The following is a 57,507-nucleotide window of genomic DNA, read 5'->3' on the forward strand; positions in this document are numbered from 1 at the left end:
ATCTGGGCTTCGGTAACGTTCTGCGCCAGCGCAGGCGCTGCAAAGGCGGTGGAAGCGAGCAGGGTTGCGGCAAAAATACGGGTCTTGGTAATCGGTCTTCTCCTCAGGTCGTTTCGTTCGGCGTTTTCCGATGCAAGGAAACGCATACCCATGGGCATGAACTGGTTCGCTCAGCCCATCTGGTTCGGTTTAAGACGTAGCAGGCAGCACATGAACCGCGCTTTTACGGGGCTGTCAACGTTCGGGCCGCGCGTCCGCCGCCTCGGACAGCCAGCGAAAATGCCACGCCGCGTCATAATCGGCCTTGCGCAAAGCCCTGTTCGCCATCGCGAGATCATCCTCGCCCCAAAGCTGCTCCTCCCACATTTCATCGAGGATGGACGCCTCCCAGGCCGCATCGGGCGTGACCGCGCCTTCATCCACGGCCAGCATAAGCACCAGCGATCCACTGAGCGGCACGGTGCGCATAAAGGCCGCCAGCGTCAGATCGTCGCGCGCGGACAACGCTGCGTTCAACCGGTCGAGCGTCTGCCTGGGCTGATCGACATGCATGACGCCCTGCGCCAGATGGAAATCGATATCGAATCGGCGGCGCGCCCAATCGAGCACCGGGTCCCAGACGCTGGCCTGGCGCGCCACCAGTTCCTCCGGATCGGTCGCGCGATAGTAGAGCAGATCGGTGTCGCCGAAATTGGCCAGTTCCCGCTCGAAATCGCTGCGGTCCGCACCCACCCGGTCGATCGCCGCATTGGCAAGGCCGGTCAGCCGCATGGAGCCGGGGTCGATCCGCTCACCCTGCACGCGCCATTCCTCTGCCACCGCATCGGCCAGGGCCTGCGTCGGGAGCAGCAGCGGCTTGCGTGCCGGTGTGTTGACGCCCCGCCCATCCAGCAGGATGGCATAGCCGTCCGCCCGCCGCTCCGCCGCGACATCCTTGTAGAACCGCTTGGTCATGGCTCGTCCGGCGTGCGCCATTGTGCGCTCAAAAAGCGCGGCACGAACACGAAATCGGCAAAGCCCAGCAGGATCAGCGCCACACCGACAGGCTTCGGCGCGTCGATCAGATCGATGAAGATCAACAAGCCGAAGACCACGGTCACTGCGCCCAGCAGGCGCGCTATCGAGATGATGAAGAACCGTGTCTTCGCGGGATCGTCGCTCATGCCATGTCCTCCAAGATCGACAGGATATCCTGTGGCCGCGCCGCAATCTGATGCGCGCCGGCCTGCCGCAGTTCGTCCGCGCCGTGATAGCCCCAGGCAACGCCGATGGCGCTGGTCCCGGCGTTGCGGGCCATGCCGATATCGTAACTGGTGTCGCCGATCATCACCGTCGTCTCGGGCGTGGCCCCCGCCTCGGCCATCGCGGCTTCGGCCATGCCGGGATGCGGTTTGCTGGGGTGGCGGTCGGCGGTCTGCAGCGTGACGAACAGGTGGCGCAGCCCATGCGCTTCCAGCGCGCTGTGCAGCCCCCGGTCCGATTTGCCGGTGGCCACGCCGAGCAGCCACCCGGCCTTATCCAGGGCGGCGAGAAGCGCCGGGATGCCATCGAACAGCGGCTCTTCCAGCAGACCGTCGCTGCGCAGGCCGCGAAAGGCCTGTTTATAATGGTCGACCAGCACCAGTTGCTCGGCCTCGCTGCTGCCCGGCGCCAGCACCCGCAAGGCTTCGAACAGGCTCAGCCCCACGATCCGGCGGATGGCGGGCCGTTCGGGGGCCGGGCGTCCCGACATGCGGAACGCCTCTTCCATCGACACGCAGATCGCGGCCTGCCCATCGATCAGCGTGCCATCGCAATCGAACAGGGCCAGACGGTTGCTCATTTGCGCGCGTTGCGTGAGCTGCCCCGCTCGCGCCGCTCGCCGCGCCGTTCCTTGCGGATCTGCTTGGCGTGCTGGCGGGCCTTCTGCTTTTTCACCTCGGGCGGCGCTTCGGGCGGGCCATCGTCGAACGGCAGATCGCCGAGCGCCTGATCAAAACCGAGCTGCTCCATCGACTCCGCGAAATGCTCCGGCAGCTCGGCCAGCACGTCGATCTTGGAGCCTTTCGGCCCGCCGATCTTCAGGCGGCGCGCATGCAGATGCATCTTGCGGCTGATCGATCCGGTCAGGAACGCTTCCTTGCTGCCATATTTGCCATCCCCGACAATGGGGTGGCCGATCGCGGCCATGTGCACGCGCAACTGATGGGTGCGCCCGGTATAAGGCTGCAGCTCGACCCAGGCAGCGCGGTTGCCCGCCCGCTCGATCACCCGGTAGCGCGTCTTGGACGGCTGGCCGTTCTCCTCATCGACATGCATCTTCTCACCGCCGGTGCCGGGCTGTTTGGCCAGCGGCAGTTCGATGATGCCGTCCGATATGTCCGGCACGCCCATCACCAGCGCCCAGTAGATCTTGCGGGCCTTGCGGGTGGCGAAATGCTTGCTGAAATAGGCCGCGCTGCCGGGCGTCCGCGCCAGCAGCACGGCGCCGGAGGTGTCCTTGTCCAGCCGGTGCACCAGCCGGGGCCGCTGATCGCTGCCCTCTGCCACCAGCGCATCGAGCATGCCGTCCAGATGCCGCGTGGTCTTGGTGCCGCCCTGCGTGGCCAGGCCCGGCGGCTTGTTGACGACGAAGGCATGCTCATCCTCGAAGATCACCATGTCGCGGGCAAAGTCGGCCTCTTCGGGGCTCAGCGGTTCGCGCCCGCGGCGAACGGGCGCATCGCTTGGCGGCTCGGCGGGTGGCACGCGCAGTTCCTGCCCCTGCGCGATGTGATCGCCCACCTTGGCGCGCCCGCCATCGACGCGCACCTGCCCCGTGCGCACCCAGCGCGAGACCAGGCCGAAGGGGATGTCCGGCATGTGCCGCTTGAACCAACGGTCCAGCCGGATGCCGTCATCGTCCGGCGCGATGGTGAAGGTACGTACGTCTTCGGATGCCTGTTCTACCATGCCACATTCCTTACCAGCGCCAGCCCGCCGAACAGCGCCGCGACCGCGAGCAGCACCGATGCCAGTGCATAGCCCGCCGCCCCGATCAGCGCGCCGCGCTCGATCATCGTCACCACTTCCAGGCTGAAGCTGGAGAAGGTGGTGAACCCGCCCAGCAGGCCTATGCCCAGCAGCAGCCGCACGCCCTCTGCGGCATCGATCCGCGCCAGCATGCCGACCAGCACGCCCATGGCAAGCCCGCCCAGCACATTGGCCGCGAAGGTGCCCCAGGGCCAGTCCGGACCGGCAAGCCGAAGGGCCAATCGCCCGAGCTGATAGCGCAGGCCAGCGCCAATCGCGCCGCCCGCCATGACGAGGAGCATGTTCATGGGGCCGCGCTGTACGCGCTGCGCCCCCTGCTTAGCAAGCGGCGCGCTGGCCCCCTGCCCGATCAGCGCCCGCCATCGGCCAGCAGCTCCACCGCGGTGCCGCCGTCTGCGCGCGGGGTGAAGCGGATATGATAGGCCAGCGGCCCGCGCGCGCCGCGCAGCATGTGATCGCCATCATGGGCCACATGCTGCGCAGTGTAGCCCGCGCGCCGGGCGCGGCTGTAGTAGTAATCGATCAGATCGGGCATCGGATTGGCGCTGCGGAAGCTGGCCACGCGCAGGCTGCATGCCGTGCCGTCCGCGCCCATGCCATCCGCGCCCGCCGCTTCGCGCAGCCGGGCCTTGGGATAGAGTGGGAAGGCAGCAGGCATGCGATCCGCCCAGCCCGCATCATAGCGCAGCCGCGCGGTGCAGCTGCCCAGGGCCTGCCGTTGGGCCAGTTCGCCCAGCGTGCGCGCCGGGGCCGCGCGGCAATCCGCGCAGTCCGCGTCCGCCACCGCGCGCGCCTTGGGCGCGGTCATCAGCGGCTGCCCGCCCAGATCCGCGGCGGTCACCTCGTCGCCCTCATAGCCATCGTCCGGCGGCACCATGCCGCTGCCGGCATCGGGCGGCGCGCGCAGGGCGTTGCGATTGGCCTGCGCGCCGAGATCGGGATCGACCAGGATGCGGCCGTTCAGCGCCGCATTGAGCGCGGGATCGTTCGCAGCGCCGGACAGCTGCGCATCGAGCGCATCCCCCTGCTGCTCCTTGGTCGCCCGGTCTCCGCACGCCGCAAGCGCCAGCGGCAGACCCAGCGCGGCCATCCACCGCGCCGCGATGCCCAGAAGCGTGGGGCCTGGCCGATCCAGGTTCACACAGGTCACACTGTCCAGAGCGGGAAATTCCGCAAGGGGGATGTGCCGGGCACGGCGGCCTGCGGCCCCGGAAACGCAAAAAGCCACATGGTGATGAGCAGGCATGTCCAATCGGTCCCTCACGCACGAACGAGCCACAGACGTAGAGAAGTTGGCGCATGTAGGACAGGGGGCAGAAGACTTTCCCGCTCCTGACCTGCAATGGGCGTAGCGCCGCGCAGCATCGGGCGCAGAGTGCAACGCCAGGGTGCACGCCGCTTCGCACAGAAACCTATGCACGCAGGCCGCCACGCCCAGCCCTTCGCACAGAAAAACGGCCGCAGCACATGGTGCCACGGCCGTCCGTTGCGCTGGCCAGCAAGGCCGGCGCTCTAGGGATGGGTCAGATCAGAAGCCCGCGCTGACCGAGAAGACCACGGTGGCGTCGTCGATGCGGCCGCCGCTGGTTTCCTGGAAATTGGGCAGCAGATAGGCGGATTCGCTGCGGCTGATGTCGGTATCGACATAGGCCACCCCAAAGGTGAGCGCCTTGTACACCGCTTCGGCACCCAGCGACCAGTCCCAGTAGCTGCCCGTCGGCGCGATGCTGGTGCCATTGGGGCCAAGGCCGGGGTTGCCGTCCGAATAGCCGATATGCGCGTTGAAGGTGATCGGCGTGTTGGGCACGCCCACGCTGCCATCGCCGAACAGATAGAGATTGTCTTCCTTGTCGCCCGGATCGTTCGCAATGCCTGCTGCCGATGCCGCGCCGGTGAAGAACACATTGCCCAGCGCTTCCTGCGCCGGGGCATAGGCCACACCCGCGGTGAGCGCTGCCGGCCCGATGGTGCCGTTCAGCTTGGCATAGAATTCCACGAAATCGGTGGTGTCCGAACCGCCCGGATACATGAACCAGGTGCCGCCCACATCGATATCGCCGCCGCTGATCGGCAGAACATAGCCGGCATAAAGATCCAGCTCGGTGTTGGAGCCGCCAAAGGTGCCCCAGCCGGCCAGGTTGGAGGCCCAAAAGCCGCTATAGACGCCGCTGCTATGCGCGATGGAAGCGCCGCCCTGAATGGCGATTTCCTTGTCCGTCTGCGATACGCCGCGAAAGCGATAGTCGCTCACCAGCGCCACATCGCCCGATACGGTGATCTCGTCCGGCGGCGCGGTGTCCTGCGCAAAGGCTGGCGCGGCGGCCGTGGCCGCCAGGGCCAGGGCGAAATATTTGGGAGAGTGCATCATAGTCCTTTCGATCGAGGAGAGATTGATCTTGCTGCAACGCAAAATGAAACGGTTGCGGAAAAGCGCTTCAATCATGGCTATCGAGCACTTTTATTGCGGAAGCGATGGAAGAGACGCAACGATAAAAGCTTCCGCCGGGCAAATTACAGATAAGTTGTTGCGCTGCGGCAACAGTGCTGCAGTGCAGCGTGCTTATGTACCGGTCGCATCAGGCCATGGTGCGGGCGGCGGCTGGCGCGGTTTCCACCGCATGGGACCCGGCCCTGCCCGTCGGCCGATCGATCATTTCCTGCATCTGGTACGCTGCCATGGCCCATGGCGCGCAACTCTGGCCCACCTTGCACGTTTGATCCGTAACGAGTAGCGGTTTGCGCGCCTTTGCAGAGGGTGCGCCCGTCGCCCCGCATTCACATGATCAACCGGAGCCTCCCACAGATGACCCAGATCGGCCAAGACAGCCTGAACACCCGCGATACGATGACCGTGAACGGTCAGGAATACAGCTTCTTCTCGCTGGAGAAGGCAGCAGGCCTTGGCGATGTATCCCGCCTGCCCTTCACCTTGAAGGTGCTGCTGGAAAACATGCTGCGGTTCGAGGATGGCGGCGCGTCCGTTTCCAAGGAAGACGCGCAGGCGGTGGTCGACTGGCAGAAGGAACAGCGCAGCGATCACGAGATCCAGTATCGCCCCGCGCGCGTGCTGATGCAGGATTTCACCGGCGTGCCGGCCGTGGTCGATCTGGCCGCGATGCGCGATGGCATCAAGGCGCTGGGCGGCGATGCGGAGAAGATCAACCCGCAGGTGCCCGTGCATCTGGTGATCGATCACTCCGTGATGGTCGACGAGTTCGGCACGCCGCAAGCGTTCGAGGACAATGTGGCGCGCGAATATGAGCGCAATCTGGAACGCTACCAGTTCCTGAAATGGGGCAGCCGCGCATTCGACAATTTCCAGGTGGTGCCGCCGGGCACGGGCATCTGCCACCAGGTGAACCTGGAATATATCGGCAAGGGCGCCTGGACGAGTGAAGGCAAGGACGGCAAGACCTATGTCTATCCCGATACGCTGGTGGGCACGGACAGCCACACCACGATGATCAACGGCCTGGGCGTGCTCGGCTGGGGCGTCGGCGGGATCGAGGCGGAGGCCGCCATGCTCGGCCAGCCCGTTTCCATGCTGATCCCCGAAGTGGTCGGTTTCCGCCTGACCGGCAAGCTGGCCGAGGGCATCACCGCGACCGATCTGGTGCTGACCGTGGTGCAGATGCTGCGCGCCAAGGGCGTGGTCGGGCGCTTCGTGGAGTTCTACGGCCCTGGCGTGGGCGCGCTGACGCTGGCCGACCGTGCGACGATCGCCAACATGGCGCCGGAATATGGCGCGACTTGCGGCTTCTTCGCCATCGACGACAAGACGCTCGACTATATGCGCCTGACCGGCCGCGACGAGCAGACGATCGCGGTGACCGAAGCCTATGCCAAGAAACAGGGCCTGTGGCTGGACGCGGACATCGAGCCGGTGTTCACCAGCACGCTATCGCTCGACATCGGCGAAGTCGTTCCCTCGCTTGCCGGCCCCAAGCGCCCGCAGGACCGGGTGCGGCTCGACAAGATGGACGATCAGTTCTCCAAGGACATGGTCGACGTGTTCTCGCGTCCCGAAGCGGGCGAGAGCGTTGCGGTGGAAGGCGAGGATTATGAGTTTGCCGATGGCGACGTGGCCATCGCCGCGATCACCAGCTGCACCAACACCTCCAACCCCAATATTCTCATCGCCGCCGGTCTCGTCGCCAAAAAGGCGCGCGCGCTCGGTCTGGAACGCCGCCCCTGGGTGAAGACCTCGCTCGCGCCGGGCAGCCAGGTGGTGACCGATTATCTGGTGGCCAGCGGCCTGCAGGATGATCTGAACTTCATGGGCTTCAACCTGGTCGGCTATGGCTGCACCACCTGCATCGGCAATAGCGGCCCGCTGCAGCCGCAGATTTCCAGCGCGATCAACGATAATGATCTGGTCGCCACCTCGGTGCTGTCGGGCAACCGCAACTTCGAAGGGCGCATTTCGCCGGACGTGCGGGCCAATTATCTGGCATCGCCGCCGCTCGTGGTCGCCTATGCTTTGAAGGGCACGATCCGCGAGGATATCTATGAAACGCCGCTCGGCACCGGGACCGATGGCCCCGTGTTCCTGCGCGACGTATGGCCGAGCAATGACGAAATCGCCGAGATGGTGAAGCTGCATGTCGGCCCCGAGATGTTCGCAAGCCGCTATGCCGAAGTGTATGAAGGCGATGAGCGCTGGCGCGAGATCGATATCACCGGCGGTGATACCTATGACTGGCCAGCCGCTTCCACCTACATCCAGAACCCACCCTATTTCGAGGGCATGGGCATGACCCCGGACGCGATCCAGGACATCAAGGATGCCAAGGTGCTGGCGCTGTTCGGCGATTCCATCACCACCGATCACATCAGCCCCGCCGGCGCGATCAAGGTCGACAGCCCGGCCGGCGAATATCTGCGCGATCACCAGGTCAGCAAGACCGACTTCAACAGCTACGGTTCGCGCCGCGGCAACCATGAAGTGATGATGCGCGGCACCTTTGCCAATATCCGCATCAAGAACCAGATGGTCCCCGGCGTAGAGGGTGGATACACCACCTATCAGGGCGAGCAGATGGCGATCTATGATGCGGCCATGAAGCACAAGGCGGACGGCACGCCGCTCGTCGTGGTCGGCGGCAAGGAATATGGCACCGGCTCCAGCCGCGACTGGGCGGCCAAGGGCACCATCCTTCTGGGCGTCAAGGCCGTGATCGTGGAAAGCTATGAGCGGATCCACCGCTCCAATCTGGTCGGCATGGGCGTGCTGCCGCTGCAGTTCGCCGAGGGTGAGAGCCGCGAAACGCACGGCATGACGGGCGATGAGACCTTCTCGATCAAGGGTCTTGCCGGTCTCAATCCGCGCCAGATGGTCGAAGTCGAGATGACGCGCGCCAATGGCGATGTCGAAACCTTCCAGGCGCTGTGCCGCATCGATACCGCGAACGAGATGGAATATTACCGCAATGGCGGCATCCTCCATTATGTTCTGCGCAATCTGGCAGCGGAATAAGCGTCAGCCAGGCAGCCTTTCGGGGCTGCAACGCATCCTGTTCGGGGGCTGGACCAGCGATGGTCCGGCCCCTTTTTTCTGCCTGCGGGCAACGAAGCGCAGGCCATGCCGTTGTCCGCAAAAGCCTGGAAAAACGAGCAAGGATATCCCGACATGGAAAGCCATCTGAACCGCTTTGGCGGCATGAGCATCATCGTCACCGGCGCCGCCTCCGGCATCGGCAAGGCCACGGTGGAGCGCTTTCTGAGCGAAGGAGCGCAGGTGACCGCGCTCGGCCATCATCGGGAGAAGCTGGAAAAGGCGTTTGCCGATCAGGACATGGACCGCCTGCAGCTGATGGACGGCGATGTCGCCGAACCGGATCTGGCCGCCAAGGTCGTAGCCGCAGCGGTGGAGCGCTTCGGCGGGCTCGATATCCTGATCAACAATGCCGGCATGGGCAAAGGCGGTACCATCGAGGAGCTGAGCCTAGAAGACTGGAACCGGCAGATGGCGGTCAACGTCACCGGCTATTTCCTGATGGCCAAGGCCGCGATCGCGAAAATCCGGGAGCGCAAGGGCGCGATCGTCATGACCAGTTCGGTCTCCGGCCTCGGCGGCGACTGGAACTTCGTCGGCTATAACGCCTCCAAGGGCGCGGTGACCAACATGGTGCGCGCCATGGCGCTGGATCATGCAGGCGAAGGCGTACGGATCAACGCGGTGTGCCCCAGCATGACCAAGACCGGCATGACCGAAGGCATGTCGGACGACACCATCGCCAAATTCCAGCAACGCATCCCCACCGGCCGCGGCGCGAACCCGGAAGAAATCGCCGCCGTCATCGCCTTTCTGGCGAGCAAGGACGCGGTCTTCGTCAATGGCGTGAACCTGCCCGTCGACGGCGGCCTCTCCGCCTCCAACGGGCAGCCAGCGCTGTAGGGCGCAGGCGCATCGCAGCGGTGCGCCCCATAAGGCGGCAAAGCGTCCGAATTCCCTTGGACTTCGGCGCTGATTGCCGCCAGATCGGCGGACCGTTTTTCCCACGCCGAGACTTTTTATGTCCATCCCCGGTTTCCTGATTTCGGCGCGCGACCGTGCCCGTCTGGCGGAGGTTCTGTCGGTTGCCCGGCGGTTCGGGGTGGACGGGCTGATGGCGCGCTTCGGCCTGGCGGACGCGAAAGTCGGGCAGGACCCGCCCGATCTGCCGACCCGGACCCGCCAGGCGCTCGAGACGCTTGGCCCGACCTATATCAAACTGGGCCAGATTCTGGCGACGCGCCGCGATCTGCTGGACGATCGCTGGACCGCCGCGCTGGAAGAACTGCAAAGCGGCGCCACCAGAATTCCGTTCGAGCAGCTGCAGGCACAGGTCGAGGCCAGCCTGGGCGAACCGGTGGAGACCGCCTTTGCACGGTTCGACCGGGAGCCGCTGGCCGCCGCATCCATGGCACAGGTTCACCGGGCCGAGCTGCATGACGGGCAGCAGGTGGTGCTCAAGATCCGCCGCCCCGGCATTCGCGCCATCATCGAAGCCGATCTCCGCCTGATCCGGCAGGCGATCGGGCTGGCCCAGAAAACCAGCGCCGAACTGCGCCGGTTCGACCCCGTGGCGATGGTCGATCAGCTGACCCGCGATCTGCTGGACGAACTGGATTTTACGCGGGAAGGCCGCAATGCGGATCTTCTGCGCGCCAATTTCGCCGATCAGGACGCGGTGCTGCTGCCGGGCATCCATTGGCAATGGACCAGCGAAGACCTGCTGGTGATGGACTATATCGACGGGATCGCCCCGCGCGATCCCGAAAGTCTGCGCCAAGCCGGCATCGATCCGGACCGCATGGCCGATCTGGGGGCGGAGACAGTGCTGGACATGGTGCTGGTCAACGGCCGCTTTCACGGCGATCCGCATCCCGGCAATCTGCTGTGCCTGCCGGGCAACCGGCTGGCGCTGCTCGATCTCGGCTCGATCGGCATCATCAGCCCGCGCCGCCAGCATGAATTTCTGACCTTCGTTCTTGGCCTGCGCGGCGGCGACCCGCAAGCGGTGGCCGATATGCTGGCGGTCTGGTCGGGCCGTGTCGCGGTGCCGCGCGAGCGCGTTGTGCACGCAGCGGAGCGCATGGTCGCGCGCCATGGCAGCGGGCCGCTGGTCATCAACGCGCTGATCGCCGATTTCTTCCCGCTCTTGCGCAGCGAGGGCATGGTGCTGCCACCCGATCTGCTGCTGATTTTCAAGGCGATGGTCACGATGGACGGCGTGCTGGCCCAGATCAGCCCCGGTTTCGATCTGTCCCAGGCGCTGGAGGCGGCGCAGGCGAAGATCGCCGGAGCGCGGCTGTCTGCCCTGTTGAAACCCGAGCGCGCCGAGGCGCTGCTGCTCGAACTGTCGCGGATCGTGGCGGATGCCCCGCATCTGATCCGCAGCGCATCGGCCTGGATCGACCGCCAGCCAGCCGAACCCCCGCCGCCGCTTGCACCGGCGATCATGCGGGCCGGCTGGCTCATTACAGGGGCGCTGCTCGTCCTCGCGCTCAGCCAGGTCGTCGGCTGATCCCGCAGCGGGCTCTGTAATGGCTTAGCCTAAATGACAGATAGCTGGAACAGGCAGGCAAGGATTTGCTCCCTAATATGCTGACCTTGTTGCGTCTTTTTCGGTCGAAGGCGTGCCGGACGGTCAAGGAAAATGGCATTCCTGTAATTAAGAGCGGAAAGACTACCCCCAAAAGGGGGTATTGTGTCACCCAACAGCTAAGCCGATGCTCTTCCCGATAGGAGAGTTCGTTATGGAAACCTTGACCGCCGCACAATATTTCTTCGTCTACAACGCATTTTCATTCACGCTGGCCACGATGGCCGCAGCCACCCTGTTTCTCTGGCTCAGCCGCTCGCAAGTGGCCCCCGCATACCGCACGGCACTGACGGTTTCAGGCCTCGTCACCGCCATCGCGGCCTACCATTATTTCCGTATATTCGAGAGCTGGTCGGCAGCGTTTTCTGTCCGCGACGGTGTTGTCACGGCAACCGGCCTGCTGTTCAACGATGCCTATCGCTATGTCGACTGGCTGCTGACCGTGCCACTGCTTCTGATCGAGCTGGTGCTGGTCATGCGTCTGTCCTCCTCCGAGACGGCCAGCAAGGCCACCCGGCTTGGCTTCGCAGCCGCGCTCATGATCATCCTCGGCTATCCGGGCGAAATCGCGACCGACAACACGACACGCGCCATCTGGGGTGCCATTTCCTCCATCCCGTTCGCCTATATCGTGTACGAACTGTTTGTCGGTCTGGGTGCCGCCATCCAGCGTCAGCCCGAAGGCGCCCGCGTGCTGGTCAATCGGGCCCGCTGGCTGACCTTCGCATCATGGGGCTTCTACCCCATCGTCTATATGATGCCGTTCACCTCCTTCTCCGGTTCCTCGGTCGAGACGGGGCTGCAGATCGGCTACACGATCGCCGATCTGATCGCGAAGGCCGGCGTGGGCGTGCTGGTGTTCATGATCGCGGTCCGCAAATCGGCAGCCGAAGGCTATGAGAATGGCGTGCTTGCCGGTGCGCCAGGATTGCCCGCCGATGGATCGCCAGCGGCATCCCACGTGGCGTCCCCAGCGGCTGGCCAGCCCGACACGCATAACTGAGGCAAAGCGGCATGGCCGATACCATGCTGTATCGAGGGGGAGTGGCCGCTATGCGGTCGCTCCCCTTTCCGCTTGCCCCCTTTCGATTTCCAACGTTGAGCGCAATCCGCCGCGGCCACGGCACGGCGCTCGCGCTGATCACCGGCGGGCTGATCGCGGCGCAGGGGATGGGCCTACCGCTCGATGGCGGATCGGCCACGGCGATCGCCTGCGCCTTGCTGCTGGTGGCCGGACTGCCGCACGGGGCGCTCGATATCGAACTCATCTCCGGCCAGCACGCACGGGGCATATTGCCGATGCGGACCATGCTGGCCGTCTATCTCGGTCTTGCCGGGGCCATGCTGTTCTTGTGGTGGGTGGCTCCGGTGGTCGCCTTGGTTGTATTTCTGCTGACCGCCATCGTCCATTTCGCTGAGGATTGGGAAGGCATCAGTGCGCCCGTCCCGATGGGCACAGCCGCCGCCCTGCTCTGCGCGCCGGCGCTGGGCCACCATGCGGCGCTGGCCGCCCTGTTCGTCGATCTGTGCGGCGATCCCGATGCGGCGCTGGTCGCGGATGGCATGCTGCTATTGGCCCCCGTTGCGCTGTGCATGGCGCTGGTCTGCATCGTCCGGCTGTTCATGCTGGGCCGGCGGTCGCAGGCGATCGCCACCGCCGCCGCGCTGACGGCGATGGTCATTCTGCCCCCGGTGGCAGGGTTCGCCATCTTCTTCTGCTGTCACCATTCGCCCCGGCACTTGGGCGAGGCGTGGCGCACGACCGTGCGGCGCTCAAGCCTGCCGGGCCGTTCGCTTGCCATCGCCATGGCCCTGACCCTGGCCGGGCTGGGCATCGCCGCCGCGCTGTTCCTGCTTGCGCCGCGCGCCGCTTTGTCGGCGGGTGCGGTGGTCGCCGCCTTTACCACGCTGTCGATCCTGACGGTGCCGCACATGGCGTTCCCCGCGATTGCAGCCCGACTGGTCGGCCGCGCCCACCGGCATTCCGCTACCCCCGAATGATCCTGGCGCAGAAGGCCGCTTATCCACGCACATCCATAACCGACCCGAATAGCGGCAGAAGGCCGGAATTCTCCCGAAAAACTGCAGATGGCACACCCCGAGGATGATCGGCTCGGCTCGCTGCGTTAGATGCCGAACGACCGCTTGCGTTGCGTGCCAATGGTGGGCCGAACCATATTGTTCTTCCTGATCGTCATCCTGACCGTGGTCGCCCTGCGCTGACGGCTACAGCCCGGCCTCCACCGCGATGCGCACGGCATCGGCCGTGGTCGCGCTGTCCAGCTTGGCCAGCATCAGCGAACGGTGCATCTTCACCGTTTCCTCGCTGAGGTGCAGCGTCCAGGCGATCTGTTTGGACCGCCGGCCATCCGCGACCAGTTGCAGAATCTCGCGCTGTCGCCGGGACAGACGTTTCACCATCGACACAGCCCGCTCGTGCCGGGTCTGCGAACAGGCAAGGGCATCGAATGGCAATTCGACCTGCGATCCCAGGAAATACTGCAGCCGGTCATGCTCGTCGAACAGCGGAACGACCAGCACGGCATTGCGGAAAGGCGTGCGGTCGCGCTTGTAGTTCATGATTTCGACCAGGACGGGCTGATGACGGGCGATGCTGTCCTTGATCCGGTGGGTCAGCCACGGTTCGGTATGTTCGCCCGCCAGGAACTTGCAGTTCCGCCCGACGATCTCGTCCCGGCGGTAGCCGGTGAGGGCGCTGAATGCATCATTGGCGACGATGATCGGATTTTCGGGTTGCCACGGGTCGCTCACCACGGAGGCGACCGGGCTGTTGCGTATCGACCGGATTACCGGATGATCGTCCTGTCGCCCCGCCCCGTTCATGTGCGCCTTCCTGTGGTCTGCATGGGAAGATTAGCACAGAAAGCTCGGATAGATTAATTATAATGGGACAAGATATGGCTGAATGCGCCGAACTTTGCTTTCGTCAGGATCGGCACGGGCAGTCTGCGCCCCGCCCAATAGCATCTATACTCTTGCGTCATGCTCGGCGTCCTCGCGCTTGATCTGCTTGTGCGCTTCCTCGTCCAGCCCGGATTTCCAGTAGCTGGAGATATATAATCGGTCGGACGTCATGCCCAATGCGCCGCGCAGATATTCGCGCAGGCGCCGCATCGACTGGAATTCGCAGGCGGCCCAGCCATAGCTGCGATCGGCAGGCCAGTCGGCACGGCGGAGCGCATCGACCAGCAGATCGGGCTGCGTGCCCGGGCTGCGGTTGCACAGCCAGTGGATGTCCATGCCGGGCGGCGCGGCTATCTCCTGCGCGTCCGCCGGGTCCTGAATTTCGATAAAGGCCATGCCCCTGGCGGATCGGTCAAGCGCTTCCAGATTGACGCCGATCGCCGGCAGCGCGGTCATGTCGCCCGCAATAATGTAGAAGTCATGGCCGGGCGGCAGCGGCTTGGCCGGGCCGGGGCCGCCGACCGGGAGGCCATCCCCCACAGCGGCGCCAAGCGCCCATTCGGTGGCTGGGCCAACCTCCCCTGTCGGCGTCCGATGCACCACGAAATCGATATCGATCGCGTCCGGGCGCTGCGCGCGGATGGTGTAGGTGCGCAGCACCGGCTTGTGACCTTGCGTGCCATCATCGAGCCGCAATTTGACATAGCCGCCCGCCTGGTCGCCGGGAAAGTCTGCCATGCCGCTGCCACCGAGCGTCAGGCGCAGCATGTTCGGCGATAATTGGCGTCTGGCCTTGAGCTGCAAAATGGGTGGCGGGGGTCTGGAGGCCATGATGATCCTATTCGCGAATGATTATCATTAGTGTATGGATCGGTGCGTCGGATCACAAGATGGCCGGCCTTCACCCGTCTTGCAAAGGTACGAAGCGCACTTGCAGATCGTCTAAGACAAGGCTGCCACCGCCCGCGCGCATGCGCCATGTGACGATCGCTTATGGTCTGCACCGCAGCGGTGCGGTACAAGCCCGGGCATGACCGAACAGCCCGATACAGCCGCCCGTTTCTACAGCCTGCACCATCATGGCTTCGTCCGGGTGGCGGCGGCCACACCGGCGGTGCGCCCGGCGGACGTGGCGTTCAACCGCGACGCGATTTTGGCGCAGGCCCGCGCGGCGGATGCGGCATCGGTCGATCTGCTGGTCTATCCCGAACTGTGCCTGAGCGCCTATGCCATCGACGATCTGCATCTGCAGACGGCCATGCTGGAAGCGGTGGAAAACGCGATCGCCGAGATTGCGGAGGCCAGCGCGGACCTCTCGCCCGTGCTGCTGATCGGGGCGCCCATCGCCTTTCGCGGGCGCATCTACAACTGCGCGCTCGCCATCGCACGCGGGCGGGTGCTGGGCGTGACGCCCAAATGCTTCCTGCCCAATTACCGCGAATATTATGAAAAGCGCTGGTTCTCCAACGGACGCGGTGTGGCGAACGAGGCGCTGCTGATCGCCGGGCAGACGGTGCCCTTCGGCAGCGATCTGCTGTTCGAGGCCGATGACATGGCCGGCTTCAGCTTCCACATGGAAATCTGCGAGGATTATTGGGCGCCGATCCCGCCCAGCAGCCATGCCGCGCTGGCCGGGGCGACCATCCTGACCAACCTGTCGGCCAGCAACATCACCATCGGCAAATCGGACGAACGGCATGTGCTGGCGCGCGCGCAATCGGCCCGCGCGGTGGCCGCCTATGCCTATTCCGCGTCCGGACCCGGGGAGAGCACCACCGATCTGGCCTGGGACGGACAGGGCATGATCTATGAGCTGGGCGATCTGATGGCCGAATCGCAGCGCTTCGATATCGAGCCGGAACTGTGCATTGCCGATATCGACGTGGCGCGCATCCGGGCCGAGCGGATGCGCATGCAGACCTATGGCGATGCCGCCGATCATGACGCCGCCGCCGTGCAGCGCTTCCGCCGCGTGCGCTTCGATCATCAGCCGCATGGCAGGGACGTTGGCCTGATCCGCCCCGTGCGCCGCTACCCCTTCGTGCCCAACCGGCAGAGCCATCTCGATCAGGATTGCTATGAGGCGTTCAGCATTCAGGTGGAGGGCCTGCGCCGCCGGTTCGAGGCGACGGGCGCGAAGCATCTCATCATCGGTATATCGGGCGGGCTGGACAGCACCCATGCGCTGATCGTGGCGGCCAAGATGTGCGACAAGATGGGGCTGCCGCGATCGACCATCCTCGGCTTCACCATGCCCGGCTTCGCCACCGGAGACGCCAGCAAATCCAATGCGTGGAAGCTGATGAAGGCGATCGGCTGCACCGCGGAGGAGATCGACATCCGCCCCGCCGCCACGCGCATGCTGGAGGATATGGGCCACCCGTTCGCGGACGGCGAACCGGTCTATGACGTGACGTTCGAGAATGTGCAGGCAGGCCTGCGCACCGATTATCTGTTCCGGCTGGCCGGGCAGCGTCAGGGCTTCGTCGTCGGCACCGGAGACCTTAGCGAAATGGCGCTTGGCTGGTGCACCTATGGCGTGGGCGACCAGATGAGCCATTATGCCGTCAATACCGGCGTGCCCAAGACGCTGATCCAGTATCTCATTGCATGGGCGGCGCGCACCGATCAGTTCGATGCCGCCTGCGACACGGTGCTCGAAGCGATTCTGGGTGCGGAGATCACCCCCGAACTCGTACCCGCCGGAGAAGACGGCAAGGTGCAGAGCACCGAGGATGCGATCGGCCCCTATGCGCTGCACGATTTCTTCCTGCACCATATCGTGCGCTATGGGCAGAAACCCAGCAAGGTGGCGTTTCTGGCATGGCATGCCTGGCATGATGCCGCCGCCGGATCATGGCCGGTCGGCGTGCCGGAGGACAAGCGCATCGCCTATGATCTGCCCACGATCCGCCACTGGCTGGAGCGTTTCTGCCAGCGCTTCTTCGCGTTCAGCCAGTATAAGCGCTCCGCCATTCCCAACGGGCCGAAGGTAAGCGCGGGCGGCGCGCTCAGCCCGCGCGGAGACTGGCGCGCGCCCAGCGATGCCAGCGCCGATGTGTGGCTGGCGGAACTGCGCGCCAATGTGCCGGACCGCGCCTGAAACGCCGCGCAGCCCAGCACTGTTGGCCTTAAAAGGTTTGTAAATGCTTTCCTGTCATCCCGGTTGGCATGGTAAGCGAATTCATCCCGTCCAAATGCACTGCATGCCGCGAAGGCCAGGCCCTCGATTTCGACATTGCCATGGCATTTCAGCCGATTTTCGACATGCGCACCGGGATTCCCTGGGCCTACGAAGCGCTGGTGCGGGGGCCCAATGGCGAGTCGGCCGCGTCCATTCTCGATCGTGTGTCGCCGGAGAATCGCTATACCTTCGATCAGCGCTGCCGCGTGGCCGCCATCGAGGGGGCGGTGGCCGCCGGCATCCTGCGCAGCGAGGCCAAGCTGTCGATCAATTTCATGCCCAATGCGGTCTATACGCCCAAGGCCTGCATCCAGCTGACGCTGCGCACCGCCGCGGAGCAGGATTTTCCGCCCGAGCGGCTGATGTTCGAAATGACGGAAAATGAGCGGATGAGCGACAGCGCGCATATCTGCAACATCATCGACAGCTATCGCAATATGGGCTTCACGGTCGCGCTGGACGATTTCGGGTCCGGCTATGCCGGGCTCAATCTGCTGAGCGAGTTCCAGACCGACGTCATCAAGCTGGACATGGAGCTGATCCGCAACATCGACACCCGGCTGCCGCGCCGCATGATCGTGGAAAGCATGGTGGCGCTGTGCCAGCGCATGGGCATCATCGTGATCGCCGAAGGCGTCGAGACCGAGGCCGAATATGACGCGGTGCGCGCCATCGGCATCGATCTGATCCAGGGCTATCTTCTGGCCAAGCCGATGTTCCAGGGCCTGCCACCGCTCGCATGGACACCGCCGGAACTGCGCGAATTGCGCCTGGCGAGCTAAAAGCGCAGTCCGCTCGACCCGCTATTTCAGCGTTTCGATAATCGCCGAGAAATCCAGCCGTTTTTTGCCATCGCCGGCAAAGGCTTCGTACAATTCTCTCGCTTTTGCGCCCATCGGAACATGGGCACCCGCGTTCTCGGCAGCATCCATGGCCAGGCGCAGATCCTTGAGCATCAACCCTGCGGCAAAACCGCCCTCGAAACCCTTGTCCGCCGGGCTTTGCGGGCCGACGCCGGGCACGGGGCAATAGCTGGTCATCGACCAGCTCTGCCCGGAACTAACCGAGGCGATATCGTAGAATTTCTGCGCGTCCAGCTCCAGCTTCTCGGCCAGGGCAAAGGCTTCGCAAGTCGCCACCATCGTCGCGCCCAGGATCATGTTGTTGCACATCTTGGCCGCCTGCCCCGTGCCATTGGTGCCGGCATGGATGACCGCCTTGCCCATATCCTCAAGGATCGGCGCGGCGCGGGCAAAGCCCTCGTCCGACCCGCCGACCATGAACGTGAGCGTGCCGCCTTCCGCCGCCGCGATGCCGCCGGACACCGGCGCATCGACCGCGACCAGCCCCTTCTCCGCCGCCGCTTCCGCCACGGCGCGGGCGGTGGCCACGTCGATCGTCGAACAATCGATCAGCAGCGTGCCGTCTCTTGCATGGGCGAACAGGCTTTCCTGATAGACGCTCTGCACATGCTTGCCTGCCGGCAGCATGGTGACGATGGCCTCGACATCCTTGGCTGCCTCCGTGGCACTATCGGCGATGGCGCACCCGGCCGCGCGCGCCTTGTCCAGCGCGTCCTGCGACAGATCGAACGCTTTGACCGCGTGCCCCGCCTTGGCGAGATTCGCGGCCATGCCGCCGCCCATATTGCCGAGCCCGATAAATGCGATGGCCGTCATATTACTCTCCTGCATTGCGTGTTTGCCCACCAACGGACCAGCGCCGTCAGCGTTTCCTATAGATCGTTCTTGTCCTGCCGCCGGGTGCCGAGCAGGACTTCCCGCTCCAGATGCGCGCGCAGGCCGCGATAATAGTCGGTCAGGAACTGGCGATCGTCGGGTATGGGGCCGGTATAGCCGATGCGCTGCGCGATGGCGTCCGCCACCGTGCGCTGCGCCTGACCATCGCCGGAGCGCAGCACGTCCTCCAGCTTGTGCAGCTCGGTGATGCCATATTGATCCAGCGCGGCATCGGTGAAATCGAAATGCACCGTCCCGCCCGCCGCCAGATCGTCCACGCGCTTGACCTTTTGCCGCTCGACCACCCAGGTACCGGCCAGCAGATCGCCGATCCGCATCCGATCCTTGTTGAACAGCAGGAACAGCGAAAAGCCGAGCGCCCAGACAAAGCCCGCCAGCACCGCCCAGCCGCCCGCATCGCCGGTGGCGGCCATGCTGCCGAGCACCATGAACGGCAGGAACAGCTCCACCTCCCGCATCAGGTTGCGCGCCACCACCTGATCGATCGACAATGGCCCGCCATCGCGCGACACGACGCGCAGGCCCAGAAGCCGCTTGCCGAAGGTGGCCGCCTTTGGCCGCGATTCGAGCAGGAGGAAATACAGGTTTCGCAGCACGAAACCGGACAGCGCGATGACGATCGCGATCGGTTTCATCGCGTTGCCGCCAAAGGTACCGAAGGCGAAAAGCAGCAGCAGGAACAGCGCCAGCATCAACAGGCCGATGATGATGAAATCGATCATCAACGCCATGAAACGCGATGCCGCCGAGCCGATGACGATGCCCAGCGGCACGCCTTCGGGCGTCACCAGCTCCCGGACGGATGACGCCGCGCTGGACATGTTGTCCTGTCTGGAAACCTTGCCCGGCCTAGCCATGGTCGAACCGGCTCCTGGCGCGCAGGAGGTAGAAATAGCTGCACCAGCCGAGCAGCATCAGCCCGCCGATCGCATAGCGCGCGCCGGTGATATTGATCGACTGGCGGCCCACACCTTCGAGGATGCCCGCCACCAGCAGCATCACCACCACGCCCACCATGGCGGTGGCTGCGCTGCGCCCGGTTTCGGCGGCAGCGTCGATCCGGCTGCGGTCGCCCGGAAAGGCCACCGCCGCGCCGATGCGGATCCCGGCGGCGGCGGCTAGAATGATCGCGAACAGCTCGGTCGTGCCGTGGATCGAGAGCCAGCCGCCCATATCCACCAGCAAGCCATGGGAGGCGTAGATTTGCAGGAACGCACCGACCATGCAGCCATGATACAGCACCAGCAAGATCGTCGGCAGGCCGAAGGCAAAGCCAAGCGCAAAACACAGGATCGCGATCTGGCTGTTGTGCACGAACAACTGGATCGCAAAGCCGGTGAGGAATCCGTCGCCGCCACCAAACAGCATCTCGCGCAGCTGCCCGGCGCTGGCCGAGGGATCGCGCCCCTGCGCCAGCTCGGGCGGCACGAACGCTCCGTACCAGCTGGGATCCGACGCCACGAGGCCCCAGCCGATCACGCCGCCGATCACCAGCAGCAGCAGCATGGCCAGCGTCTCGCGCCACAAGGCGCGCACGGCGGCGGGCCAGTCGATCAGGAAGAACCGCGCGACGCGGCTGCCGAGCCCGGTGCGGTTGCCGTAAAGACGGTAATAACCGCGCAGCGACAGCGCTTCGAGATGGGCGAGCAGCGCCTGATCGAGCGAAATCGCACGCGCCAGCGAGAGCGAGCTGAGCGTGGCGCGGTACAGGCGCGGCAGTTGCAGCAATTCCTCTTCGCTCAGCCGCTTGGGCCCGCGCTTGTCGAGCCTGTCGAGCAGCGCTTCGAACGCCGCCCAATCGGCTTCCCGCTCGACCCGGAAATTGGCGACGCTCTGGATCGTCGCGGTCTGCATGGAAGGGGCGCGGGTCATGATGATGGGCGCTCCGTGCACGGTGGCATGGCGAGGCGTGCGGACCCGGTCCGGGCGGCACGGCAAGGATGGCTATGTGGTCTGGAACACCGATCGGTCATAGTCGCTGTGCCTTTACGATATCGAGATAGCGCCCGACCAGTTGCGGGCCCATGGCGCGCCAGTCCGCCTCCAGCACGTCCGCGCCGGCCAGTTTCAGCCGCTCGATCACCAGCTTGCGCTCCCGCAGCAAGGTGCCGGCCGCTACGGCGCGCGCGACATCGCGGCTGTCCTGCGGCGCGGCATCGATCGCGCTTTCCAGCTCCTCGTCACGCATGATGAGGAACAGGACGATATGCTTGGCGGTGAGCCGCCCGACGGTGCGCAGCATCAGCTCCGCGCTGGCCGGATCGACGAAATCGGTGAAGATGACGACCAGCGAGCGGCGGTCGAGCCGCGCATCCAGACTGGTCAGGCCCAGCGTGAAATTGGTTTCCTGCGCCGAATAGTCGATCTGCGCCGCCAGATGCTGCAACTGCGCGAAGCCACTGGTGCCGCGCACCGCGCCGCTGGCAACATGCGGATGCGAATCGAACGCGAACAGCCGCACGCCGTCGCCCGCTTTCAGCGCCACGAAGGCGGTCAGCAGCGCGGCGGAGATGGCACGGTCGATCCGCGGCAGGCCCGCCACCGGCGCGCTCATCAGCCGCCCGCTGTCGATCGCCAGCACCAGGCTGTTGGCGGTCTCGGCGCGATATTCCTTGGCCAGCAAGGTGGAGTGGCGCGCGCTGCGCTTCCAGTCGATCGTCCGCCGTTCCATGCCGGGCCGATAATCGGTCAGCGACTCGAACTCGCGGCCCTGCCCGATGCGCGGCTCGATCCGCTCGCCGATCATCGCATCGCGGCGCAGCAGCTGCATCGCATCCTCGCGCACGCCCGCCAGATCGGGCTGGATCGCGACCTGCGTCTGCGGATCGACCACGCGCTGCTTCCACACCAGCCCGAACGGCCCGCGCCAGCGCAGCCATAACGGCCCCAGCGTGGACAGGCCGCGTCGCACCGCCATCAACCGCTGCTCCGCGCCCGCAGCCCCCTCCAGACGCATGACAGGCGCCTGCGCCCCGCCTGTCGCAAGCAGCGCGTCATGGCCCAGCCGCGCCTCGACCGGGCCATCGATGCCCGACACCGCGATCCGCACCGGCACCGCGCCGCCCACGCCAATCTCCGCCGGGGCCGCCAGCGTCCATTCCAGCGCCTTCAACCCTGTGCCTGCCAGCGCATCGACAGCCATGAAGCCCAGCACCAGCGCGATCCACAGCAGCGCCAGATACCACCAGCCGGGCGCGATAAAGGCGGCAAGCAGCGCGGGCAGCGCGCCTGCCCCGGCCAGCGCAATGGCCCGGCCGCTGGGATAGATCATCGCGGTGCCTCGGTCGCCTCGACCAGCGCCTGCACGATCGTCTCGATATCGCGCGCATCGATCTGCGCCGTGGGGGACAGGGTGACGCGGTGGCGCAGCGCGGGCACGGCCAGCATCTTCACATCGTCGGGGATCACATAATCGCGCCCCTCCAGCGCCGCCCGCGCGCGCGCACCGCGCGCCAGCATCGCGCCGGAACGGGGGCTGGCGCCGATGCCTATATCCGGGCTTTCGCGCGTGGCGCGCACCAGCCGCACGATATAATCCGCCACCTCATCCACCAGAGTCACCTGCTCGACCGTTGCCAGCGCCTGCGCCAATACCGCGCCGTCCGCCTGCGCGCTGATCGCATAATCGCCCGGCCCCTGCCCCGCCGCGCCGCCGCCATGGGCCAGCACAATCGCGCGCTCCTGCGCCGCATCTGGGTAGGACAGGACATGTTTGAACAGAAACCGGTCGAGCTGTGCCTCGGGCAGTGGATAGACGCCCTGATGTTCGATCGGGTTTTGCGTGGCGATGACGGTGAAGCGGGGCGATAGCGTGTGCGTCTCGCCATCGAAGGTGACCGAGCGCTCCTGCATCGCCTCCAGCAGCGCCGCCTGCGTCTTGGGCGGGGTACGGTTGATCTCGTCGGCCAGCAGCAGATCGCAGAACACCGGGCCTTTCATCTGCGTGAAACTGCCGGTCTGCAGATTGTAGATATTGGAGCCGATAATATCGCCCGGCATCAGATCGGGCGTGAACTGGATGCGGCCATAATTCAGGCCGAGCGCGGCGGCAAAGCAGCGCGCCGTCAGCGTCTTGGCGGTGCCCGGCGGGCCTTCCAGCAGAATGTGCCCGCGCGCAAACAGTGCCGTCAGCATCAGATCGATCATGTCGGTCTGCCCGGTGATCGCCTTGGCCGTCTCCCGCCGGATATTGTCGGCCAGCGTCTGCACGCCCGTGATGTCCATCATGTCTGTCCTTTTATCCATTGGGCCAGCGCGCGGGCGTGGCGGTGCAATTCTTCTTCCCCTTGCGCGTTTTCCACCGCGCGCAGGCGGGTTGTCAGGGGCTGCGGATCGCCCGGCCCAGCGGCGCGATGGTCGAGCCAGGCCTCCAGCTTGTCACCGCTGAGCGACGGCGGCGCGCCCAGCCGTTCGGCGGCACGGCGGCGCATCGTTTCGGCATAGCTGGGCCCAAGCCCCGGCAGCTTACCCGCGCGGCTCAGCAGATCGGCCGTGGTATCGAGCAGCGCGCTTTTGCCGAAGGCGAACACCCGCCCCCGCTGCGCCACCGGGCCGAAGCGCACAAAACCGTGCAGCAGCGCCAGCAAGCCTGCGAACAGCAGGATCAGCGTAAGCGGCAGGAAGGGCGGATCGAGCAGCAGCTTGCCCAGATTGCGGCCCTTGCCACTGGCCAGCCGCGGCGTGGCGATCAGCAGCGGATCGCCGGTATAGCGCAGCGCATCGACCATCGTGGCCATGGCCCGCGCATTGGCGATATCGTCCATCCCGGCATTGTTGATGAAGTCCGGATCGGTCAGCACAAGATGCGGAAAATCCTCGGCCTCGATCAGCAGGCCCGGCGGGAAGCCATCCAACTGATAGCCAGCGTCCGGCGCGCGCTGGAGCTGCTGGGGCGCGCGCACCGTGACGCCCGCGATCGACAGCGGCCCATCGACCGAAACCCGCTCGATGTCTCCCGGCAGCACGGCCTGCAACAGCGCATCCAGCCGGCTGCGCGCGGCAAAGCCGGTGCTCCGGACGCGATTGCCGTTCATCCCGATCGGGCGCACGTCCCATTTGGGCAGCACCATCAGCATAGGCTCTTCGCCGCGCAGCGCCGCGATTTCCTTTACCATATCCGGATCATCGGTCTGATCGACGAACAGGATCAGCAGGCCGGGGCGCGCCAGATCCTCCTGCCGGCTGAGCAGCTGCGTCTCCGGCCCCGCCGCCTTCATCAATTGCACGAAACCGGAATAGCCCACCGCGCTGTTGGATGCGGGCGTGGCGGTGACGCCGATCTTGCTAACCGCGTTCGGCGCGTAGCTGGCGAGCACGAAGAACAGCAGGCCCGCGATCAGGCTGGCGGCGATGCCCAGCACCACCATGCGCTGCGTGAACGGGCCATTGGTTCGCGCGCTACTCATGCCGCGCGCCAGCTTTCGCGAAAGGCGAAGCGTTCATAGGCGGCGCGCGCCTCCGTCCAGCCCTGTTCGCCCACCGGCTGCCGCGCGAACAGCGCCCGCTCGACGATGTCAGCCATGGCGCCAAAAGCCTCGCGCGCCCGCTCCGGAAGGCTGGGGGCGGCGGCAATGTCGCGCGCGGTGAGCGATGGCAGCAGAAAATCGGGCCGCCGCGTGGCGATATCCTGGACCGAGCGGTGTAGCAGCAGATGCACCGCCTGCGCATAATCGCCGCGTGCTGCCAGTGCTTCGGCTTCTTCCAGCAGATGGCGTGCGGCCCCCGCTTCGGGCTGCCAGCTGTCGGTCGGCTCCGCATCGGCGCTGCGCTTCTGCCAGGGCCAGCGGATCGCCACCCCCATCACATCGCGCAGCACCCAGAACAGGATCAGGGCGGCCAGCAGCGCCAGCATGGCCCAGAAGAAATAGGGCGCCCCCTGCAGCAGCCATCGAAACAAGGCGATGACCGGCTCCAGCCAGTCGGGCGGAGGCGGTTCGCGATAGGGCTGCAGATCGAACTGGATGGCGCGGTCCTGCAACAGCGCGCGGTGCGCCGTCTCCAGACTTTCCTGTCCGGCGCCCCCCGCCGCTGGAACTTGGCCAACCGTCATCGCGCGCGACAGTGGCGAGCCGCCCCGTGATTGGCAAGCGCTAGACGCCCCGCCCGCCACGCTTTATGCGGCAGGCCTGAATTCACGCCCATCCCACCGGAAGCCGATCCCCTATGCTCGATATCAAACAGCTCCGCACCGATCCCGACGGCGTCCGCGCCGCGCTGGCCAAACGGGGTGCCGATGTGGATTTGGCGCCCATCCTGAAGCTGGACGAGGAGGTGCGCGCGCTCACGCTTCGGATCGACACCGTGCAGGCCGAGCGTAATGCGATTGCCAAGCAGATGGGCCAGACCAAGGGCAAGCCCGATCCGGAAAGCATTGCCAAGGCCAGCGCGCTGAAGGCCGAAGCCGCCGATCTGCAGGCACAGCAGGGCGTCACGCGCGGGCAGTTCGATGAGGCGATGGCCGGCCTGCCCAATCTGCCCGACGCCCGCGTGCCCGAAGGCGGCAAGGAAGCCAATCAGGTGATCCGCAGCTGGGGGGAAAAGCCGGAGCTTGGGGACAAGCCGCTCAGCCATCTGGAGCTGATCGAAAAGCATGGGCTGGTCGATTTCGAGCGCGGCGTGAAGATGGCCGGCAGCAATTTCTGGCTCTACACCGGCGACGGCGCGGCGCTGGAATGGTCGCTGCTCGACTGGTTCAACCGCAGCCATCACCGCGACGGCTACACCTTTTTCCTGCCGCCGCATCTGTTGCTGCCCGAATCGGGCTATGGCGCGGGGCAATTCCCCAAATTCTACGACGATGTGTTCCATATTCAGGTGAAGGAAGGCGGGCAGGAGCGCTTCCTGCTGCCCACCGCGGAGACGGCGCTGCTGAATATCTATCGCGACGAGATCGTGCCGGCCGAAAAGCTGCCGATCAAGGCGTTCGCCTACACGCCTTGTTATCGGCGCGAGGGCGGCGGCGCACGCGCGGACGAGCGTGGCACGGTGCGCGGGCATCAGTTCAACAAGGTGGAGATGTTCCAGTTCGTCGACGAGCATCAGGGCGAAGCTGCGCTGGAGGAACTGCTGGGCCGCGCCGAAAGCCTGCTTCAGCAGCTCGGCCTGCATTATCGCACCGTGCTGCTGGCGGCGGGCGATGTCAGCGCGTCGATGGCGGTCACCTATGATGTGGAGGTGTGGATCCCCAGCATCGGCGATTACAAGGAAATCAGCTCGGTCAGCTGGGCCAAGGACTATCAGGCCCGCCGCGCGCGCATCCGCACCAAGGGCAAGGACGAAAAGCAGACGCGCTTCCTGCACACGCTCAACGGATCGGGCCTGGCGACCAGCCGCCTGTTCCCGGCCATCCTGGAGCAGCATCAGCAGCCCGATGGCAGCGTGCTGATCCCCGAACCTCTGCGCGCCTGGATGGGCAAGGACCGGATCGGCTGACATGCCCGAGGCCCTGCCACCCGGCGCAAACAAGATCGTGACGCCTGCGCGCCGCTCGGCTAGTGCCGGTATCACCATGTTGTCGCTGCCCAATGTCCTGACCCTGTCCCGCATCGTGGCGGTGCCGCTGCTGGCCTTCCTGCTGTGGCCGGATTTCGAGCCGATTGGCCTGCAGCCCCGGCAGCTGGACTATCTGCTGGCCTTCGCGCTCTACTGTCTGATGGGCATCACCGATTATTTCGACGGCTATCTGGCGCGGTCCAGCGGCACCGTGTCACGGCTCGGCCAGTTCCTCGATCCGATTGCCGACAAGATCATGATCGCCGCGGTCATCCTCATGCTGGTCTTCACCCGCGATATTCAGGGCTATCATGTCTTTGCCGCGCTGGTGATCCTGCTGCGCGAGATCATCGTGTCCGGCCTGCGCGAATTTCTGGCAGGGATCGAGGTCAGCATGCCGGTGTCGCGGCTGGCCAAATGGAAGACGACCGCGCAGCTGGTGGCATTCGGCGCGATCATCCTGGCGGGCGGCCTGCCGATGTGGACCTTCATCGGCATTGCCGGGCTGATCCTGCTGTGGGTTGCGGCCATCCTGACATTGATTACGGGGTGGGATTATCTGCGCCTCGGCATCAGGCATATGGATTGAGCCGGCGCCATGAAGATCGTCTATTTCGCCTGGGTGCGCGAGCAGATCGGCTGCGATGAGGAGCCCGCGCCGGAGGGTGCCGTTACCGTGGCCGACATGCTGGATCTGCTGCGCGGCAAGGGCGGCGGCCATGCCGCGGCTCTTGGCGACGAAAGCCGCCTGCGTTTCGCGCTCGACCAGCTGATGGTGAAGAGCGACGCCAAGCTGGGCAATGCCAGCGAATTGGCGATCTTCCCGCCCGTCACCGGCGGATGAGCAGCCGATGATCGACGTGCAGGTCCAGACGGAACGCTTCGATAGCGGCGCGGCCCTGGATGCGCTGGCGCAGACCGGCGCGGGCGCGGTCGCCAGCTTCATCGGCATCGTGCGCGCCGATGGCGATGTCGCCTATCCGGACCGCCGGGTGACCGCGCTGGAGCTGGAACAATATCCCGCGATGACCGAAGCGGCCCTGCGCAGCATATCCGAGGCAGCCACCGAGCGTTTTTCCCTGACCGGCGCCATCATCATCCACCGCATCGGCAGACTGGAGGCGGGCGAGCCCATCGTCCTGGCCGCCGCCGCCGCGCCGCACCGCGCCGATGCGCTGGACGCCTGCGCCTATCTGATCGACCGCCTGAAAACCGGCGCGCCTTTCTGGAAAAAACAGCATTTCGCCGATGGCAGCGCCAAATGGGTCGAAGCCAAGGGCAGCGACGACGCGCGGGCCGCCGGCTGGGAGTAATGACGTCGCCGCGGTTGTAGCCCGCGCAGAACAGCGCCATATCCTCCCGCACATGGCGGACACCGGCAAGCTCACCCGCGGATCGATCCGCTATCATCTCTTTCACCAGACCTGGCCCGCCCTGATTGGCGTGGCGGCGCTCATGTCGGTCGGCATCGTCGATGCCTATTTCGTGGGGCAAGAGGGGCCAGACCAGCTGGCCGCGATCAGCTTTATCTTTCCCATCATCACTGCGCTCAGCAGCCTCGGCGTGGGCGTGATTGTGGGCATCAATTCGGTGGTCAGCCGCGCGCTTGGCCGCGGTGAGCATGATCTGGCCGAAACGCGCGGGCTGCAGGGCTTTATCATCGCCGGGTTTGCGGGCCTCGCCATCGGGGCGGCCTTGTGGGCGTTTCAGGCGCCGCTATTTGCCGCGATGAATGCGGGCGAGGATCTGGAGCCGCTGATCAGCGCCTATATGACGCCCTATGCCATCGGCTATCCGTTCGTGATGTGGATGATGAGCCTGAACGGCATGCTGCGCGGACAGGGCGCGGCGGTGCGCAGCTCGATCATCCTGATCGTGAATGCGGCGGCCAACTGGGTGCTCGATCCGATGCTGATCGCCGGATGGGGCCCGCTGCCGGGCTATGGCATTGCCGGCGCGGCCTATGCCAGCGTGATCGCCTTCGGGCTGGCCGGGATCACCGCCTTCGTTCTGCTGCAGACGAGCGACCTGAAATTGCGGCTTTCGCGTTTCAGCCGGGAAGGCTGGGGCGCCGGGGCCAAGGCGTTGATCAGCGTGGGCGGACCGGCGGCCATATCGAACAGCATCAACCCGATCGGGCTGGCGGTGCTCACCGGCTTCCTGGCCACCTATGGGCAGGATGCGGTGGCGGGCTATGGCGCGGCGGGGCGGCTGCAAAGCTTTGCCGTGGTGCCGCTCCTGGCCCTGTCCGGCTCGATCGGCGCCATCGTGGGGCAGAACTGGGGCGCAGGTCAGGAAGTTCGCGCGCGCAAGGCGCTGCTATATGCGGTCGGTTTCGCGATGCTGTACGGTCTGGCCATCGCCGCCTTGCTGGTGGGCTTTTCGCGTCAGTTCGCCGGGCTGTTCACCGATAGCGCGCCGGTGATCGACGCCGCCGCACGCTATCTCACCATCGCCGCCTGGGGCTATGGCCTGTACGGAGCGCTGATCGTGTCGAACGGCGCGCTCAATGCTATCGACAAGGCGTCGCGCGCGCTGATGGTTTCGGTTGGCCGGGTGCTGCTGGTGATGGTGCCCACGGCCTGGCTTCTGGGACGGATGTGGCAGGAGGACGGCATCTACGCCGCCGAGCTTGCTGCCAATGTGGTGGGCGGGGCCATCGCCTTCTGGATTGCCTGGCGCGTGCTGGGGCGCGGCGCAGATGCGCAAAGGGCGCGCTCGCAAGATACGAACGCGCCCCTTTCAGCCGAACCGGCGGAATAACCGCCGGTCAACGCAAGACGATTAGTCCTGCTGTGCTTCGGTAACCGATTCGTCCTGGACGTCGGCTTCGGTGCGCGCAGCAGCCGCATCGGCATTGTCAGCGGCCGAATTGGCGGCATTTTCAATGTTGTTGCCAGCTTCGTCGAGTTCCTGGCCCGCAGCCTGCGTGCCGGCTTCGATCGCGTTGCCGGCATTCTCAGCGCCTGCTTCCACATCGTTGCCAATGGCGTCAGCCGCTTCGCCCGTCTTGTCCTGTGCTTCCTGCGAGCAGGCCGACAGACCAAGTGCAGCGGTAGCAACCAGACCGGTAATGATGAACTTACGCATTAAATTGTCCTTCGGTAATTATTCCGACGCCCAACGAGGGCAGCTGGGATTTAGGCCATGGGTTTCGCAAATACAAGGTGAAGCGTGCATGATGGGCGGTGAAATGCGACAAACTGCCAGATCGGCCGTGCCTTATGCCGATTTCGTCTTGCAAAACTCACGATGGAAAGCGGACGCTGCAACCGCTATCTCGCATCCATGCCTGATCAACCGCACCTCTTCCTCGTCGATGGCTCGGCCTATATCTTCCGCGCCTATCATCGCCTTCCGCCGCTCACCAACAAGCATGGGGAGCCCGTTGGCGCGGTCTATGGCTACACGACGATGTTGTGGAAGCTGGTCGACGATCTGAACGCCGCCGACGGCCCGACGCATATGGCGGTAATCTTCGACTATAGCTCGCACACCTTCCGCAACGATCTTTATGCCGAATATAAAGCGCACCGCCCCGAACCGCCGGAAGACCTCAAACCGCAGTTCCCGATGATCCGCGACGCCACGCGCGCCTTTTCGCTGCCTTGCATCGAGGAGGAAGGCGTGGAGGCGGACGATGTGATCGCCACCTATGCCAAGCTGGCGCTGAAGGAGGGCTTCGAGGTCACCATCGTCAGTTCGGACAAGGATCTGATGCAGCTCATAGAACCTGGTCTCGATCTCTACGATACCATGAACGACCGGCGGCTCGGCGCGGACTATGTGCAGGAGAAATTCGGCGTCGGCCCGGAATTGCTGGGCGATGTGCTGGCGCTGATGGGCGACAGCGTGGACAATATCCCCGGCGTGCCCGGCATCGGCCCCAAGACGGCGGCCAAATTGCTGAACGAGCATGGCGATCTGGACGGCGTGCTGGCCGCCGCGCCGGACATGAAAAAGAGCAAGATGAAGGAAAATCTGCTCGAGCATATGGACGATGCCCGCATGTCCCGCGTGCTGGTGACGCTGAAAGAGGATTGCGCCATCCCGCAGGGGCTGGACGAATTTGCGCTGAAGGGCATTCCCGAGGAGCCGCTGCGCGCCTTTCTGGAGCATCATGGCTTCGGTTCGCTGCTGAAGCGGATGGGGGCGGTGACCAGCACCCATGGTGCCAAGCCGCTGCTGGGCGAGACGGCGGATACGCCTGCGCGTGCGCAGGGGGCGGCCAGCGCGCCGGACATGCCCGCCATCGACCGATCCGCCTATGTCTGCGTGACCGACCTTGCCGATGTCGATCACTGGATCGCCCGCGCGCGGGAAGAAGGCGTGATCGGTTTCGATACCGAAACCGACAGCCTGGAAGCGGTGACCGCAGAGCTGATCGGCATCAGCCTGGCCGTGGCCCCGAACGAGGCCTGCTACATCCCCTTTGGTCATGGCGGCGGGGACATGTTCGATGAAAAGCCCAAACAGTGCGACCGGGATGCCGTGCTGGCCAAGCTCAAGCCGCTGCTCGAGGATGATGCCGTCCTGAAGGTCGGGCAGAATCTGAAATATGACATGTCCGTGCTGGCGCAGCATGGCGTGTCGCTGACGCCGTTCGACGATACGATGGTGATGAGCTTCTGCCTGGATGCAGGCCAGGAAGTGGGCGGCGGGCACGGCATGGATGCGCTGGCCAAGGCGCATCTGGACCATGAGCCGATCAGCTACAAATCGCTCACCGGCACCGGCAAGAAGGCGATCGGCTTTCACGAGGTCGCGCTGAAAGATGCCACCGAATATGCCGCCGAGGACGCGGATGTGACGCTGCGCCTGTGGCATCACCTCAAGCTGCGCATGCCGCCCGAAGGCGTGGCGCAGGTCTATGAGCGGGTGGACCGCCCGCTGGTGCCTGTGGTGGCGCGCATGGAATGCCGCGGCATCAAGGTGGACCGCGAGGCGCTCAGCCGCCTGTCGGGCGAATTCGCCAAGGAAATGGATGTGCTGGAAACGCAGATCCACGACCTGGCGGGCGAGGAGTTTTCCATTGGCAGCCCCAAGCAGCTGGGCGATATCCTGTTCGACAAGATGGGCCTCAAAGGCGGCAAGAAAGGCAAGTCCGGCCAGTACAGCACCGATCAGAGCGTGCTGGAAAAACTGGATTCGCAGGGCGTGGAGATGGCCAGCAAGGTGCTGGAATGGCGCCAGCTGTCCAAGCTGAAATCCACCTATACCGATGCGCTGCAGGCGCAGATCAACGACAAGACCGGGCGCGTGCATACCAGCTATAGCCTGGTGGGCGCGCAGACCGGGCGGCTGTCCTCGACCGATCCCAACCTGCAGAACATCCCCATCCGCACCGCCATCGGGCGGCAGATCCGCGAGGCGTTCGTGGCCGAGCCGGGGAATGTGCTGCTGGCCGCCGATTACAGCCAGATCGAGCTGCGCCTGGCCGCGCATATCGCCGATGTGCCTGAACTGCGCGACGCGTTCGAGCAGGGCGAGGACATCCACAACCGCACCGCGCAGGAACTGTTCGGAGAGGTCAATCGCGACACGCGCGGGCGGGCCAAGACGATCAACTTCGCCATTCTCTACGGCATCAGCCGCTGGGGCCTCGCCAAACGACTGGAGGTGGAGCCGGATGAGGCGCAGGCGATGATCGACACCTATTTCGAGCGCTTCCCCGGCATCGCCAAATATATGGCGCAGACGCTGGAATCGGTGCGCGCCAAGGGATTCAGCGAGACGCTGTTCGGCCGAAAGACGCATTTTCCGCGTATCGGCAGCAAAAATCAGGCGGAGCGTCAGGGCAGCGAGCGCGCTGCGATCAATGCGCCGATCCAGGGCACTAGCGCGGACATCATCAAGCGTGCCATGGCCCGCATGGAGCCCGCGCTGGCCGAGGCCGGACTGCCGAACGTCAGGATGCTGCTGCAGGTGCATGATGAACTGGTGTTCGAACTGCCCGAAGGCGATGTGGCGGCGGCCACGCCGGTGATCGAGCGGGTGATGGCCGAAGCCGCCCTGCCGGCGGTTACGCTATCGGTGCCGCTGGGCGTGGAGATCGGCACCGGCAAAAGCTGGGACGCGGCGCATTAGCGCAACGCTGCCGGTGCGCCCTTACAGGCGATCCGGCAGTTGCCAGTGCGCGCCGATCTCCATGTCCAGACTTGGCGGATCGAACGGATCCAGCCCCGATCCTGGATAGAAAGCAAATTCGCCGAATTTCGGTCCCGCATCGGTGTCGTAAAAATCGCAGCGCACGAAATCGAACCCGCGGCCCAGCATCTCTGCGGCCTCCACCATCGCGATGATGCTGGCGGGAAACAGATGCCCCTCCCGTTCCGCGCTATCGGAAACAGGCTGGCGGCTGCGATCGTAGAGCAACCAGCGATGCGCGGATTCGCGGGCCAGATGCACCTGAATGAAGGCGGCGCGGCCATCGAACACATAGATCTTGTAATCGACCGGGAATTGCCCGTTCCGCCCGATAAACGGCTCGGTCAGGATTCCGCGCGGCACGGCCCGATATGCCCATTCGTCCAGCCACAGGCCGTAGGGCCTGCGCATCCAGCGCGCGCTGCGGGCGCGCACCGCATCCCAGTCCGGCGCCCGATCGCGCAGGAACATGTTCTGGTTGCAGCCATGGCGCGCCTTGATCACCAGCGGCAAGGGCCAGTCCGGGCACACGGGCAATTGCGCGCCGTGCCAGAGCGTGGGCACGATCCATTCCGGGCCGAGCATGGCGCACACATGCGCCTTGGCCGCCAGCTTGTCCGTAAGCCAGGGCAGGCGCGGATCGCGGCAGGCCAATTTGCGCGCCTGCACTTTTTCGGTAAAAGTTCGCGGCGTATCGAGATCGGGGAGGTGGTGATGCCGCCACAGATAGGTCAGCCGGATACGCTGGCGGCGCATGACCCGTTCAAGGACGGTATCGATGCGCGGCAGGTCTGCAGGATTGGGAAAGGTCAGACCATCGAAGCTGTCCACAGGGGGGTCCGTTTGTTGACGCCGGGACCCGCCCAGCTATGGCGATGAAATGACTGCCATAACAAACAGTTCCGAATTGGTGACCACCCCTGCCGAGGCGGCGGCGGCCGTCGATATCGTCACTTACTATATTCCCATCCTGCTCAGTCTGGGCGCGATCATCCTGTTGATCGCCTGGTTGCCGCTGATCCTGCGCAAACTGCCTTTGACCCTGCCGCTGATCTGCGTCCTCATCGGCGCGGCGATCTTCACCTTCACGCCCTTTGCCGATTACGGCCCTTACCCGGCAGAAACCCCGATCCTGATCGAGAAGGCGACCGAGCTGATCGTGATCATCTCGCTGATGGGCGCAGGGCTGAAGATCGGACGACCGTTCAGCTTTCGCGGCTGGCAGATCACGGTGCGCATGCTGGCCATCTGTATGCCGCTGACCATATTGGCGCTGCTGTTCCTGAGCGGCGCGATGCTTGGTCTGGGCATCGTGTCCGCCCTCCTGCTGGCCTCCTGCCTTGCGCCGACCGATCCGGTCTTGGCCTCCGATGTGCAGATCGAAAAGCCGCAATGCGATGAGGAGTCGGAGGCACGTTTTGCGCTGACCAGCGAGGCCGGGCTGAACGATGCGCTTACCTTCCCCTTCGTGAACCTGGCCATTGCGCTGGCCGTTGCGGGCGGATTCAGCTGGCAGACCGTCGGCGGATGGGCGCTGGAGGATGTGCTGATCAAGCTGTCGGTCGGCCTGGTGACCGGTCTGGCGGCGGGCTGGATTTTCGGCAAAATCGTCTATGCGCTGCCCACCGGCACCCGGCTCAGCCGCACCGGCGACGGCTTCGTGGCGCTGGGCGCAACGCTGAGCATCTATGCGCTCACCGAATTGCTGCACGGCTACGGTTTTCTGGCGGTATTTCTGGCCGGGCTGATGCTGCGCCGGGCATCGCGGGAAAACGACTTCAACGATCGGCTGCATGATTTCGCCGATGAGACCGAACGTCTGCTGATGATGGTCATGCTGGTCTTCTTCGGCGGCATGCTGGCCAGCGGCGGCTATCTGTCCGCCGTCGGCTGGCGTGAAATCGGCTTTGCCGCCGTGGCGCTGTTCGTGGTCCGTCCGCTTGCCGGCATGATCGGGCTGATCGGCGTGAAAAGGCCGCCGCTGGAACGGTTCATTATCTCCTTTTTCGGCATTCGCGGCCTGGGGTCGGTCTATTATCTGTCCTACGCGCTGAACCATGCGGAGTTCGAGCAGGAGATCGTGCTGTGGGAGGTGATGGGGCTGATCATCCTGATGTCGATCATCCTGCACGGATTTCTGGTGACCCCGCTGATGGGCAGGCTGGACCGGCATCTGGAAGGCAGGCAAAAGAGCGCCGAGGCCGCTTAAACGGTCTGTCGCTGACTGCGCTCTTGCCACCGTGCCGCGGTCTGATTAAATCGGCTCCATCTTACTGGTCGCAGCCCTGCGGCCTGTCGCAACTTGCTCTCGGGAAGTCTCCATGGACGATCGCAACAATATTCTGGCCGGATGGATCCTTGCAGGCGGTATCGCCGCGCTGGGGCTTTCGATCGGGTTCGGCAGTGTCTTCCATACCGAAGACCCGGAAGGCGAGAAAATGGGCTATTTCATCGAGGATACCGCCGCTGCAGCCGGTGAAGCGAGCGGCCCGCCGCTGGCCACGCTGCTGGCGAGTTCCGACGTTGCCCATGGCGAAACGGTGTTCAAGAAATGCGCCGCCTGCCACACGGTGGCCGCTGGCGGCGCGAACGGCATCGGCCCGAATCTGCACGGCGTGGTGGGTGAAGCCATCGGCAAGGGCGTGGGCGGCTATGCCTTTTCCGACGCGCTGGCGTCCGTGGGCGGCCAGTGGACCTTCGATCAGATGAATGCCTGGCTGGAAAGCCCGCGCAAGTTCGCGCCTGGCACCAAGATGACCTTTGCCGGCCTTGGCGATCCGCAGGACCGCGCCGATGTCATCGCTTATCTGAACGCGCAGGGCTCCAACCTGCCCTTCCCGCCCCCGCCGGCCGAGGGTGAAGGCGAAGACGCGGCTGGCGAATCCGATGCCGCCGTCACGCCGGTCGATGCCGCCGTGGGCGATGGTGAGCCTGCGGGCGAAGCCAATGAAGCCGCAGCACCGGCAACGCCGCTCTAAACCTATCGGCTGCGGCGTCCCCAAGCGACGCCGCAGAATTCTTGTAGATAGAACGCCCTTAGAGGCGCGGCATGTTTGGTGCCGCGCCTTTGGCGATGGCGCCCTCTATCGGGCGGTTGCGCGGTCCTCTGGGCCGAGTTCGTAAAATTCGCGAATCTTGTCCCAGCCTTCTTCTGCCGTTTCCACGAATTGAAACAGGTCCAGATCGGCCGGGCTGATGGTGCCTTCCAGCAGCAGTTCGTCGAAATTGATCACCCGCGTCCAGAATTCGCGGCCGTAGAGCAGGATCGGCATCCGCTCGACCTTGCCGGTCTGCACCAGAGTCAGCAGCTCGAAAAACTCGTCGAATGTCCCGAAGCCGCCGGGGAACGCCGCCACGGCGCGCGCGCGCAGCAGGAAATGCATCTTGCGCAGCGCGAAATAATGGAAGCGGAAGGACAGGGACGGCGTCACATAGCCATTGGGCGCCTGCTCATGCGGCAGCACGATGTTGAGGCCGATCGATTCCTTGCCGGCATCCGCCGCGCCGCGATTGGCCGCTTCCATGATCGACGGACCACCGCCCGAACAGACCACGAAATGCCGCTTGCCGTCATTTTCCCGAAATTCGCTGTTGCTGGCCAGGAAGGCGAGCTTGCGCGCTTCCTCATAATAGCGCGCCTTGTCGGCCAGCCTCTGCGCGATAATCTTGGCCCGATCGTCCACCGCCGCGTCGATCAGGGCCTGCGCCTTGTCGGGCGAGGGAATGCGCGCGGACCCGTAGATGACGAGCGTGGAGCCGATGCCCTGCTCCTCCAGCATCATTTCCGGCTTCAGCAGCTCCAGCTGAAAACGCACCGGCCGCAGCTCTTCGCGCAGCAGGAAATCATTGTCCTGAAAGGCCAGTCGATAGGCCGGATCGCGCGTCTGCGGTGTTTCGACCGCTTCCTCGTCGACAAAGCGGGCTTCCTGTTTGGCGCGGTAGAAGCGCCGTTCCTCGATATTCTTTTCTGCCATGCATTCGCGCCTAAGCGAGCAGAGGCCTAGCGGCAATAGCCCTGACCCGACATGTCGAAGTGAAAATGATTATAATGGGCGCTGTTGTAATCCGGGCCGAGCACCGTGCCATAACGGCGGCAGGCGGAATGATGGAGCGCGCGCAGAAAGGCCTGCTCCTGCACGGACCCGTTCCAGCCTTGCTCCACGCTGATGCGCCGCCCATCGGCCAGGATGAAGGCCGAGACATCCACGGCATTGGCATAAGCATGCTGCGACAATTTGCCCGAAGACGCGCCATTGATATTGCGGCAGGCATAGCTGCCCATGGTCTCGATCCGCACCACCGGGCTGCCCATCAGGCGCACCCCTGCCGGGCCGACGGCGTAGCGCGCCCAGGCGGCAAAATTGCGCGCGAGCGGACAGGTGAGCGCGCCCAGATTGGTGGTCGGCATGCCGATATCGAGCAATTTGACTGTGTCGATCGTCCGGCAGCCGCCGCCGAAGGTGCGATTGGGGAGCGCCTCGAACCGGACCGATGCCGCCTGCAGATCCGCCAGACACTGGCCGCCTTCTGCGGTGGAAAATGCCGGCGTTCCGGCCGATCTTGCCGGGCGATCCGGCGCGCCGTCCCGGCTTTTGGGCAGCACCCCGCATCCGCCGAGGAGCAGCGCCGGGAACAGCATCATGCTTGCAAGGGAACGACCGATCATGCGCCCCGCTATGTGGCAGCCAGTCTTAATATAGTCGAAATCAGGCGGCGTCCCGTTTGCGTTCAGTGTCGTCATCCTCGTGCTGGCCGAGGACGGGAGGTGCCTCGTCAGGCGCATCACGGCCGTCCCGCCAGCCGGGCTGCACCTTCATGCGCCCGCGCATACCCAGATCGGTCAGGCTGATGGGCCGATCGAATTCCACACCCATGCGATTCTCTTCGCTCCACCGTGCCGTGGCGCTGACCACCAGATCATTGTCCAGTTCCAGCTCGAACCGGGTTCCGGGCGGCACCGCCCAGAGCCCGTCGATCATCGCCCCTCCGACCGAGATATTGCGGACCAGCCCTTCATAGCAGAAGCCGTCGCTCAGCACGCCGATCTTGCGCAGCAACCGCTTGCGCGGCAGGCGGTTGGACTGGAACCCGTCCGCCCGGGCATAGCCGTCATACAGGGTCAGGAGTTCCGCGGCAGCCTCCGCCGTCATCGGCTTGCCATAGATATAGCCCTGCACATGGCTGCAGCCCAGTTCGCGCACCAGCAGCAGCTCGTCATGGGTTTCCGCGCCTTCTGCAGTGGTGTCCATGCCCAGCGCATCGGCCAGGCTGACGATCGAAGCGATGATCGCCCCGTTCATGCTGCCTTTCTGCGCAGCGCCGCGCACGAAGCTCTGATCGATCTTGATCTTGTCGAACGGCGCCTTCTTCAGATAGCCGAGCGCCGAATAGCCGGTGCCGAAATCGTCCAGCGCCAGCCGCACGCCGGTTGCCTTGATGGCGTTGAAGATGGCGATATTTTCGTCTCCCCCGTCCAGGAAGACGCTTTCGGTCACCTCCAGCTCCAGCTGCGACGGATGGATGCCCGATTGCGCCACGGCACTGGTCACGATCATGGCGATATCGCCGCGCGCAAATTGCAGCGGGGAAACGTTCACCGCGATGCGCAGATCGCCGGGCCACTGCGCAATCTGCTCGCAGGCGCTGCGAATCGTCCATTCGCCGATGCGCGAAATGAGATTGGCCTCTTCGGCAATCGGGATGAAGACCGCCGGACTGATCGGCCCTTTGACGGGATGATCCCAGCGGCACAACACCTCGAAACCGGTGATCTTTTCGGTCGAGACGTCCACCACGGGTTGATAGACCAGCGACAGCTCTCCCCTGTTCAGGGCATCGCGCAGATCTTCTTCCAGCGTGCGCCGCTCGGAAGCTTCCTCATGCATGGCGGCTTCGTAAAAACGGTAGGTGCCGCGCCCGGCATCCTTGGCGCAATAGAGCGACAGATCCGCATTGCGCACCAGCGAGGAGGCCTGCACCTCTCCAAGCTCGTGAATCGCAATGCCGATCGATGCGCCGATGCGCACCTGCGAGCCTTCCACGATATAGGGAATCGACAGCGCTTCGATGATGTGAGCGGCCAGCCTTTCCAGCTCTGCGGTCTGGATCAGCTTGGGCAGCACCACCTGAAACTCGTCGCCGCCGATGCGCCCAACGGTGCCGCGCTCTCCGACCACTCTTTGCAGGCGATCGGCCACCTGCACGAGCAGGCTGTCGCCGGCAGGATGCCCCAGCGTATCGTTCACCTGCTTGAACCGGTCGAGGTCGAGGAGGAACAGCGTGCACGGCTCCGTCCTGCCGAGATGACCCTTGAGCGACTGTTCCAGCAGCCGGTTGATCTCCAGCCGATTGGCCAGCCCGGTCAGGGTGTCGTAGCGGGCCAGCTGCTGAAACGCGTTCTGCGTCTCGCGCATGTCGGTCAGATCGGTCCCGCTGCCGCGAAATCCGTGGAAATTGCCGAGATCGTCCAGCACCGGATTGCCCGACACGGACCACCAGCGCTCCTCGTCCGAGGCCACCTTGATCGACAGGTCGCTGAACGGTGTGCGCGACGACAGGTGGAAGCCCAGCGTCCGCTCCTCGCGCTCGTCATGATGCTTGCCGACCTGGGAGATCAGATCGATGAAGGGCTTGCCGATGATGTCCTCGACAGGAATGCCGCTGCGCAGCGCGACCTGCGGCGTGATATAGCGCATGATCCCCTGACGGTCGGTTTCCCAGAACCAGCCACGCCCGTCCTTTTCGAAATCATCGAGAAAGGCCGCTGCGCGCAATGCCGGGTCCGACCGGCGATCGCGCTGCAGTCGCCTGCGTTCGGCGCGGCGTTGCACCTGCACGATCAGCGCGATCGCCAGCGCAATCAGCACCATTTCCGCGGCGATAGTCCAGTCGATCCGCATGGCCATGAGCGGCGGCACGAGCACCGGTAGCGCTAACAGAAAGTTACCATGGGTCCGCAGGAATACATTCATAGTAGTCCCGGTAGCGGCCAATTCTTTCGACATTCTAACCAGCCGGCCAAAAAACTGTTCATCATGCGGCGGCGGTCGTTTGGCAGCAGGAAAGACGGCTGTGCTTGACTTCGTCCGCCCGCTCTCTAGGTCAGCCGACGGGCCACGCCGCCCCAACGCGGCGCAGCTCTCTGTGAGGAGACGCATGCAATGACTGATACGACGATTTCCAAGCCCGAACTGCGCCCTGAGCGCCCGTTCTTTTCTTCCGGCCCCACGGCCAAGATGCCCGGCTGGTCCTTTGACAAACTGCAGACCGAATCGCTGGGCCGCTCGCACCGGTCCAAGGTGGGCAAGGCACGCCTGAAATATGCCATCGATCTGACGCGCGAGCTGCTGGCCGTGCCGGACGATTATCTGGTCGGCATCATGCCGGGGTCCGACACGGGCGCGCTGGAATGCGCGATGTGGACGATGCTCGGCCAGGGTCCGGCCACCGTCGCCGCGTGGGAAAGCTTCGGCAATGTCTGGATCCAGGATGCGGTCAAGCAGCTCAAGCTGAAGGACCTTACCGTCCTCGATGCCGATTACGGCAAGCTGCCCGATCTGGACTCCATCCCGGCCGACAATGACATCGTCTTCACCTGGAACGGCACCACCTCCGGCACACGCGTGCCCAATGCGGACTTCATCGCCGCGGACCGCACCGGCATCACCATCAACGATGCCACATCGGCCGTGTTCGCGCAGCCGATGGACTGGGCCAAGCTGGATGCGACCACCTTCAGCTGGCAAAAGGTGATGGGTTCGGAAGCGGCCCATGGCATGCTGATCCTGAGCCCGCGCGCCGTCGAGCGGATCGAAAGCTACGATCCCAGCTGGCCGCTGCCCAAGCTGTTCCGCCTGAAAAAGGGCGACAAGCTGAACCGCGCCATCTTCGAAGGGGCCACGATCAACACCCCCTCCATGATGGCGACCGAAGATTATATCGCGGCGCTGGAATGGGCCAGGAGCATCGGCGGCCTGCAGGCCATGCATGACCGCGCCGATGCCAATGCCAAAATCATGACCGACTGGATCGAGGCCACGCCGTGGCTGCGCAACATGGTCGACGATCCGAAGCTTCGCACCAACACCGGCGTCTGCTTCGTCTTCCAGGGCGAATTCTATGACGGTCTGGATGACGATGCCAAGGCGTCCGTGCCCAAGAAGATCGCCACGATGCTCGAAGAGCTGGACGTGGCCTATGACTTCAATGGCTACCGCGATGCCCCGCCAAGCTTGCGCGTCTGGTGCGGCGGCACGGTGGAGGAAGAAGATCTGCGCCGTCTGCTACCCTGGATCGAATGGGCCTATGCCCAGGTCCAGGCCGAACTTTCCGCGTAATTCGTCATCCCGGCGCGGGCCGGGATCTCGAGCAGCACCGCCATCGCCTGGCAGGCCGAGATCCCGACCCGCGCGCGCATGCCGCCGTTCATGAAGGTATTCCCCATGCCCAAAGTCCTCATTTCCGACAAAATGTCCCCCAAGGCCGCCCAGATTTTCCGCGAACGCGGGATCGAGGTGGACGAGATCACCGGCAAGACGCCCGAAGAGCTGAAAGCCATGATCGGCCAATATGATGGCCTCGCCATCCGCAGCTCGACCAAGGTCACGCCCGAAATATTGGAGGCGGCCGATAATCTGAAGGTGATCGGCCGCGCCGGCATCGGTGTCGACAATGTCGATATTCCCGCTGCCTCGGCCAAGGGCGTGGTCGTGATGAACACGCCGTTCGGCAACTCTATCACCACCGCCGAACATGCCGTGGCGATGATGTTTGCCCTCGCCCGCCAGCTGCCCGAAGCCGATGCCTCCACGCAGGCCGGCAAATGGGAAAAGTCCAAGTTCATGGGCGTCGAGCTGACCAGCAAGACATTGGGCCTGATCGGCGCGGGCAATATCGGCTCGATCGTTGCCGACCGTGCGCTTGGCCTCAAGATGAAGGTGGTTGCGTTCGATCCTTTCCTGACGCCCGATCGCGCAGTGGAAATGGGTGTGGAGAAAGTGGAGCTGGACCAGTTGCTGGCCCGCGCCGACTTCATCACCCTGCACACCCCGCTGACCGATCAGACGCGCGGCATCCTTTCGAAAGAAGCGCTGGCCAAGGCCAAGAAGGGTGTGCGCATCATCAACTGCGCGCGCGGCGGCCTGATCGACGAGGCGGCGCTGAAGGAAGCACTGGAAAGCGGCCATGTTGCCGGCGCCGCGCTCGACGTGTTCGCCGAGGAGCCGGCCAAGGACAATCCGCTGTTCGGCACACCGAATCTGGTCTGCACTCCGCATCTGGGCGCATCGACCGACGAGGCGCAGGTCAATGTGGCGATCCAGGTGGCCGAACAGCTGAGCGATTATCTGCTGAGCGGTGGCGTGACCAACGCGCTCAACATGCCCAGCCTGTCTGCCGAGGAAGCGCCGCGCGTGCGCCCCTATATGGCGCTGGCGGAACGGCTCGGCAGTCTGGTCGGCCAGCTCATCGGCAAGGATATTCGCGGCGTATCGATCGAGGTCGAGGGTGCAGCCGCCCAGCTCAACATCAAGCCGATCAGCGGCGCGGTGCTGGCGGGCCTCATGCGCGTCTATTCGGACACAGTGAACATGGTCAACGCCCCCTATCTGGCGCGCGAACGCGGGCTGGACGTGCGCGAAGTGCGCCATGACCGTACGCAGGACTATCACACGCTGCTGCGCGTTTCCGTCACGACCGAGGATGGTGAACGTTCCGTCGCCGGTACCCTGTTCGGCGACGATCAGCCGCGGCTGGTGGACATGTTCGGTATCAAGATCGAAGCGGGTCTGACCGGCGATATGCTGTATATCGTGAATGAGGATATTCCCGGCTTCATCGGCAAGGTCGGCACCGCGCTGGGCGAGGCGGGCGTCAATATCGGCACCTTCCACCTTGGCCGTCGCGGCGGCGGCGATCGCGGGGAGGCAGTGCTGCTGCTGTCCGTCGATCAGCCGGTGGACGAACCGGTGATGTGGAAGATCTGCAATCTGGAAGGCGTGAAGAAAGTGAAGGGGCTCAGCTTCACATGAGCGAAGCCCCCGAACTGCTGCCCGTCGGTTTCCGCGATCGGCTGGCGCCAGCCGCCGAGCGCGGTGCGGGCATCGAGGCGTCCGTCCTCGCCGTTCTGGCGAGCCATGGGTATGAGCGCGTCGACCCGCCCTTGGCCGAGACGGAAAGCGCGCTGGTGGCCCGCAGCGCCGCTGCGGTGCGCACCGACCATCTGCGGTTCACCGATCCGATTTCGCAGCGCACGCTGGCGCTGCGCACGGACATGACCACGCAGATCGGGCGCATTGCCGCCACGCGCCTGTCGGACGCGCCGCGCCCGATGCGGCTCTGCTATGCCGGACAGGTGCTGCGGTTGCGTTCCAGCCAGCTGCGTCCCGAGCGGCAGCTGACGCAGATCGGCGCGGAAATCATCGGATCGGATGAGATTGCCGCGGCGCGCGAGATCGTCGGTCTGGCGATCGAGGCGCTGCAGGCGGCAGGCGTGACCGGGATTACGGTCGATTTCACCCTGCCCGATCTGGTCGATCGGCTTGCCGAGACGCGCTATCCGCTCGATGCGGACACGCTAACGGCAGTCAAGGCGGAGCTGGACAGCAAGGATGCCGGCGGCCTCGCCGCGCTGGGCGCGCATGATTATCTGCCGCTGATCGCGGCGGCCGGACCCTATCATGAAGCGCTGGCCAAGCTGGAAGCGCAGGACGCTGGCGGCGCGCTGGCATCGCGCCTGGAGGCGCTGCGCGCAATCGCCAAGCCGATCGCAGACGATATCCGCCTGACGCTGGACCCGACCGAGCGCCATGGCTTCGAATATCAAAGCTGGTTCGGTTTCACGCTCTATGCGGACGGCCATGTCGCCAGCCTGGGCCGCGGCGGCACCTATACCTTGGCCCATGCGAATGGCAGCGAAGAGCCCGCAACGGGCTTTTCGCTCTATCCGGATGCCCTGGCGGACGTGTTGCCCGCAGCTGCCGTGCAGCGCCTGTTCCTGCCGATGGGGCATGATATGGATATAGCGGCGCAGCTGCGCGCGGACGGTTGGCGGACGGTGGCCGCGCTCAGCGACACCGACGATGCCGCGACACTCGGTTGCACGCACTGGCTGAACGGCAGTGAGCCGCTAGCCATCTGATGCGACAAGCCCGGTTCTGGCAGCGCTTAGCTGTTCATCGTCGCCGGATCGGGGCCCATGCGCCCATCCTTGCTATCGAGCGCCTCGAACGCTTCAAGATCGTCCTGCGACAGCGTGAAATCGAGCACGCCGAAATTGTCGCGCATATGCTTCTCGGACGATGCCTTTGGGATCACGCAGAGGCCATTGTCGATATGCCAGCGCAACACGACCTGCGCCGGGCTCTTGCCGGTCTTCTCGGCGATGCGTTTGACCACATCGCTATCCAGCGCTTCGCCCTGACCCAGAGGGCTCCAGCTCTGAATGGCGATGCCCATATCCGCATGCACGCGGCGGGCGTCTTTCTGCTGGAAGCTGGGGTGCAGCTCGATCTGGTTGAGCACCGGCAGCACGCCGGTTTCATCGGCCAGCCGCTTCAGATGCGGCTCCAGAAAATTGGACACACCGATGGACTTCGCCTTACCGGCCTTCTGGATCTCGATGAAAGCCTTCCAGGTGTCGACATAGAGATTATCGTCCGGGCACGGCCAGTGGATCAGCACGAGATCGACCGAATCCCTGCCCAGCCGGTCGAGGCACTTGTCGAACGCCTTCAGCGCGCGATCATAGCCCTGGCTCTCATTCCACACCTTGGTGGTAAGCCAGATATCGTCCTTGCCTTGCAGCCCGGCGCCCACGCCCTTTTCATTTTTATAGACCGCTGCTGTATCGACCAGCTGATAGCCGATCTCGACTGCTTTCTTCACCGCCTGCTCGGCATCCTTGTCGTCCTCGATTTTGTAGGTGCCGAATCCCAGTTGTGGAATCGAACGACCATCGTTCAGATCGATCATCGGGGTTTGGGTGATGCTGTCGGTGCTCATGGCAAATTCCTTCTGTCTGTTTGCCCTGATAACGGACGAACCATCGTCAAAGGTCCGTCGCAAATGCTGGACCTTGGCTCGGCTGGACTTTAGGGCGGCGCTTTCCATCGAATTTGCATCAGGGGCAGGATATTGGCCAACGTCACGGTAATCGGCGCGCAATGGGGTGATGAGGGCAAGGGCAAGATCGTCGACTGGCTATCCAGCCGTGCCGACGCCGTCGTCCGTTTTCAGGGCGGGCACAATGCGGGCCACACGCTCGTGGTCGACGGCGATGTGTTCAAGCTGTCGCTTCTGCCGTCCGGTATCGTCACCGGCACCTTGTCGATCATCGGCAATGGCGTGGTGCTCGATCCGTGGGCGCTGAAGGCGGAAATCGAAAAGCTGTCCGGCCAAGGCGTCAGCATCACCGCCGAGAATTTCGCGATCGCCGATAATTGCGCGCTGATCCTGCCGCTGCACCGCGATCTGGACGGGCTGCGCGAAACCGCTGCCGGCTCCGGCAAAATCGGCACCACCGGGCGCGGTATCGGCCCGGCTTATGAGGACAAGGTCGGCCGCCGCGCGATCCGCGTGTGCGATCTGGCGCATCTGGATGCGCTCGATCCGCAGCTGGACCGGCTGTGCGCGCATCATGACGCGCTGCGTGCCGGTTTCGATCAGCCGCCGGTGGACCGTGAGGCGCTGCTTGCCGAACTGCGCGACATCGCACCCTATGTGCTGCAATATGCGCAGCCCGTGTGGAAGCGCCTGAAAAAGGTGCGCAAGGCGGGCGCGAAAATCCTGTTCGAAGGCGCACAGGGCGTGCTGCTCGATGTCGACCACGGCACCTATCCCTTCGTCACCAGCTCCAACACCGTGTCGGGCACCGCCGCTAGCGGGTCGGGCCTCGGCCCGTCCGCCACCGGCTTCGTGCTGGGCATCGTGAAGGCCTATACCACCCGGGTGGGCTCCGGCCCCTTCCCGACCGAACTGGACGATGAGATCGGCCAGCGGCTGGGCGAGCAGGGCCATGAATTCGGCACCGTCACGGGGCGCAAGCGCCGCTGCGGCTGGTTCGACGCGGTGATCGTGCGGCAGAGCTGCGCCGTCTCCGGCGTCACCGGCATCGCGCTGACCAAGCTGGACGTGCTCGATGGGTTCGAGACGATCCGCATCTGCACCGGCTATCGGCTGCGCGGCAAGATCCTCGATTATCTGCCCGCCCATGCCGCCGATCAGGCCGCGGTCGAGCCGATCTACGAGGAGATGGACGGCTGGCAGGAGACCACGGCGGGTGCCCGCAGCTGGGCCGATCTGCCGGCACAGGCCATCAAATATATAAGCCGCGTTCAGGAGCTGATCGAAACGCCTGTGGCGCTGGTCTCCACCAGCCCCGAGCGTGACGACACGATCCTGGTGCGCGATCCGTTCATGGATTGACCGGACTGGCATTACGCCGATCTTGTCAATGATAGCGCAGATTCCTATAATCGGCGCATGGCACAGATGAACATATCCGTCACCGATCAGCTGAAAAGCTGGGCCGAATCGCGCGTCGCCGAGGGCCGCTACAGCAGCACCAGCGACTATGTACGCGATCTGCTTCGCCGCGATCAGGATGAAGAGGCGAAGCGTCGAAATTTGATGGCGGAGATCGCGATCGGCCTTGCATCGCCAATCTCAAATGAAACTGCGGACGATGTGTTCGAAAGGGTTCAGGCCCGGCATCAAGGCTGATCGCGGTTCGATTTCGCGAGGCAGCGCTACTCGATCTGGAGCAGATCTTTGAGTTCAGCTTTGCGCGCTTCGGCGAGCAAACGGCGCAGACATATCGCGACGGATGCAGCATGTGCTTGCACTACTGGATCGCAACACTGGGATCGGTCCAGCCAACGAATTCCTTGGCCGCGGTATTCGCTCCTTTGCCTTCAAGAGCCACCGCATCTACTATGAGATCGACAATGGCGACGTCATCGTCGCTCGTATCCTGCACAAGGCGCAGGATGTGGCGGACAAGCTCGATCCCTAGACATCGTCCGCGCTGATCAGTTCCGCGCGGTCCAGCTCGCCGGTCATGGAGGCGACCACCGTCGCCACCGTCGCGTCGCCGCTGACATTGGTGACGGTGCGCATCATGTCCATGATCCGGTCCACCCCGGCCACGAAGGCGATCGTTTCCAGCGGCACACCCACCGTGCCGAATACCAGCGCCATCATGATCAGGCCTGCGCCCGGAATACCGGCCGCACCGACCGCGCCGAGCGTGGCGGTGATCGAGATCATGACATAATCGGTCCAGCTGAGGTCCACCCCGAACACCTGCGCACCGAACAATGTGGCGAGGCCCAGATACATGGCGGTGCCGTTCATGTTGATGGTCGCGCCCAGCGACAGCACGAAGCTCGATACGCTTGGGGATACGCCCAGATTGCGCTCGGCACAGCGCATGGTGACGGGCAGCGTGGCGTTGGACGAGGCGGTGGAATAGCTCACCGCCATGGCATCGATGATCCCGCGGAAGAAATCGCGCACCGGCAGCTTGGCCATGAACTTGATCATCGCGGAATACATGACGAAGATGATCAGCAGACAGCCGAGATAATTGAGCCCGACCAGCTTGGCGAGCGCCAGCAACGCGTCATAACCGAGATTGCCCGCCACCCAGGCCATCAGCGCGAACACGCCGAACGGGGTCAGCTCCATCACGATGATGGTGACTTTCTGCATCACGATGGAGCCGGAATCGAAGATTCTGGCGACCGGCTGGCCGTCTTTCTCCGCCATCAGAATGCCGATGCCGATCAGCAGGGCAAAGACGATCAGCGGCAGCACGTTCACGTCCGCCATCACCTGCACCGGGCTTTGCGGCACGATGGAAAGCACCATCTCGCGCCAGCCTTCGCCGGACGGTTCGGGCACCGGCCCCATGTCGATATTGCTGGTATCCACGCCGATGCCGGGCTGGATCAGCGTGCCGAGCCCCAGCCCCAGCCAGACGGCAATCTGGCCGGTAACGACGAAGATCAGCATCGCCCGCCCGCCGACCGCGCCCAGTTTGCGCAGATCGCCGATCGCGGCGACGCCGGACACCAGCGAGAAGAAGATCAGCGGCACCACCAGCATCTTGATCGAGGCGATGAACACATCGCCGATAATCTTGATGCTTTCCGCTTCCGGACCCCAGAGGAGGCCGGTGACGATACCCAGGATGAGCGCGGCGATGACCCGCTGCCAGAGCGGAATCCGAAACCATGTCTTCAGCATTGCAACGCGCCCTCCCTTGGCCGGTGCCGGACGCTAGCGGTGACCGGTGCCACTATCAAGATATCCGCATCGCGCAGCATGTTGGAGGGGGTTGAGTAACAAAATTACAAGGCGCATAGCGGGTCCAATAATGATGCTGACAAGCAAGGACGACGAGGAAAAGCATGGCTGACGGCGAACAGACGCGATCCGAACAGGGGGACGTCGATCCGGCGCTTCTCGATGCCCTTGGCAGTGCCTTCCGGGCCAGCGCCCTGCCGGGCGAGGACGAGAATTTCGACGATGAGGCCTGCCGCGCCGCCGCCGCCTTCACGCTGAACACCGCCGCCGAACGCAGCCAGGCAGAACCACAGGTCGATACCGCCAGCCTGACCGGGGTGGACGGCCTGCGCATGATGCGCCTTGCGATCATCAATGACGACATGCCTTTTCTGGTCGACTCGGTGGCCAACGCCATCGCCGCGCAGGGCATTGCGATCTACCGGCTGATCCACCCCGTCCTGACGGTGGACCGGACGGCATCGGGCCAGCTGCAGGCCATCCGGCAGGGCCGCGAGGGGCCGGACCGGGCCGAAAGCTTTATCTATATCGAGATCGAGCGGGTGGACGCCAAGCAGCGCCGCGCGCTGGAGGCGGATCTGCGCGCCGTCCTGCGCGATGTGCGCGGCGCGGTGGACGACTGGCTGAAAATGCAGGTAGCGATGGGCGAGGATGCCGATCAGCTGCCCGACGGCGATGGCAGCGCCCTGCTGCGCTGGTTCCTGGATCGCAATCTCACGCTGGTTGCGCATGAAGAGATCGACCGCAAGGGTACGCGCGCCAACCGCCTCGGCATTGCCCGGGTGGACGATGCGCCGATCCTGTCCGACGAAGCGCGCGAGCGCGCGTTCAAATGGTTCGAGGAAGGCAAGGGCGTGCCCCTGCTGATGAAATCGAACAGGGTTTCCAACGTGCACCGCGCCGTGTTGCTCGATCTCGTGCTGACTCCGTTGCGGGATGGCACGACGATCACCGGCCTGTCCTTGCATGCCGGGCTGTGGACGAGCGCCGCCCTCGCCACCCCGCCCAATCGCATTCCCGTGCTGCGCGCGCATCTGGCCGCGCTGATGGACAAATTCGGGTTCCATCCATCAGGCCACGCCGGCAAATCGCTGAGCCATGCGCTCACCAGCCTGCCGCATGATCTGCTGATCACCTTCCCGCTGGCCGATCTGGAACAGATCGTGCTGACCAACATGTCGCTGTCGGACAGGCCGCGCCCCAAGCTGCGCACGGTACGCTCTCCGCTGGGCCGGCATTTGTTCGTGTTCGTCTGGCTGCCGCGCGATGACGTATCGACCTCGATGCGCCGCTCGATCGAAACGATGCTGACCAACAGCGCCGACGGCAGCATCCTGAGCTGGTCGATCTCGCTGGAGGACGGACAGGTCGCCCTGCTGCGCTTCACGCTGAACCTGTCTGACCGCAATGCCGAAATCGACGATGACAGCCTGGACACCAAGCTCAAGCGGATGGTGCGCGGCTGGCAGCCTGCCGTGGAATCCGCGCTGGCCGAGCGGATCGACGAGAAGCGCGCCGCCGCCCTGTCGCTGCGCTATGCCGATCTGTTCGGCGTCACCTATCGCAGCGCCTATAATCCGGGCGAGGCCGCGGCCGATATCCTGAGACTGCACGCGCTGGACGGGGAAACGCGCCGCGCCGCCCGCCTGTACCGCCTGGAGGGCGATGGCGACGACCAGCTTCGGCTGAAAATCTATCATCTGGGCGGGGCGCTGCCACTCAGCGATGCCGTACCGGTGCTGGAGGATTTCGGCTTCGTCGTGCTGGGTGAGATTCCTTCCGCGCTGGGCGATGGCGATTTCGCCTATATCCATGATTTCCTGCTGGCCGTGCCCGATGCCGCCAAGGCCGAGGCGCTGATTGATCGCGCCGACACCATCGAACGCGCGATCACGGCGGAAATCGACGGGCTGGTGGAGAACGATCCGTTCAACAGCCTGATCATCTCGGCCGCGCTGGAGCCGGAGGGTGTGGTGTGGTTGCGCGCCTGGTTCCGCTATCTGCGCCAGACCGGCATGAGCTATTCCATGCAGACTGTGATCGACAGTCTGGCGCGCGCCCCGGCGATCACCCGGCTGCTGGTCCATCTGTTCCGGGTCCGTCACGACCCCGCGTTCGAAGGGGATCGCGACGCCGAAACGGCCAGCGCCAGCGATGAGATCGACCAGTTGCTGCTGAACGTCGCGGCGATCGATGAAGACCGGATCCTGCGCACGCTGCGCGCGGTGGCGCTGGCGGTGCTGCGCACCAATGCCTTCGCGCCGAGCAGCGCCGAGGCGCTGGGCTTCAAGATCGACAGCCATGCGATACCGAGCCTTCCGGCGCCGGTGCCATGGCGTGAGATCTTCGTCTATTCGCCGCGTGTCGAGGGCATCCATCTGCGCGCCGGGCCGGTGGCCCGCGGCGGCCTGCGCTGGTCCGATCGGCGCGACGATTTCCGCACCGAGATTCTGGGCCTGATGAAAGCGCAGCGCGTGAAGAACGCCGTGATCGTGCCGACCGGCGCCAAGGGCGGCTTCTTCCCCAAGCGCCTGCCCAATCCGGCCGAAGACCGCGATGCCTGGCTGACCGAGGGCACGGAATGCTACAAGATCTTCATCCGCACGCTTCTGTCGATCACCGACAATATCGTCGATGATGCGGTGGTGCATCCCGAAGGCGTGGTGATCCACGATGGCGAAGATCCCTATTTCGTGGTCGCCGCCGACAAGGGCACGGCCACCTTCAGCGACACCGCCAATGCCATCGCCATCGAACGCGGCTTCTGGCTGGGCGATGCCTTCGCCAGCGGCGGCAGCAATGGCTATGACCACAAGGCCATGGGCATCACCGCCAAGGGCGCGTGGATTTCCGTGCAGCGGCATTTCGCGGAAATGGGCGTGGACGTGCAGGAAGAGACCGTACGCGTCTGCGGCGTGGGGGACATGTCCGGCGACGTGTTCGGCAACGGCATGCTGTTGTCCAAAGCAATCAAGCTGGTTGCCGCGTTCGACCATCGGCACATCTTTCTGGATCCCGATCCCGATCCGGCAAAAAGCTGGAACGAGCGCAAGCGCCTGTTCGATCTGCCCCGCTCCAGCTGGGAAGATTATGACAAGAAGCTGATCTCCAAGGGCGGCGGCGTGTTTGCCCGGTCGGACAAGAGCATCGCCATCAGCAAGCAGGTCCGCGAGATGCTGGGCCTCGAGGATGAAAAGGTCGATCCGGCCACGCTGATGTCCGCGATCCTGAAGATGAAGGCGGACCTCCTCTGGTTCGGCGGCATCGGCACCTATGTGAAGGCCAAGGCGGAAAGCTCCATCGATGTGGGCGATCCGGCGAACGATCCGATCCGCGTCAATGCCGAACAGCTTGGCGTGAAGGTGATCGGCGAGGGCGCCAATCTGGCGGTCACGCAGGCCGGGCGCATCGCGTTCGACCTTACCGGCGGACGCATCAATGCCGATTTCATCGACAATAGCGCCGGCGTGGATTGCTCCGACAAGGAAGTGAACATCAAGATCGCGCTGAATACCGAGTTGCGCGCGGGCACGCTGAAGGATGACAAGCGCAACGCGCTGCTGAAATCCATGACCGATGCGGTCTCCGAGATTGTGCTGGAGGACAACCGGCACCAGGCGCTCGGCATTTCCATCGCCGAGAATGACGGCACCGAGGGGCTGGGCAGCTATATCCGGCTGATCGAAACATTCGAAGGCGAAGGCAAGCTGGACCGCGTGGTCGAGGGACTGCCCGGCAATGAGGAACTGCTGCGCCGCGGCCAGGATCAGGGCGGCATGACGCGCCCCGAACTGGCCGTTCTGCTGGCCACGGGCAAGCTGGCGCTGCAGGACAGCATCGAAAGCACGCTGAAGCTGGACGATCCGTCGCTCGATTCGGAGCTGCTTGCCGCCTTTCCGGAGGCCATGCGGGACAAGCATCGCCAGGCGATCATGGAGCATCGTCTGCGCGGTGAGATCATCGCCACGCGGATCGCCAACCGCATGGTGAACCGTCTGAACATCATCTACCCGTTCGAGCTGGCCGAAGAGGAGGGCTGCTCGCCCGGCGATGTCGCCAATGCCTTTGTGGTGGTCGAGCGCCTGTTCGGGCTCAACGCTATCTGGCAGGATCTGGACGAACGGCCGATGGACGAGAAAGTCCGTCTCAACATGTTCGATATGCTGGCGCTGGCCGCCCGCTCCCATATTGCGGATTTGCTGCGCACCGAGCATGCAGCAAAACCGGTCGGCGCGATCGTCGGCGAACTGGCGGACAATGTCGGCCAGCTCACCGTGGATGTCGATGAGCTGCTGTCCAGCCGTGCCTGCGATCAGGCGCGCGAACAGACCGAGCAAATGGTCGCCAATGGCGCACCACGCGAACTGGCCGAGCAGGTGACCCATCTGTACAAGGCAGACGGAGCCATCGGCATTGCCGATCTGGCGCATCAGCGCGATATTCCCGCCCGCGATGTCGGTGCGGCCTTCATCAAGATCGGTGACATGCTGAATCTTGGCTGGGCCCAGACCACCGCCAACCGGATGATGCCCGCCGACCCGTGGGAGCGCTTGCTGGCCGCCGGGCTCGCGCGCGATTTCCAGCAGATGCGGCTGGAATTCCTGCGCCGGGCGCGGTCCAAGGATCTGGAACAGTTCGTCGATAACTGGGCGCAAGGCCGCGAAGACCGCATCGCGCAGTTCCGCAGCCTTGTGGAGCGCGCGCAAAAGGTGCCGATGGCCAGCGTGCCGATGATGGCGCAGATTGCCGGACAGGCACGCGTGCTGCTGGGGCGCTAGGGGTACGAGGCCCCAATTACCTGCAGCCTGCGCGCATTCAAGCCGTTTGCGCCGGTTGCCGTGACATTGCCGGGGAAGGACGGCGCTGGACCGTGGGGATACGCGATGGCGGCGGTGCGCTAGAAACGCTCCGCCGCACCGGTTCCTACACCAGCATATCCACCAGATGGATGGTCACGCCCACCAATCCGCCGACCAGCGTGCCGTTGATGCGGATATATTGCAGATCGCGCCCCACCGCGGTTTCCACGCGATCGGTGATCGTGCGCGCTTCCCAGCCGCGTACGGTATCCGACACGAGCCGCACGATGTTGTCGCCATAGGCCGAGGTCGTGCCGGTGATCGCGCGGCGCGCGAAGCGGTTGACCTGGCGTTTGAGCAGCGGATCTTCCTGCAAGGTGCGGCCCAGTTGCGACAGCGCCTCGCCCAGCTTGCCCGCCATCGCCGCATCGGGATCGCGCGCGGCGGAAAGCAGCGCGGCCCGCGCCTGCTCCCATAGCCCGTTGATCCAGTCCGACACCGCCGGATTGTTCAGCATTTCCTGCTTCATGCTGGCCACCCGCGCGGCCATGGCCGGGTCATGCACCAGATCGTCGGCCAGCCGCGCCAGCCCTTCCTCTATCCGGGCGCGCAGCGGATGATCAGGGTTGCCGTCCATATCGATGAGCAGCTTCTGCAATCCGCTGATGATGGCATTGGCCAGCGTCTCGTCCAGCCCGGTCCAGCGCAGCACGCTATTGGCTTTCTCATGCACCATGTTGCGGATCAGATGTTCATTGTCATCCAGCGTCAGTGCGGCCCAGCGGATGCCCGCGCTGATCAGCGGCAGATGCCGTTTGCTGGCGATCATCGCGCCGAGCATCTGGCCAAGCAAAGGCGCCACATCGAGCTTTTCCAGCTGCCCGCGCACCGCCGTCTTGGCCATGCCGCCCAGCCGGCCATGATCCAGCGCCTCCAGCGCATCGCCGAACAGGCGGGAGGCACCGCGCCGCATGCGCCCCTCGCCGGAGCTTGGATGGGTCAGAAAACGCCCCGCCGCGCCGGCCACGTCGATCCGGCGCAGCCGCCGCGCAACCACTGCAGGGATCAGGAAATTGTCCCGCAGGAACGCCGCCAGCGTCTCGCCGATCCGGTCCTTGTTGCGTGGAATGATCGCGGTGTGGGGAATCGGCAGGCCGAGCGGGTGACGGAACAGCGCCGTGACCGCAAACCAGTCGGCCAAGCCGCCAACCATCCCGGCTTCTGCAAAAGCGCGGACATAGCCCCAGGCCGGGTGCCATTCTTCGAACGATCGGGCGAGGAAGAATACCGCCGCCATCAGTACCAGCAGCGCCGTGGCAAGGCGGCGCATGCGCTTGAACGCCGCCAGCCGTTCCGCCTCTGCCAAAGTGCCGGCGAGCGGCGTGGATCGACCGATGGGCTTCATGGCCCATGGCCTAGCCCAGCCGGGCAAGCCTTGCCAAGCGCGGCGATGGACCGGCGGAAACCGGCCAATGGCCTATTCGGCCGGCTGAACACCATCCTCCAGCGCGCGCGCACGATCCCGATCGACCTGGACCGACCGTTCGCGATCGCCCGGCTTGTAGGTCAGCATCTTGCCGAACCAGCCGCCCATGCGCTTCTCGATACTGTCCGCCAGGCTGAAACTGGCCGGCACGATCAGCAGCGTCAGCAAGGTGGAGAGCACCAGGCCGCCGATCACCACCGTGCCCATCGGTGCGCGCCACGCACTGTCGCCGGACAAGGAGAGCGCGGTCGGGACCATGCCTGCTGTCATCGCCACAGTCGTCATCACGATCGGCTGGGCGCGTTTGTGTCCGGCCTCCATGATCGCTTCGAATTTTTCCTTGCCGCTATGCAGCTCCTCCAGCGCGAAATCGATCAACAGGATGGAATTCTTGCCAACAATGCCGAGCAGCATCAGCAGGCCGATATAGACCGGCATCGAAATCGGCTGACCGACGATCAACAGCGCGATCAGGCCGCCGAGCGGGGCCAGCAGCAACGACCCCATATTGACCAGCGGAGACATGAACCGCTTGTAGAGCAGCACCAGCACGGCAAACACCAGCAGCACACCGGCGATCACCGCGATGATCACATTGGTGATCAGCTCACCCTGCCATTCCTGCGCGCCGAACGCCTCATTGCTGACGCCTTGCGGCAGATTGGTCATGATCGGCAGCGCATTGATCTGCGCATAGGCCGTGCCCGTCACCACATCCGGCGCCAGATCCGCGCCCACGAACACGCGGCGTTGCTGATTATAGCGCTGAATGGTGGTGGGACCGGAGCCGAAGCGCAGATCGGCAATGCGCGACAGCGGCACGGAGCCACCGCGCGCCGTCGGCACGGGCAGATTTTCAATCGTGTCCAGGCTTTCGCGCGATGTCTGCGGCAGCATGACGCGGATCGGGATCTGCCGATCGGACAGGGAGAAGCGCGCCGCGTTCTGGTCGATCTCCCCCAGGGTGGCGATGCGGATGGCCTGGCTGAGCGCCGCCGTGGTCACACCGAGCGAAGCGGCCAGCTCGGCGCGCGGCGTCACGATGAGTTCTGGCCGCTTCAGATCAGCCGCAATGCGCGGGCTCTGTACGGTCTTCAGCCCCTGCATCTGCTCCACCAGCGTGGCTGCGGTCCGGCTGAGCAATTCCGGGTTGGTGCCGGTCAGCATGACCGATATTTCACGGCCTGTGCCACCGCCGCCGCCGTTTTGCGCGCCGAACGACACACGGGCGTCGGGAATGTTCTGCAGCAAGGCCGTCGTTTCGCGCTCGAACTCGGTAGAGCTTCGTTCACGATCGGGTTTCAGGTTCACATAAAGCGAGGCATTGCCCTCACGAACGCGCTCGAGCGCCAGGTCCACCTCGGGTTGTTCGTAGAGGATGGCGGCCACACGGTCGGCCACGGCCTCCGTCTGCGCCAGGGTTGTACCGGGCACCATTTCGATCTCGACTCGGCTGTCGTCGCTGTCGATATTGGGTTCGAACTGCTGCGGGATGGTCATCAGCAGGACGACGGTAACCACCAGCGCGACGCCGGCGATCATCGTCATCCAGACCCGGTGGTCGAACAGGCCGCTGACCAGCGAGCGCATGCGCCCGCCACGCGCGGCAAAGCGCTTTGCCCCGCTATCGTCCAGCGACCAGCGCAGCACGCTCATATACCGGTCCATCAGCCAGCCTTCGCCATGCGTGGCGTGGCCCTTGGCCTTCAGGAAATAGGCCGCGACCATGGGCGTGACCATGCGCGCGACGGCTAGGCTGATAAGCACGGCGACCACCACCGTGATGCCAAAATTCTTGAAAAACTCGCCTGAAATGCCCGGCATCAGACCGACCGGCAGGAACACCGCGACAATGGAAAAGGTGGTGGCAACCACGGCCAGACCGATCTCGTCGGCCGCATCGATCGACGCCTGATAGGCGGATTTGCCCATGCGCATATGGCGCACGATGTTCTCGATCTCCACGATCGCGTCATCCACCAGCACGCCCGCCACCAGACCGAGCGCCAGCAGCGACAGGAAATTGAGGTTGAACCCCAGAAGATCCATGAACCAGAAGGTGGGGATGGCGGACAGCGGGATGGCCAGCGCGGAAATCAGCGTGGCCCGCCAGTCGCGCAGGAACAGGAACACCACGACGACGGCCAGCACGGCCCCTTCGATCATCGCGTGGATCGAGCTTTTATACTGATCCTTGGTGTAGCCGACGGTGGAGAAGAGCTGGACCACCCTGATGCCCGGATTTTCCTCCTCGATCTTTTCGATCTGCTTCAGGGCATCGTCATACACCGACACGTCGGACGCGCCGCGCGCGCGGGAAATGGCGAAGTTCACCACTTCCTTGCCGCGCAGCTTACTGATCGAGCTGCGTTCCGAATAGCCGTCCGATACCTGTGCGACATCGGACAGGGTGATGACGCGGCCATCGCCGAGCGGAATGCGGGTTTCGGACAAGGCAAAGGCATCGTCCGCATTGCCCAGCACGCGCACCGACTGGCGCGATCCGGCGATCTGGGCGCGCCCGCCGGCGGCATCGATATTGGTCTGGCGCAGCGCCGCGTTGATCTGCGATGCCGTGACGCCGAGCGCCTGCATGCGCGGCAGATCGAGCACCACGCGGATTTCGCGATCGACTCCGCCGAAACGGTCGACTTCGGCCATGCCGTCGACCGAGAGCAGCCTTTTGGCCACCGTGTCGTCGATGAACCAGCTGAGCTGTTCCAGCGTCATGTCATCGGCCTGCACCGCAAAAATGCCCAGCGGGCCACCGCCGGTCACGTCCACCTTGGTCACCCGCGGCTCGATGATGCCATCCGGCAGCTGGCCGCGAATCTGGTCGATCGAGTTGCTGACCTCGTTCACCGCCTCGTTCGGATCGATGCCGATCTCGAATTCGACGAAGGTGTTGCTGTTGCCCTCCGACGCGGTGGAATTGATGTTCTTCACACCATTGATATTGCGCACCGCTGATTCGACGATCTGCGTCACCTGATTCTCGATCTCGGTCGGCGCGGCGCCGGGCTGCGAGATGTTGACGATCACGGCGGGAAATTCGATGTCCGGCTGATTGACGATGTCCATCCGCGCGAAGCTCAGAATTCCCGCGATCATCAGCCCGAGGAACAGAACGATCGGGACGACCGGGTTGCGGATCGACCAGGCGGAGATGTTGCGAAAATTCATGGTGTCATTCCGCTCCGGCCGAGGTGGACGCAGGCTCGCTATCTGTGGCCGTCTGGCGCGCGATGCCCTTCTGGCGGCGCGGCTGCACCACTTCGCCGGGATTCAGGAACCCGCCGGCATAGACCAC

At 64.5% G+C, this 57,507-nt stretch carries 50 protein-coding genes (2 of these 50 running past the window's edge); 22 read left to right on the forward strand and 28 right to left on the reverse strand.

Annotated elements, in window-relative coordinates; translation table 11 throughout:
• From G410_RS0113525 to G410_RS0113560, 8 genes are all read right to left on the reverse strand, one after another.
• Positions 1–158 carry the start of a hypothetical protein gene (locus G410_RS0113525; protein WP_033317672.1) on the reverse strand. It extends 727 nt beyond the left edge of the window, so 158 of the gene's 885 nt are visible here — the first part of the coding sequence; it begins with the start codon at positions 156–158; the stop codon falls past the left edge of the window.
• Between the two features lie 76 nt (positions 159–234).
• Positions 235–954: an ATP12 family chaperone protein gene (locus tag G410_RS0113530; RefSeq protein ID WP_022674203.1), complete on the reverse strand. Its 720-nt coding sequence runs from the start codon at positions 952–954 to the stop codon at positions 235–237.
• Complete coding sequence (locus G410_RS0113535; RefSeq protein WP_022674204.1) at positions 951–1,163, reverse strand: hypothetical protein; 213 nt, start codon at positions 1,161–1,163, stop codon at positions 951–953. Before G410_RS0113535 ends, G410_RS0113530 begins: the two co-directional genes overlap by 4 nt.
• Entirely contained in the window at positions 1,160–1,822 is a 663-nt protein-coding gene (locus G410_RS0113540; protein ID WP_022674205.1) for an HAD-IA family hydrolase, read from the reverse strand. Before G410_RS0113540 ends, G410_RS0113535 begins: the two co-directional genes overlap by 4 nt.
• Positions 1,819–2,931 (reverse strand): RluA family pseudouridine synthase, encoded by a 1,113-nt coding sequence (locus tag G410_RS0113545; RefSeq protein ID WP_022674206.1) that lies wholly within the window; start codon positions 2,929–2,931, stop codon positions 1,819–1,821. The genes G410_RS0113540 and G410_RS0113545 overlap by 4 nt, the downstream gene beginning before the upstream one ends.
• Positions 2,925–3,299 (reverse strand): fluoride efflux transporter CrcB, encoded by a 375-nt coding sequence (gene crcB, locus G410_RS0113550; RefSeq protein ID WP_022674207.1) that lies wholly within the window; start codon positions 3,297–3,299, stop codon positions 2,925–2,927. The genes G410_RS0113545 and crcB overlap by 7 nt, the downstream gene beginning before the upstream one ends.
• Positions 3,300–3,361: 62 nt before the next feature.
• On the reverse strand, positions 3,362–4,258 hold the full coding sequence (locus tag G410_RS0113555) for a hypothetical protein (protein ID WP_156851966.1): 897 nt from the start codon (positions 4,256–4,258) through the stop codon (positions 3,362–3,364).
• A gap of 282 nt (positions 4,259–4,540) precedes the next feature.
• On the reverse strand, positions 4,541–5,377 hold the full coding sequence (locus G410_RS0113560; protein WP_033317697.1) for a TorF family putative porin: 837 nt from the start codon (positions 5,375–5,377) through the stop codon (positions 4,541–4,543).
• Between the two features lie 438 nt (positions 5,378–5,815).
• Here G410_RS0113560 and acnA point away from each other — a divergent pair, with 438 nt between their 5' ends.
• The 5 genes from acnA (at position 5,816) to G410_RS0113590 (ending at position 13,100) form a co-directional block, all read left to right on the forward strand.
• Complete coding sequence (gene acnA / locus G410_RS0113570) at positions 5,816–8,488, forward strand: aconitate hydratase AcnA (RefSeq protein WP_028971477.1); 2,673 nt, start codon at positions 5,816–5,818, stop codon at positions 8,486–8,488.
• Positions 8,489–8,641: 153 nt separating this feature from the next.
• Complete coding sequence (budC, locus tag G410_RS0113575) at positions 8,642–9,409, forward strand: meso-2,3-butanediol dehydrogenase (RefSeq protein ID WP_022674211.1); 768 nt, start codon at positions 8,642–8,644, stop codon at positions 9,407–9,409.
• Positions 9,410–9,527: 118 nt separating this feature from the next.
• On the forward strand, positions 9,528–11,021 hold the full coding sequence (locus G410_RS0113580) for an ABC1 kinase family protein (RefSeq protein WP_022674212.1): 1,494 nt from the start codon (positions 9,528–9,530) through the stop codon (positions 11,019–11,021).
• Positions 11,022–11,253: 232 nt separating this feature from the next.
• Positions 11,254–12,102, forward strand: a complete 849-nt coding sequence (locus tag G410_RS16880; RefSeq protein ID WP_022674213.1) for a bacteriorhodopsin-like — start codon at positions 11,254–11,256, stop codon at positions 12,100–12,102.
• A gap of 95 nt (positions 12,103–12,197) precedes the next feature.
• Complete coding sequence (locus G410_RS0113590; protein WP_162604100.1) at positions 12,198–13,100, forward strand: Brp/Blh family beta-carotene 15,15'-dioxygenase; 903 nt, start codon at positions 12,198–12,200, stop codon at positions 13,098–13,100.
• Between the two features lie 225 nt (positions 13,101–13,325).
• Here G410_RS0113590 and G410_RS0113600 read toward each other — a convergent pair whose 3' ends face one another.
• Both G410_RS0113600 and G410_RS0113605 read right to left on the reverse strand, forming a co-directional pair.
• Entirely contained in the window at positions 13,326–13,943 is a 618-nt protein-coding gene (locus tag G410_RS0113600) for a LuxR C-terminal-related transcriptional regulator (RefSeq protein ID WP_022674216.1), read from the reverse strand.
• Between the two features lie 144 nt (positions 13,944–14,087).
• Positions 14,088–14,855 (reverse strand): siderophore-interacting protein, encoded by a 768-nt coding sequence (locus G410_RS0113605; protein WP_028971481.1) that lies wholly within the window; start codon positions 14,853–14,855, stop codon positions 14,088–14,090.
• A 199-nt stretch (positions 14,856–15,054) separates the two neighbouring features.
• On the opposite strand from G410_RS0113605, the gene G410_RS0113610 reads away from it, so the two are divergent.
• Together G410_RS0113610 and G410_RS16885 are read left to right on the forward strand one after the other, a co-directional pair.
• Complete coding sequence (locus G410_RS0113610) at positions 15,055–17,127, forward strand: NAD(+) synthase (protein WP_022674219.1); 2,073 nt, start codon at positions 15,055–15,057, stop codon at positions 17,125–17,127.
• 68 nt (positions 17,128–17,195) lie between these two features.
• The gene (locus tag G410_RS16885; protein WP_022674220.1) at positions 17,196–17,990 is read left to right on the forward strand and encodes an EAL domain-containing protein; all 795 of its coding nucleotides are present in this window, start codon (positions 17,196–17,198) and stop codon (positions 17,988–17,990) included.
• Positions 17,991–18,011: 21 nt separating this feature from the next.
• Here G410_RS16885 and mmsB read toward each other — a convergent pair whose 3' ends face one another.
• The 7 genes from mmsB to G410_RS0113650 all read right to left on the reverse strand — a co-directional run bounded on the left by mmsB (position 18,012) and on the right by G410_RS0113650 (position 25,017).
• Positions 18,012–18,887, reverse strand: a complete 876-nt coding sequence (gene mmsB, locus G410_RS0113620) for a 3-hydroxyisobutyrate dehydrogenase (protein WP_022674221.1) — start codon at positions 18,885–18,887, stop codon at positions 18,012–18,014.
• Positions 18,888–18,943: 56 nt separating this feature from the next.
• Positions 18,944–19,825, reverse strand: coding sequence for an RDD family protein (locus G410_RS0113625; RefSeq protein ID WP_245559369.1), 882 nt, complete (start codon positions 19,823–19,825; stop codon positions 18,944–18,946).
• Positions 19,818–20,840 (reverse strand): stage II sporulation protein M, encoded by a 1,023-nt coding sequence (locus G410_RS0113630; RefSeq protein WP_028971483.1) that lies wholly within the window; start codon positions 20,838–20,840, stop codon positions 19,818–19,820. Before G410_RS0113630 ends, G410_RS0113625 begins: the two co-directional genes overlap by 8 nt.
• A gap of 97 nt (positions 20,841–20,937) precedes the next feature.
• Positions 20,938–22,239 carry a DUF58 domain-containing protein gene (locus G410_RS0113635; RefSeq protein WP_022674224.1) on the reverse strand — a complete coding sequence of 434 codons (1,302 nt, stop codon included), beginning with the start codon at positions 22,237–22,239 and terminating at the stop codon, positions 20,938–20,940.
• Positions 22,236–23,192 (reverse strand): AAA family ATPase, encoded by a 957-nt coding sequence (locus tag G410_RS0113640; protein WP_028971484.1) that lies wholly within the window; start codon positions 23,190–23,192, stop codon positions 22,236–22,238. The genes G410_RS0113635 and G410_RS0113640 overlap by 4 nt, the downstream gene beginning before the upstream one ends.
• Positions 23,192–24,373, reverse strand: coding sequence for a hypothetical protein (locus tag G410_RS17505; protein WP_022674226.1), 1,182 nt, complete (start codon positions 24,371–24,373; stop codon positions 23,192–23,194). Before G410_RS17505 ends, G410_RS0113640 begins: the two co-directional genes overlap by 1 nt.
• Positions 24,370–25,017, reverse strand: a complete 648-nt coding sequence (locus G410_RS0113650; RefSeq protein ID WP_022674227.1) for a hypothetical protein — start codon at positions 25,015–25,017, stop codon at positions 24,370–24,372. Before G410_RS0113650 ends, G410_RS17505 begins: the two co-directional genes overlap by 4 nt.
• 113 nt (positions 25,018–25,130) lie before the next feature.
• Here G410_RS0113650 and serS point away from each other — a divergent pair, with 113 nt between their 5' ends.
• From serS to G410_RS16895, 5 genes are all read left to right on the forward strand, one after another.
• On the forward strand, positions 25,131–26,399 hold the full coding sequence (serS, locus tag G410_RS0113655) for a serine--tRNA ligase (RefSeq protein WP_022674228.1): 1,269 nt from the start codon (positions 25,131–25,133) through the stop codon (positions 26,397–26,399).
• Positions 26,400–26,475: 76 nt separating this feature from the next.
• Complete coding sequence (pgsA, locus tag G410_RS0113660) at positions 26,476–27,048, forward strand: CDP-diacylglycerol--glycerol-3-phosphate 3-phosphatidyltransferase (protein WP_028971486.1); 573 nt, start codon at positions 26,476–26,478, stop codon at positions 27,046–27,048.
• A gap of 9 nt (positions 27,049–27,057) precedes the next feature.
• On the forward strand, positions 27,058–27,303 hold the full coding sequence (locus tag G410_RS0113665) for a MoaD/ThiS family protein (protein WP_022674230.1): 246 nt from the start codon (positions 27,058–27,060) through the stop codon (positions 27,301–27,303).
• A gap of 7 nt (positions 27,304–27,310) precedes the next feature.
• Positions 27,311–27,772: a molybdenum cofactor biosynthesis protein MoaE gene (locus G410_RS0113670; protein ID WP_022674231.1), complete on the forward strand. Its 462-nt coding sequence runs from the start codon at positions 27,311–27,313 to the stop codon at positions 27,770–27,772.
• A gap of 52 nt (positions 27,773–27,824) precedes the next feature.
• Positions 27,825–29,222 (forward strand): MATE family efflux transporter, encoded by a 1,398-nt coding sequence (locus tag G410_RS16895; protein WP_022674232.1) that lies wholly within the window; start codon positions 27,825–27,827, stop codon positions 29,220–29,222.
• Positions 29,223–29,243: 21 nt separating this feature from the next.
• Here G410_RS16895 and G410_RS16900 read toward each other — a convergent pair whose 3' ends face one another.
• On the reverse strand, positions 29,244–29,549 hold the full coding sequence (locus G410_RS16900) for a hypothetical protein (protein WP_022674233.1): 306 nt from the start codon (positions 29,547–29,549) through the stop codon (positions 29,244–29,246).
• A 198-nt stretch (positions 29,550–29,747) separates the two neighbouring features.
• Between G410_RS16900 and polA the strand changes: the two genes are divergently transcribed.
• A complete protein-coding gene (gene polA / locus G410_RS0113685; protein WP_028971487.1) occupies positions 29,748–32,546 on the forward strand; it encodes a DNA polymerase I in 2,799 nt (932 codons plus the stop codon).
• A 21-nt stretch (positions 32,547–32,567) separates the two neighbouring features.
• Here the strand turns inward: polA and G410_RS0113690 are convergent, their stop codons facing one another.
• Complete coding sequence (locus tag G410_RS0113690) at positions 32,568–33,437, reverse strand: ATP-grasp fold amidoligase family protein (RefSeq protein WP_022674235.1); 870 nt, start codon at positions 33,435–33,437, stop codon at positions 32,568–32,570.
• Between the two features lie 49 nt (positions 33,438–33,486).
• Here G410_RS0113690 and G410_RS0113695 point away from each other — a divergent pair, with 49 nt between their 5' ends.
• A complete protein-coding gene (locus G410_RS0113695; protein ID WP_022674236.1) occupies positions 33,487–34,815 on the forward strand; it encodes a cation:proton antiporter in 1,329 nt (442 codons plus the stop codon).
• Between the two features lie 112 nt (positions 34,816–34,927).
• On the forward strand, positions 34,928–35,584 hold the full coding sequence (locus tag G410_RS0113700; protein ID WP_022674237.1) for a c-type cytochrome: 657 nt from the start codon (positions 34,928–34,930) through the stop codon (positions 35,582–35,584).
• A 105-nt stretch (positions 35,585–35,689) separates the two neighbouring features.
• On the opposite strand, the gene G410_RS0113705 is transcribed toward G410_RS0113700, so the two are convergent.
• From G410_RS0113705 to G410_RS16905, 3 genes are read right to left on the reverse strand one after another with little or no spacing between them, the layout of a single operon-like run.
• Positions 35,690–36,580, reverse strand: coding sequence for an LOG family protein (locus tag G410_RS0113705; protein ID WP_022674238.1), 891 nt, complete (start codon positions 36,578–36,580; stop codon positions 35,690–35,692).
• A 26-nt stretch (positions 36,581–36,606) separates the two neighbouring features.
• Complete coding sequence (locus G410_RS0113710; protein WP_033317673.1) at positions 36,607–37,272, reverse strand: extensin-like domain-containing protein; 666 nt, start codon at positions 37,270–37,272, stop codon at positions 36,607–36,609.
• 40 nt (positions 37,273–37,312) lie between these two features.
• Entirely contained in the window at positions 37,313–39,577 is a 2,265-nt protein-coding gene (locus tag G410_RS16905; RefSeq protein WP_022674240.1) for an EAL domain-containing protein, read from the reverse strand.
• Between the two features lie 189 nt (positions 39,578–39,766).
• Between G410_RS16905 and G410_RS0113720 the strand changes: the two genes are divergently transcribed.
• The gene (locus tag G410_RS0113720; protein WP_022674241.1) at positions 39,767–40,942 is read left to right on the forward strand and encodes a phosphoserine transaminase; all 1,176 of its coding nucleotides are present in this window, start codon (positions 39,767–39,769) and stop codon (positions 40,940–40,942) included.
• On the opposite strand, the gene G410_RS18060 is transcribed toward G410_RS0113720, so the two are convergent.
• Positions 40,909–41,049, reverse strand: coding sequence for a hypothetical protein (locus G410_RS18060; RefSeq protein ID WP_156851967.1), 141 nt, complete (start codon positions 41,047–41,049; stop codon positions 40,909–40,911). The genes G410_RS0113720 and G410_RS18060 overlap by 34 nt on opposite strands.
• Here G410_RS18060 and serA point away from each other — a divergent pair.
• Both serA and G410_RS0113735 read left to right on the forward strand, forming a co-directional pair.
• Positions 41,048–42,634, forward strand: coding sequence for a phosphoglycerate dehydrogenase (serA, locus tag G410_RS0113730; protein ID WP_028971491.1), 1,587 nt, complete (start codon positions 41,048–41,050; stop codon positions 42,632–42,634). The two genes, G410_RS18060 and serA, sit on opposite strands and share 2 nt — an antisense overlap.
• The gene (locus G410_RS0113735; RefSeq protein ID WP_022674244.1) at positions 42,631–43,743 is read left to right on the forward strand and encodes an ATP phosphoribosyltransferase regulatory subunit; all 1,113 of its coding nucleotides are present in this window, start codon (positions 42,631–42,633) and stop codon (positions 43,741–43,743) included. Before serA ends, G410_RS0113735 begins: the two co-directional genes overlap by 4 nt.
• 26 nt (positions 43,744–43,769) lie before the next feature.
• On the opposite strand, the gene G410_RS0113740 is transcribed toward G410_RS0113735, so the two are convergent.
• On the reverse strand, positions 43,770–44,606 hold the full coding sequence (locus G410_RS0113740; protein ID WP_022674245.1) for an aldo/keto reductase: 837 nt from the start codon (positions 44,604–44,606) through the stop codon (positions 43,770–43,772).
• 132 nt (positions 44,607–44,738) lie between these two features.
• On the opposite strand from G410_RS0113740, the gene G410_RS0113745 reads away from it, so the two are divergent.
• The 3 genes from G410_RS0113745 to G410_RS0113755 all read left to right on the forward strand — a co-directional run bounded on the left by G410_RS0113745 (position 44,739) and on the right by G410_RS0113755 (position 46,617).
• Positions 44,739–46,028 (forward strand): adenylosuccinate synthase, encoded by a 1,290-nt coding sequence (locus tag G410_RS0113745; RefSeq protein WP_022674246.1) that lies wholly within the window; start codon positions 44,739–44,741, stop codon positions 46,026–46,028.
• A 66-nt stretch (positions 46,029–46,094) separates the two neighbouring features.
• The gene (locus tag G410_RS0113750) at positions 46,095–46,325 is read left to right on the forward strand and encodes a type II toxin-antitoxin system ParD family antitoxin (protein WP_084489258.1); all 231 of its coding nucleotides are present in this window, start codon (positions 46,095–46,097) and stop codon (positions 46,323–46,325) included.
• A gap of 91 nt (positions 46,326–46,416) precedes the next feature.
• Positions 46,417–46,617 carry a type II toxin-antitoxin system RelE/ParE family toxin gene (locus G410_RS0113755; protein WP_342662472.1) on the forward strand — a complete coding sequence of 67 codons (201 nt, stop codon included), beginning with the start codon at positions 46,417–46,419 and terminating at the stop codon, positions 46,615–46,617.
• Here the strand turns inward: G410_RS0113755 and G410_RS0113760 are convergent.
• A complete protein-coding gene (locus tag G410_RS0113760; protein WP_022674249.1) occupies positions 46,614–47,852 on the reverse strand; it encodes a dicarboxylate/amino acid:cation symporter in 1,239 nt (412 codons plus the stop codon). The genes G410_RS0113755 and G410_RS0113760 overlap by 4 nt on opposite strands.
• Before the next feature lie 164 nt (positions 47,853–48,016).
• On the opposite strand from G410_RS0113760, the gene G410_RS0113765 reads away from it, so the two are divergent.
• A complete protein-coding gene (locus G410_RS0113765) occupies positions 48,017–52,690 on the forward strand; it encodes an NAD-glutamate dehydrogenase (protein ID WP_022674250.1) in 4,674 nt (1,557 codons plus the stop codon).
• A gap of 145 nt (positions 52,691–52,835) precedes the next feature.
• Here G410_RS0113765 and G410_RS0113770 read toward each other — a convergent pair whose 3' ends face one another.
• From G410_RS0113770 to G410_RS16915, 3 genes are all read right to left on the reverse strand, one after another.
• Positions 52,836–54,041, reverse strand: a complete 1,206-nt coding sequence (locus tag G410_RS0113770; RefSeq protein ID WP_051137315.1) for a DUF445 domain-containing protein — start codon at positions 54,039–54,041, stop codon at positions 52,836–52,838.
• Between the two features lie 147 nt (positions 54,042–54,188).
• Positions 54,189–57,380, reverse strand: coding sequence for an efflux RND transporter permease subunit (locus G410_RS16910; RefSeq protein ID WP_022674252.1), 3,192 nt, complete (start codon positions 57,378–57,380; stop codon positions 54,189–54,191).
• Positions 57,381–57,384: 4 nt separating this feature from the next.
• Positions 57,385–57,507, reverse strand: partial view of an efflux RND transporter periplasmic adaptor subunit gene (locus G410_RS16915; protein ID WP_022674253.1) — the 3' end only. It continues 1,128 nt past the right edge of the window; 123 of the gene's 1,251 nt are visible here — the last part of the coding sequence; its start codon lies off the right edge, out of view; its stop codon occupies positions 57,385–57,387.

The sequence above is a fragment of the Novosphingopyxis baekryungensis DSM 16222 genome, from assembly GCF_000420305.1.
In the GTDB taxonomy this organism is placed as follows: Bacteria; Pseudomonadota; Alphaproteobacteria; order Sphingomonadales; family Sphingomonadaceae; genus Novosphingopyxis; species Novosphingopyxis baekryungensis.

What these genes read in the sequence shown, in the direction of transcription:
- G410_RS0113695 (WP_022674236.1), top strand. Translation starts at nt 33,487, where the DNA reads ATGACTGCCATAACAAACAGTTCCGAATTGGTGACCACCCCTGCCGAG.
- G410_RS0113555 (WP_156851966.1), bottom strand. Translation starts at nt 4,258, where the DNA reads ATGCCTGCTCATCACCATGTGGCTTTTTGCGTTTCCGGGGCCGCAGGC.
- G410_RS0113605 (WP_028971481.1), bottom strand. Translation starts at nt 14,855, where the DNA reads ATGGCCTCCAGACCCCCGCCACCCATTTTGCAGCTCAAGGCCAGACGC.
- G410_RS0113665 (WP_022674230.1), top strand. Translation starts at nt 27,058, where the DNA reads ATGAAGATCGTCTATTTCGCCTGGGTGCGCGAGCAGATCGGCTGCGAT.
- G410_RS0113740 (WP_022674245.1), bottom strand. Translation starts at nt 44,606, where the DNA reads ATGAGCACCGACAGCATCACCCAAACCCCGATGATCGATCTGAACGAT.
- serS (WP_022674228.1), top strand. Translation starts at nt 25,131, where the DNA reads ATGCTCGATATCAAACAGCTCCGCACCGATCCCGACGGCGTCCGCGCC.
- G410_RS0113735 (WP_022674244.1), top strand. Translation starts at nt 42,631, where the DNA reads ATGAGCGAAGCCCCCGAACTGCTGCCCGTCGGTTTCCGCGATCGGCTG.
- G410_RS0113700 (WP_022674237.1), top strand. Translation starts at nt 34,928, where the DNA reads ATGGACGATCGCAACAATATTCTGGCCGGATGGATCCTTGCAGGCGGT.
- G410_RS16895 (WP_022674232.1), top strand. Translation starts at nt 27,825, where the DNA reads ATGGCGGACACCGGCAAGCTCACCCGCGGATCGATCCGCTATCATCTC.
- G410_RS0113670 (WP_022674231.1), top strand. Translation starts at nt 27,311, where the DNA reads ATGATCGACGTGCAGGTCCAGACGGAACGCTTCGATAGCGGCGCGGCC.
- G410_RS0113535 (WP_022674204.1), bottom strand. Translation starts at nt 1,163, where the DNA reads ATGAGCGACGATCCCGCGAAGACACGGTTCTTCATCATCTCGATAGCG.
- G410_RS0113600 (WP_022674216.1), bottom strand. Translation starts at nt 13,943, where the DNA reads ATGAACGGGGCGGGGCGACAGGACGATCATCCGGTAATCCGGTCGATA.
- G410_RS0113580 (WP_022674212.1), top strand. Translation starts at nt 9,528, where the DNA reads ATGTCCATCCCCGGTTTCCTGATTTCGGCGCGCGACCGTGCCCGTCTG.
- pgsA (WP_028971486.1), top strand. Translation starts at nt 26,476, where the DNA reads ATGTTGTCGCTGCCCAATGTCCTGACCCTGTCCCGCATCGTGGCGGTG.
- G410_RS18060 (WP_156851967.1), bottom strand. Translation starts at nt 41,049, where the DNA reads ATGGGGAATACCTTCATGAACGGCGGCATGCGCGCGCGGGTCGGGATC.
- G410_RS0113625 (WP_245559369.1), bottom strand. Translation starts at nt 19,825, where the DNA reads ATGGCTAGGCCGGGCAAGGTTTCCAGACAGGACAACATGTCCAGCGCG.
- G410_RS16910 (WP_022674252.1), bottom strand. Translation starts at nt 57,380, where the DNA reads ATGAATTTTCGCAACATCTCCGCCTGGTCGATCCGCAACCCGGTCGTC.
- G410_RS16900 (WP_022674233.1), bottom strand. Translation starts at nt 29,549, where the DNA reads ATGCGTAAGTTCATCATTACCGGTCTGGTTGCTACCGCTGCACTTGGT.
- G410_RS17505 (WP_022674226.1), bottom strand. Translation starts at nt 24,373, where the DNA reads ATGAGTAGCGCGCGAACCAATGGCCCGTTCACGCAGCGCATGGTGGTG.
- G410_RS0113720 (WP_022674241.1), top strand. Translation starts at nt 39,767, where the DNA reads ATGACTGATACGACGATTTCCAAGCCCGAACTGCGCCCTGAGCGCCCG.
- serA (WP_028971491.1), top strand. Translation starts at nt 41,048, where the DNA reads ATGCCCAAAGTCCTCATTTCCGACAAAATGTCCCCCAAGGCCGCCCAG.
- G410_RS0113760 (WP_022674249.1), bottom strand. Translation starts at nt 47,852, where the DNA reads ATGCTGAAGACATGGTTTCGGATTCCGCTCTGGCAGCGGGTCATCGCC.
- G410_RS0113630 (WP_028971483.1), bottom strand. Translation starts at nt 20,840, where the DNA reads ATGACCCGCGCCCCTTCCATGCAGACCGCGACGATCCAGAGCGTCGCC.
- G410_RS0113750 (WP_084489258.1), top strand. Translation starts at nt 46,095, where the DNA reads ATGAACATATCCGTCACCGATCAGCTGAAAAGCTGGGCCGAATCGCGC.
- G410_RS0113540 (WP_022674205.1), bottom strand. Translation starts at nt 1,822, where the DNA reads ATGAGCAACCGTCTGGCCCTGTTCGATTGCGATGGCACGCTGATCGAT.
- G410_RS16880 (WP_022674213.1), top strand. Translation starts at nt 11,254, where the DNA reads ATGGAAACCTTGACCGCCGCACAATATTTCTTCGTCTACAACGCATTT.
- G410_RS0113640 (WP_028971484.1), bottom strand. Translation starts at nt 23,192, where the DNA reads ATGGACATCACGGGCGTGCAGACGCTGGCCGACAATATCCGGCGGGAG.
- crcB (WP_022674207.1), bottom strand. Translation starts at nt 3,299, where the DNA reads ATGAACATGCTCCTCGTCATGGCGGGCGGCGCGATTGGCGCTGGCCTG.
- budC (WP_022674211.1), top strand. Translation starts at nt 8,642, where the DNA reads ATGGAAAGCCATCTGAACCGCTTTGGCGGCATGAGCATCATCGTCACC.
- mmsB (WP_022674221.1), bottom strand. Translation starts at nt 18,887, where the DNA reads ATGACGGCCATCGCATTTATCGGGCTCGGCAATATGGGCGGCGGCATG.
- G410_RS0113765 (WP_022674250.1), top strand. Translation starts at nt 48,017, where the DNA reads ATGGCTGACGGCGAACAGACGCGATCCGAACAGGGGGACGTCGATCCG.
- G410_RS0113530 (WP_022674203.1), bottom strand. Translation starts at nt 954, where the DNA reads ATGACCAAGCGGTTCTACAAGGATGTCGCGGCGGAGCGGCGGGCGGAC.
- G410_RS0113770 (WP_051137315.1), bottom strand. Translation starts at nt 54,041, where the DNA reads ATGCGCCGCCTTGCCACGGCGCTGCTGGTACTGATGGCGGCGGTATTC.
- polA (WP_028971487.1), top strand. Translation starts at nt 29,748, where the DNA reads ATGCCTGATCAACCGCACCTCTTCCTCGTCGATGGCTCGGCCTATATC.
- G410_RS0113635 (WP_022674224.1), bottom strand. Translation starts at nt 22,239, where the DNA reads ATGATCTATCCCAGCGGCCGGGCCATTGCGCTGGCCGGGGCAGGCGCG.
- G410_RS0113705 (WP_022674238.1), bottom strand. Translation starts at nt 36,580, where the DNA reads ATGGCAGAAAAGAATATCGAGGAACGGCGCTTCTACCGCGCCAAACAG.
- G410_RS0113610 (WP_022674219.1), top strand. Translation starts at nt 15,055, where the DNA reads ATGACCGAACAGCCCGATACAGCCGCCCGTTTCTACAGCCTGCACCAT.
- G410_RS0113710 (WP_033317673.1), bottom strand. Translation starts at nt 37,272, where the DNA reads ATGATCGGTCGTTCCCTTGCAAGCATGATGCTGTTCCCGGCGCTGCTC.
- G410_RS16885 (WP_022674220.1), top strand. Translation starts at nt 17,196, where the DNA reads ATGGTAAGCGAATTCATCCCGTCCAAATGCACTGCATGCCGCGAAGGC.
- G410_RS0113650 (WP_022674227.1), bottom strand. Translation starts at nt 25,017, where the DNA reads ATGACGGTTGGCCAAGTTCCAGCGGCGGGGGGCGCCGGACAGGAAAGT.
- G410_RS0113545 (WP_022674206.1), bottom strand. Translation starts at nt 2,931, where the DNA reads ATGGTAGAACAGGCATCCGAAGACGTACGTACCTTCACCATCGCGCCG.
- acnA (WP_028971477.1), top strand. Translation starts at nt 5,816, where the DNA reads ATGACCCAGATCGGCCAAGACAGCCTGAACACCCGCGATACGATGACC.
- G410_RS0113560 (WP_033317697.1), bottom strand. Translation starts at nt 5,377, where the DNA reads ATGCACTCTCCCAAATATTTCGCCCTGGCCCTGGCGGCCACGGCCGCC.
- G410_RS16905 (WP_022674240.1), bottom strand. Translation starts at nt 39,577, where the DNA reads ATGAATGTATTCCTGCGGACCCATGGTAACTTTCTGTTAGCGCTACCG.